This is a genomic window from Protaetiibacter mangrovi (assembly GCF_024752305.1).
Lineage (GTDB): Bacteria > Actinomycetota > Actinomycetes > Actinomycetales > Microbacteriaceae > Homoserinibacter > Homoserinibacter mangrovi.
Genome location: NZ_JANTHX010000003.1, coordinates 1 through 57,331, shown reverse-complemented (window position 1 = coordinate 57,331; position 57,331 = coordinate 1). Strand labels below are relative to the sequence as shown.

52 protein-coding genes, 3 tRNA genes, 1 other RNA gene and 1 pseudogene (1 of these 57 cut by a window edge) are annotated in these 57,331 nt (G+C 71.7%); 21 read left to right on the top strand and 36 right to left on the bottom strand.

Translation table 11 applies throughout. The annotated features are described in order from the left end of the window. From NUH29_RS00935 to NUH29_RS00920, 4 genes are all read right to left on the bottom strand, one after another. Positions 1–699: the beginning of a glycosyltransferase family 2 protein gene (locus NUH29_RS00935; RefSeq protein WP_258796989.1), read on the bottom strand. It extends 795 nt beyond the left edge of the window; the window shows 699 of its 1,494 coding nt (coding positions 1–699); it begins with the start codon at positions 697–699; the stop codon falls past the left edge of the window. Between the two features lie 380 nt (positions 700–1,079). After that, on the bottom strand, positions 1,080–1,508 hold the full coding sequence (locus NUH29_RS00930; protein ID WP_258796988.1) for a PNPOx family protein: 429 nt from the start codon (positions 1,506–1,508) through the stop codon (positions 1,080–1,082). Further along, on the bottom strand, positions 1,505–4,423 hold the full coding sequence (locus NUH29_RS00925; RefSeq protein WP_258797255.1) for a bifunctional [glutamine synthetase] adenylyltransferase/[glutamine synthetase]-adenylyl-L-tyrosine phosphorylase: 2,919 nt from the start codon (positions 4,421–4,423) through the stop codon (positions 1,505–1,507). The genes NUH29_RS00930 and NUH29_RS00925 overlap by 4 nt, the downstream gene beginning before the upstream one ends. Further along, complete coding sequence (locus tag NUH29_RS00920; protein ID WP_258796987.1) at positions 4,420–5,757, bottom strand: glutamine synthetase family protein; 1,338 nt, start codon at positions 5,755–5,757, stop codon at positions 4,420–4,422. Before NUH29_RS00920 ends, NUH29_RS00925 begins: the two co-directional genes overlap by 4 nt. Positions 5,758–5,804: 47 nt before the next feature. On the opposite strand from NUH29_RS00920, the gene NUH29_RS00915 reads away from it, so the two are divergent. Genes NUH29_RS00915 through NUH29_RS00895 form a run of 5 tightly spaced genes read left to right on the top strand, consistent with a single transcriptional unit; the run spans position 5,805 to position 10,458 of the window. Then, positions 5,805–7,538, top strand: a complete 1,734-nt coding sequence (locus NUH29_RS00915) for an NAD+ synthase (RefSeq protein WP_258796986.1) — start codon at positions 5,805–5,807, stop codon at positions 7,536–7,538. Then, complete coding sequence (locus NUH29_RS00910) at positions 7,535–8,221, top strand: lysoplasmalogenase (protein WP_258796985.1); 687 nt, start codon at positions 7,535–7,537, stop codon at positions 8,219–8,221. Before NUH29_RS00915 ends, NUH29_RS00910 begins: the two co-directional genes overlap by 4 nt. 9 nt (positions 8,222–8,230) lie before the next feature. Then, positions 8,231–9,046 (top strand): 3-methyl-2-oxobutanoate hydroxymethyltransferase, encoded by an 816-nt coding sequence (gene panB / locus NUH29_RS00905; protein WP_258796984.1) that lies wholly within the window; start codon positions 8,231–8,233, stop codon positions 9,044–9,046. 6 nt (positions 9,047–9,052) lie between these two features. Beyond that, the gene (locus tag NUH29_RS00900) at positions 9,053–9,868 is read left to right on the top strand and encodes a DUF72 domain-containing protein (RefSeq protein ID WP_258796983.1); all 816 of its coding nucleotides are present in this window, start codon (positions 9,053–9,055) and stop codon (positions 9,866–9,868) included. Next, positions 9,865–10,458: a GNAT family N-acetyltransferase gene (locus tag NUH29_RS00895; protein WP_258796982.1), complete on the top strand. Its 594-nt coding sequence runs from the start codon at positions 9,865–9,867 to the stop codon at positions 10,456–10,458. Before NUH29_RS00900 ends, NUH29_RS00895 begins: the two co-directional genes overlap by 4 nt. Here the strand turns inward: NUH29_RS00895 and NUH29_RS00890 are convergent. After that, complete coding sequence (locus NUH29_RS00890) at positions 10,455–10,625, bottom strand: methionine aminopeptidase (RefSeq protein ID WP_258796981.1); 171 nt, start codon at positions 10,623–10,625, stop codon at positions 10,455–10,457. The two genes, NUH29_RS00895 and NUH29_RS00890, sit on opposite strands and share 4 nt — an antisense overlap. 32 nt (positions 10,626–10,657) lie before the next feature. Here NUH29_RS00890 and map point away from each other — a divergent pair, with 32 nt between their 5' ends. From map to cspE, 3 genes are all read left to right on the top strand, one after another. After that, positions 10,658–11,542 (top strand): type I methionyl aminopeptidase, encoded by an 885-nt coding sequence (gene map / locus NUH29_RS00885; RefSeq protein ID WP_258796980.1) that lies wholly within the window; start codon positions 10,658–10,660, stop codon positions 11,540–11,542. A gap of 20 nt (positions 11,543–11,562) precedes the next feature. Further along, entirely contained in the window at positions 11,563–12,321 is a 759-nt protein-coding gene (ppgK, locus tag NUH29_RS00880) for a polyphosphate--glucose phosphotransferase (RefSeq protein ID WP_258796979.1), read from the top strand. A gap of 117 nt (positions 12,322–12,438) precedes the next feature. Then, a complete protein-coding gene (cspE, locus tag NUH29_RS00875; protein ID WP_258796978.1) occupies positions 12,439–12,642 on the top strand; it encodes a transcription antiterminator/RNA stability regulator CspE in 204 nt (67 codons plus the stop codon). A 63-nt stretch (positions 12,643–12,705) separates the two neighbouring features. On the opposite strand, the gene rnpB is transcribed toward cspE, so the two are convergent. The 6 genes from rnpB to NUH29_RS00845 form a co-directional block, all read right to left on the bottom strand. Further along, positions 12,706–13,108, bottom strand: an RNA gene (gene rnpB / locus NUH29_RS00870) — RNase P RNA component class A. A gap of 29 nt (positions 13,109–13,137) precedes the next feature. Beyond that, the gene (locus tag NUH29_RS00865) at positions 13,138–13,878 is read right to left on the bottom strand and encodes a zinc ribbon domain-containing protein (protein ID WP_258796977.1); all 741 of its coding nucleotides are present in this window, start codon (positions 13,876–13,878) and stop codon (positions 13,138–13,140) included. 26 nt (positions 13,879–13,904) lie between these two features. Next, positions 13,905–14,723, bottom strand: coding sequence for a Nif3-like dinuclear metal center hexameric protein (locus NUH29_RS00860; RefSeq protein ID WP_258796976.1), 819 nt, complete (start codon positions 14,721–14,723; stop codon positions 13,905–13,907). A 4-nt stretch (positions 14,724–14,727) separates the two neighbouring features. Beyond that, positions 14,728–17,616 carry a cytosine permease gene (locus NUH29_RS00855; RefSeq protein WP_258796975.1) on the bottom strand — a complete coding sequence of 963 codons (2,889 nt, stop codon included), beginning with the start codon at positions 17,614–17,616 and terminating at the stop codon, positions 14,728–14,730. Next, positions 17,613–18,527, bottom strand: a complete 915-nt coding sequence (locus tag NUH29_RS00850) for a DMT family transporter (RefSeq protein ID WP_258796974.1) — start codon at positions 18,525–18,527, stop codon at positions 17,613–17,615. The genes NUH29_RS00855 and NUH29_RS00850 overlap by 4 nt, the downstream gene beginning before the upstream one ends. Position 18,528: 1 nt before the next feature. Then, a tRNA-Val gene (locus NUH29_RS00845) sits at positions 18,529–18,601 on the bottom strand. Positions 18,602–18,639: 38 nt separating this feature from the next. Here NUH29_RS00845 and NUH29_RS00840 point away from each other — a divergent pair. Then, positions 18,640–19,335, top strand: coding sequence for a DUF1345 domain-containing protein (locus NUH29_RS00840; protein ID WP_258796973.1), 696 nt, complete (start codon positions 18,640–18,642; stop codon positions 19,333–19,335). Positions 19,336–19,341: 6 nt separating this feature from the next. Here the strand turns inward: NUH29_RS00840 and NUH29_RS00835 are convergent, their stop codons facing one another. Beyond that, a complete protein-coding gene (locus NUH29_RS00835; protein ID WP_258796972.1) occupies positions 19,342–19,815 on the bottom strand; it encodes a peroxiredoxin in 474 nt (157 codons plus the stop codon). Positions 19,816–19,936: 121 nt separating this feature from the next. Here NUH29_RS00835 and aceE point away from each other — a divergent pair, with 121 nt between their 5' ends. The 6 genes from aceE (at position 19,937) to fabF (ending at position 27,480) form a co-directional block, all read left to right on the top strand. After that, entirely contained in the window at positions 19,937–22,660 is a 2,724-nt protein-coding gene (gene aceE / locus NUH29_RS00830; protein WP_258796971.1) for a pyruvate dehydrogenase (acetyl-transferring), homodimeric type, read from the top strand. Between the two features lie 13 nt (positions 22,661–22,673). Further along, positions 22,674–23,852: a PucR family transcriptional regulator gene (locus NUH29_RS00825; RefSeq protein ID WP_258796970.1), complete on the top strand. Its 1,179-nt coding sequence runs from the start codon at positions 22,674–22,676 to the stop codon at positions 23,850–23,852. Between the two features lie 81 nt (positions 23,853–23,933). Further along, positions 23,934–24,863 (top strand): ACP S-malonyltransferase, encoded by a 930-nt coding sequence (locus NUH29_RS00820; RefSeq protein ID WP_258796969.1) that lies wholly within the window; start codon positions 23,934–23,936, stop codon positions 24,861–24,863. Then, positions 24,860–25,861, top strand: a complete 1,002-nt coding sequence (locus tag NUH29_RS00815) for a beta-ketoacyl-ACP synthase III (protein WP_258796968.1) — start codon at positions 24,860–24,862, stop codon at positions 25,859–25,861. The genes NUH29_RS00820 and NUH29_RS00815 overlap by 4 nt, the downstream gene beginning before the upstream one ends. Before the next feature lie 41 nt (positions 25,862–25,902). After that, positions 25,903–26,151, top strand: a complete 249-nt coding sequence (locus NUH29_RS00810; protein WP_258796967.1) for an acyl carrier protein — start codon at positions 25,903–25,905, stop codon at positions 26,149–26,151. 93 nt (positions 26,152–26,244) lie between these two features. Further along, on the top strand, positions 26,245–27,480 hold the full coding sequence (fabF, locus tag NUH29_RS00805; RefSeq protein WP_258796966.1) for a beta-ketoacyl-ACP synthase II: 1,236 nt from the start codon (positions 26,245–26,247) through the stop codon (positions 27,478–27,480). A gap of 7 nt (positions 27,481–27,487) precedes the next feature. Here fabF and NUH29_RS00800 read toward each other — a convergent pair whose 3' ends face one another. From NUH29_RS00800 to NUH29_RS00790, 3 genes are all read right to left on the bottom strand, one after another. Further along, a complete protein-coding gene (locus NUH29_RS00800; protein ID WP_258796965.1) occupies positions 27,488–27,637 on the bottom strand; it encodes a hypothetical protein in 150 nt (49 codons plus the stop codon). Positions 27,638–27,655: 18 nt separating this feature from the next. Next, complete coding sequence (locus NUH29_RS00795) at positions 27,656–28,159, bottom strand: DUF3145 domain-containing protein (RefSeq protein ID WP_258796964.1); 504 nt, start codon at positions 28,157–28,159, stop codon at positions 27,656–27,658. A 116-nt stretch (positions 28,160–28,275) separates the two neighbouring features. After that, a complete protein-coding gene (locus tag NUH29_RS00790; protein ID WP_258796963.1) occupies positions 28,276–29,925 on the bottom strand; it encodes a bifunctional 3'-5' exonuclease/DNA polymerase in 1,650 nt (549 codons plus the stop codon). 56 nt (positions 29,926–29,981) lie between these two features. Between NUH29_RS00790 and NUH29_RS00785 the strand changes: the two genes are divergently transcribed. Both NUH29_RS00785 and NUH29_RS00780 read left to right on the top strand, forming a co-directional pair. Continuing rightward, complete coding sequence (locus NUH29_RS00785) at positions 29,982–30,407, top strand: VanZ family protein (RefSeq protein WP_258796962.1); 426 nt, start codon at positions 29,982–29,984, stop codon at positions 30,405–30,407. Positions 30,408–30,442: 35 nt separating this feature from the next. Next, positions 30,443–31,372 (top strand): DsbA family protein, encoded by a 930-nt coding sequence (locus tag NUH29_RS00780; RefSeq protein ID WP_258796961.1) that lies wholly within the window; start codon positions 30,443–30,445, stop codon positions 31,370–31,372. Between the two features lie 159 nt (positions 31,373–31,531). Here the strand turns inward: NUH29_RS00780 and NUH29_RS00775 are convergent, their stop codons facing one another. Then, the gene (locus tag NUH29_RS00775; RefSeq protein WP_258796960.1) at positions 31,532–32,371 is read right to left on the bottom strand and encodes a DUF1684 domain-containing protein; all 840 of its coding nucleotides are present in this window, start codon (positions 32,369–32,371) and stop codon (positions 31,532–31,534) included. A gap of 147 nt (positions 32,372–32,518) precedes the next feature. Here NUH29_RS00775 and NUH29_RS00770 point away from each other — a divergent pair, with 147 nt between their 5' ends. After that, positions 32,519–36,265: an SCO7613 C-terminal domain-containing membrane protein gene (locus NUH29_RS00770; RefSeq protein ID WP_258796959.1), complete on the top strand. Its 3,747-nt coding sequence runs from the start codon at positions 32,519–32,521 to the stop codon at positions 36,263–36,265. A gap of 118 nt (positions 36,266–36,383) precedes the next feature. After that, on the top strand, positions 36,384–37,118 hold the full coding sequence (locus NUH29_RS00765; RefSeq protein ID WP_258796958.1) for an alpha/beta fold hydrolase: 735 nt from the start codon (positions 36,384–36,386) through the stop codon (positions 37,116–37,118). Between the two features lie 13 nt (positions 37,119–37,131). Here NUH29_RS00765 and NUH29_RS00760 read toward each other — a convergent pair. The 3 genes from NUH29_RS00760 to NUH29_RS00750 form a co-directional block, all read right to left on the bottom strand. Then, positions 37,132–37,208: transfer RNA gene (locus NUH29_RS00760), tRNA-Ile, on the bottom strand. Between the two features lie 45 nt (positions 37,209–37,253). Then, entirely contained in the window at positions 37,254–38,486 is a 1,233-nt protein-coding gene (locus NUH29_RS00755) for a glycosyltransferase (protein ID WP_258796957.1), read from the bottom strand. Between the two features lie 39 nt (positions 38,487–38,525). Continuing rightward, positions 38,526–39,479 (bottom strand): DMT family transporter, encoded by a 954-nt coding sequence (locus NUH29_RS00750; protein WP_258796956.1) that lies wholly within the window; start codon positions 39,477–39,479, stop codon positions 38,526–38,528. A 40-nt stretch (positions 39,480–39,519) separates the two neighbouring features. On the opposite strand from NUH29_RS00750, the gene def reads away from it, so the two are divergent. Then, positions 39,520–40,086 (top strand): peptide deformylase, encoded by a 567-nt coding sequence (gene def, locus NUH29_RS00745; protein ID WP_258796955.1) that lies wholly within the window; start codon positions 39,520–39,522, stop codon positions 40,084–40,086. On the opposite strand, the gene NUH29_RS00740 is transcribed toward def, so the two are convergent. From NUH29_RS00740 to dnaG, 16 genes are all read right to left on the bottom strand, one after another. Then, complete coding sequence (locus NUH29_RS00740; RefSeq protein WP_258796954.1) at positions 40,083–40,469, bottom strand: response regulator; 387 nt, start codon at positions 40,467–40,469, stop codon at positions 40,083–40,085. The genes def and NUH29_RS00740 overlap by 4 nt on opposite strands. Next, positions 40,466–41,380, bottom strand: coding sequence for a sensor histidine kinase (locus NUH29_RS00735; RefSeq protein WP_258796953.1), 915 nt, complete (start codon positions 41,378–41,380; stop codon positions 40,466–40,468). The genes NUH29_RS00740 and NUH29_RS00735 overlap by 4 nt, the downstream gene beginning before the upstream one ends. Positions 41,381–41,479: 99 nt before the next feature. Continuing rightward, the gene (locus NUH29_RS00730) at positions 41,480–41,791 is read right to left on the bottom strand and encodes an SHOCT domain-containing protein (protein WP_258796952.1); all 312 of its coding nucleotides are present in this window, start codon (positions 41,789–41,791) and stop codon (positions 41,480–41,482) included. Positions 41,792–41,886: 95 nt separating this feature from the next. Further along, the gene (locus NUH29_RS00725) at positions 41,887–42,558 is read right to left on the bottom strand and encodes a response regulator transcription factor (protein WP_258796951.1); all 672 of its coding nucleotides are present in this window, start codon (positions 42,556–42,558) and stop codon (positions 41,887–41,889) included. Further along, positions 42,555–43,754, bottom strand: a complete 1,200-nt coding sequence (locus tag NUH29_RS00720) for a sensor histidine kinase (protein ID WP_258796950.1) — start codon at positions 43,752–43,754, stop codon at positions 42,555–42,557. Before NUH29_RS00720 ends, NUH29_RS00725 begins: the two co-directional genes overlap by 4 nt. 95 nt (positions 43,755–43,849) lie before the next feature. Beyond that, entirely contained in the window at positions 43,850–44,125 is a 276-nt protein-coding gene (locus NUH29_RS00715; protein WP_258796949.1) for a hypothetical protein, read from the bottom strand. 195 nt (positions 44,126–44,320) lie between these two features. Beyond that, a complete protein-coding gene (locus NUH29_RS00710) occupies positions 44,321–44,740 on the bottom strand; it encodes a hypothetical protein (protein ID WP_258796948.1) in 420 nt (139 codons plus the stop codon). Beyond that, on the bottom strand, positions 44,737–45,180 hold the full coding sequence (locus NUH29_RS00705; protein ID WP_258796947.1) for a hypothetical protein: 444 nt from the start codon (positions 45,178–45,180) through the stop codon (positions 44,737–44,739). The genes NUH29_RS00710 and NUH29_RS00705 overlap by 4 nt, the downstream gene beginning before the upstream one ends. Before the next feature lie 250 nt (positions 45,181–45,430). After that, positions 45,431–45,506, bottom strand: a tRNA-Asn gene (locus NUH29_RS00700). Positions 45,507–45,569: 63 nt separating this feature from the next. Then, entirely contained in the window at positions 45,570–46,541 is a 972-nt protein-coding gene (locus NUH29_RS00695; protein ID WP_258796946.1) for a lactonase family protein, read from the bottom strand. Next, positions 46,538–47,335 (bottom strand): ATP-binding cassette domain-containing protein, encoded by a 798-nt coding sequence (locus tag NUH29_RS00690; protein ID WP_258796945.1) that lies wholly within the window; start codon positions 47,333–47,335, stop codon positions 46,538–46,540. Before NUH29_RS00690 ends, NUH29_RS00695 begins: the two co-directional genes overlap by 4 nt. Further along, the gene (locus NUH29_RS00685; protein WP_258796944.1) at positions 47,332–48,990 is read right to left on the bottom strand and encodes a dipeptide ABC transporter ATP-binding protein; all 1,659 of its coding nucleotides are present in this window, start codon (positions 48,988–48,990) and stop codon (positions 47,332–47,334) included. The genes NUH29_RS00690 and NUH29_RS00685 overlap by 4 nt, the downstream gene beginning before the upstream one ends. Next, positions 48,990–50,009: an ABC transporter permease gene (locus NUH29_RS00680; protein ID WP_258796943.1), complete on the bottom strand. Its 1,020-nt coding sequence runs from the start codon at positions 50,007–50,009 to the stop codon at positions 48,990–48,992. The genes NUH29_RS00685 and NUH29_RS00680 overlap by 1 nt, the downstream gene beginning before the upstream one ends. Next, positions 50,009–51,097 carry an ABC transporter permease gene (locus tag NUH29_RS00675; RefSeq protein ID WP_258796942.1) on the bottom strand — a complete coding sequence of 363 codons (1,089 nt, stop codon included), beginning with the start codon at positions 51,095–51,097 and terminating at the stop codon, positions 50,009–50,011. Before NUH29_RS00675 ends, NUH29_RS00680 begins: the two co-directional genes overlap by 1 nt. An 85-nt stretch (positions 51,098–51,182) precedes the next feature. Next, a complete protein-coding gene (locus NUH29_RS00670) occupies positions 51,183–52,808 on the bottom strand; it encodes an ABC transporter substrate-binding protein (protein WP_258796941.1) in 1,626 nt (541 codons plus the stop codon). A gap of 199 nt (positions 52,809–53,007) precedes the next feature. Then, a complete protein-coding gene (dnaG, locus tag NUH29_RS00665) occupies positions 53,008–54,897 on the bottom strand; it encodes a DNA primase (RefSeq protein ID WP_258796940.1) in 1,890 nt (629 codons plus the stop codon). 131 nt (positions 54,898–55,028) lie between these two features. Here dnaG and NUH29_RS00660 point away from each other — a divergent pair, with 131 nt between their 5' ends. Next, positions 55,029–56,417 (top strand): HNH endonuclease signature motif containing protein, encoded by a 1,389-nt coding sequence (locus NUH29_RS00660; protein ID WP_258796939.1) that lies wholly within the window; start codon positions 55,029–55,031, stop codon positions 56,415–56,417. Positions 56,418–56,565: 148 nt separating this feature from the next. Here the strand turns inward: NUH29_RS00660 and NUH29_RS00655 are convergent. Further along, positions 56,566–57,331, bottom strand: a pseudogene (locus NUH29_RS00655) (deoxyguanosinetriphosphate triphosphohydrolase); the annotation flags it as partial.

The following is a 57,331-nucleotide window of genomic DNA, read 5'->3' as shown; positions in this document are numbered from 1 at the left end:
CACCTCGAGGAACACCCCGAGGAAGCGCTGGGTCATGAAGTCGTGCATGACCCGGGTGAGGATCGACCGGCGGAACGCGATCGTGCGCCCCGGCAGGCAGCCGACCTGCCCGAGCACGCTCTGCGCGGGCATCGAGTAGAGGGCCCGGCTGTTCTCGAGCCAGTCGGCCCACCGCGTGATCCAGCTGCGGGTGGGCTCCAGGATGCGCTGACGCGTGGTCACCCCGCCGACGGTCGGATCGGCGAAGGGCTTCACCAGCTCGGCGAGCGTGGCCTCGGTCCACACGGTGTCGGAGTCCACCAGCACGGTGATCTCGCCCCGCGAGAGCTCGGTGCCGATCTTGACCGCGTTGCGCTTGCCGGGGATCGGGGTGTGCACCCACCGCACGAGCGGCGCGAACTCCTCGCACACCTGCACCAGGCCCGGGTTCGGCGCCCCGTTGATCACCACGATGATCTCGTCGGGCCGCTGCTCCACCATCCGTCCGATGACGTCGCGGAAGAGTTCGAGCGGCTCGTCGACCACCGGCACCACGACGCTCGTCGTGCCGCGGAAGGTGCCGGTGAAGGGGCGGTAGCGCGAGGAGATCACGACCTTGAGCACCCACAGGCACCAGATGAGGGCCGAGTACACCGCGAAGAGGTAGAGCTCCGGGTGGCCCTCGATCATGTGCCGCAGCTGCAGCAGGAAGATGAACACAGCGGTCCCCTCTCGTCGTCCGTCCGGTCGGCACGGGGGCCGGTTCCGGTGGATCCGCGACGCTGGGGATCAAGTCCTGTCAGTTCGTTGCTCGATTCTGGGCACGACCTGTCTACCCCCGCAAGGGCGGCACATCGGCGGGCGAGGGAGCCGCTCTCATAGTCGAGCGGGGCTCGTCTCGCGCTGTCCGCCATTCGACCGACACGCCGCGCCTGCAGGCACGCGGGCGTCCGCCTCCGGGGCGCACCCGCGGGAAACCCCCGGTCAGAGGAGACACCCCTGCCGCACCGCGCACGACGGTCCGCGCGTCGCGAGCGCGCGACCGCGAACGAGCGTCCGCCGACCGGCGGACGCAAACGGGGTACAGGAATGCGGGACGCTCAGTCCCGCGAATTCTCATCTTCCGACGACGGCGCCTCGGGCGTGTCGCGCGCGTGCAGGAGCAGGAAGTCGCGTCGCCGGAGCGCCCGCAGGATCCACGAGCGGGGCGGGCCGTACGCGGCGAGCCCCGCCTCGCGGTCGAGAGGGCGCACACCGTCGACGGCGATCTCGCGTCCGCGGTGGATCAGCACCCCGGATCCCGCAGCGCGCAGATTGCGGTACCAGGCCACCTCGGGCCCGTAGGTGAGCTCGGCCACGAAGCCGCCCTCGGTGGGCGCCACGATGATCGGCGTCTCGTAGACCCGGCCCGTCTTCCGGCCGACATGCCGGATCGCCGAGAACGGTCCGCGCCCTCGATGCGCGGCGCGGAGTGCGACGGGGTTGAGCGTGCGACCGAGGAAGCGGAACCAGCGCTCGCGGACGCTCATGTCAGACGCGACCCGTAGAACAGCCGCTCGAACACCTGACGGGCGATGCGGGTCGTGCGCAGGTAGTCCTCGTCGAGTCGGGTGGCGGAGTGCGGCGGGTACTCCATGAGCCGGGCCACCCCCTCGAGCGCCCGCCGATCGGCAGGCAGCACGTCGGCCGTCTTCGCCGTCCACAGCGTCATCGCCGAGCGCGCCCGGGAGGCGATGATCCAGGCTGCCCGCAGCCGCGCGGCATCGGCCTCGGACACGAGGTCGGCCTCGACGGCCGCCGCGAGGGCGTCGAGCGTCGAGGTGGTGCGCAGCTCCGGGATCGCGTGGGCGTGCTCGAGCTGCAGCAGCTGCACGAGCCACTCGACGTCCGACAGCGACCCGCGTCCGAGCTTTAGATGCCGGGACGGATCCGCTCCCTGCGGCAGCCGCTCCGACTCCACGCGCGCCTTGATGCGCTTCACCTCGCGGATCGCGTCTCCGCCGATCGCCGCGGGGTACCGCAGCTCGTCGGCCATCCGTTCGAAGTCGGCGAGCAGGCCCGCATCGCCGGCGATCCCCCGGGCGCGCAGCAGCGCCTGCGCCTCCCAGGTGAGCGACCAGCGCTGGTAGTAGGCCCGGTAGCTGTCGAGCGAGCGCACGATCACGCCGTTGCGACCCTCGGGGCGCAGCCCCAGGTCCAGGTCGAGCGGCAGCCGAAGGTCCTCGGTGAGGCGCTTGATCTCGTGCACGATCTGCTCGGCGCGCTTCTGCGCGACCTCCGGCTCGCAGCCGGCGGGCCGGTAGACGTAGATGATGTCGGCGTCGCTGCCGAAGCCCAGTTCCGCTCCCCCGTAGCGGCCCATGGCGACGATGCCGAACTCGACCTCGTCGCCCCAGCGGTGGGCGAGGCGGAGCGCGCCGCTGAGGATCGCCGTCGTGATGGCCGAGAGCGCGACCCCGAGCTCCTCGATCTCGATGAGGCCCACGATCCCGGCGAGGGCGAGACGCAGCACCTCGCGCCGCCGCGCCGTGCGCAGCGCCGCGGCGGCGGCATCCACGTCACCGGCGTGCCGCGCGAGGGTCGCCTCGGTCTCCTCGAGGAGTTCGTCGAGCCCGCGCGGACGCAGTTCGGCGTCGTTCTCGAGCCAGGCCGCCGCCTCGGGGAAGCGCTCGAAGAGCACGCCCGCGAAACGCGAGCTGGCCAGCACGTGGGTGAGCCGCTGCGCGGCCCCCGACGAATCGCGCAGCATCCGCAGGAACCAGTACGCCTCGCCGAGGTCGTCCGACAGGCGCCGGAAGGCAAGCAGACCGTAGTCCGGGTCGGCACCGTCGGCGAACCACTGCAGCATGACGGGCAGCAGCGTCCGCTGGATCGCCGCACGCCGCGACACCCCTCCCGTGAGCGCCGCGATGTGGTGCAGCGCCCCCCGGGGGTCGTGGAAGCCGATCGCCGCGAGGCGGGCCTCCGCCTGGGCGCTCGTGAGCGCGTAGCCGTCCTCCGGCAGCGCCGCCACCGCCGACAGCAGGGGACGGTAGAACAGGCGCTCGTGCAGACTGCGCACCTTCTGCTGCACCTCGCGCCAGGCCTCCAGGAGGCCGTCGGCCGTGGTGGCGATCCGGGTGCCGCGGGCGAGCGCCCGCTGCTCGGCCTCGCCGCGCGGCATGAGGTGGGTGCGTCGCAGCCGGGCGAGCTGCAGACGGTGCTCGATCAGCCGGAGGAACCGGTAGTCGCGGGCGAACTCCGCCGCCTCGACGCGACCGATGTACCCCCGATCCGCCAGGGCCACCAGGGCGTCGAGGGTGCCCCGCTGCCGGATCTCGGGGTCGACCTGACCGTGCACGAGCTGCAGCAGCTGGATGGTGAACTCGACGTCGCGCAGACCGCCGGGCCCGAGCTTGAGCTGCAGCTCGACCTCGTCGTGCGGGATGTGCTGCAGCACGCGCTCGCGCATCCGCTGCACCGACTCGACGAAACCCTCACGGGAGGAGGCCGCCCAGACCTTCGGGGCGACGCCGGCGACGAACCGCTCCCCGAGCTCGCGATCACCCGCCATCGCGCGGGCCTTCAGCAGCGCCTGGAACTCCCAGCTCTTGGCCCATCGGTCGTAGTACGCCAGATGCGACTCGAGGGTGCGCACGAGGGCGCCGTCCTTGCCCTCCGGTCTGAGGTTCGCGTCGACCTCCCACAGGGGCGGCTCCACCGCGAGCTCCTGGATGGCGTGCATCGTGTCGACCGCCAGGCGGGTCGCGATCTCGATGGCGCGCCCGTCGGGGATGCCGTCGCCGCCTCCCACGAAGATGACGTCGACGTCGCTCAGGTAGTTCAGCTCGCGTGCGCCGGACTTGCCCATCCCGACGATCGCGAGCCGCGTGGCGGCCACCTCGTCGGACGGGAACCGGGAGTCCGCGCGCGCGATCGCGATCGCCGCGTCCAACGCCGCGGCGGCGAGGTCGGCGAGCGCGGCCGCCACCCGGGCGACCGCGTCGATCGGCTCGGCCTGGTCCAGATCCCAGGCGGCGAGCCGGGTCAGCTCGCGCCGATAGGCGATGCGCAGCGCGTTCCGCGCCGCTTCGCCGCCCAGCCCGTCCACGACCCCCACCAGCCGCTCGCGGTAGTCGGCCTCGGATGCGGGTCCGACGATCGGCTCGGCGAGCACGACCGTCTCACCGGGGTGCCGGTGCAGGAAGACCGCCAGCCCCTCCGAGGCGCCCAGCACCTCGATCAGGCGTCGCGCGGCGTCGGTGTCGCCGAGGAGCGCATCGGTCGCCGCCGGATCCTTCTCCCGGAGCGTCACGAGGTGCCGCAGCGCCTGGTCCGGATCCGCCGCCCGCGAGAACAACGGCAGCACGGCGTCCGGGATCTCGGGAAGGGCGGCGGCGGCCTCCCCCAGGTCCGCGAACCCGAGTCGGGCGAGCTCGGTGAGGGTGACCGCGCTGCGGCTCAGAGCGCCTCCAGGTTCGCTTCCAGCTCGAAGGGCGTGACCTGCGCGCGGTAGCCGGCCCACTCGCGCCGCTTGTTGAGCAGCACGTAGTTGAACACCTGCTCGCCGAGGGTCTCTGCCACGAGCTCCGACTCCTCCATGATGAGCAGGGCCCGGTCGAGGCTCGACGGCAGCGCCTGGTAGCCGAGGGCGCGCCGTTCGGCGCTCGTCATGTCGAAGACGTCGGAGTCCGCTTCGGGCGGCAGCTCGTAGCCCTCCTCGATGCCCTTGAGGCCCGCCGCGAGCATGAGCGAGAACGACAGGTACGGGTTCGCGGCCGAGTCGATGCCGCGGTACTCGACGCGGGCGCTCTGCCCCTTGCCCGGCTTGTACAGCGGAACGCGCACGAGCGCCGAGCGGTTGTTGTGCCCCCAGGTCACGTAGCTGGGCGCCTCGTCACCGCCCCACAGCCGCTTGTACGAGTTCACGAACTGGTTCGTGACCGCGGTGATCTCGGGGGCGTGGGTCAGGAGGCCTGCGACGAACTGGCGCCCGATCTGGGAGAGCTGGTACTGCCCGCCCGCGTCGAAGAACGCGTTCGTGTCGCCCTCGAAGAGCGACACGTGGGTGTGCATACCCGAACCGGGATGGGCGGAGAACGGCTTCGGCATGAACGTCGCGTAGACGCCCTGCTCGATCGCGACCTCCTTGATGACCGTGCGGAAGGTCATGATGTTGTCGGCCGTCGTGAGCGCGTCGGCGTAGCGCAGGTCGATCTCGTTCTGACCGGGACCGGCCTCGTGGTGGCTGAACTCGACCGAGATGCCGAGATCCTCGAGCATCCGGACGCTCCGGCGCCGGAAGTCGTGGGCGGTGCCGCCCGGCACGTTGTCGAAGTAGCCGGCCGAGTCGACCGGCACCGGGACGCCGTCCTTCAGCTTGCTCGACTTCAGCAGGTAGAACTCGATCTCGGGATGCGTGTAGAAGGTGAAGCCCCGATCGGCCGCCTTCGCGAGGGTGCGCTTCAGCACGTTGCGCGGGTCGGCCACGGCGGGCTGACCGTCGGGCGTCGTGATGTCGCAGAACATGCGGGCCGTCGGATCGACCTCGCCCCGCCACGGCAGGATCTGGAAGGTCGTCGGGTCGGGATGCGCGAGCACGTCCGCCTCCGAGGCGCGCGTGAGGCCCTCGATCGCCGAGCCGTCGATGCCGACACCCTCGGAGAAGGCCCCCTCGACCTCGGCCGGCGCCAGGGCGACCGACTTCAGGGTGCCCACCACGTCCGTGAACCACAGACGCACGAACTTCACGCCGCGCTCCTCGATCGTGCGCAGAACGAAGTCTCGCTGCTTGTCCATCCGGGTCCCTTCCTCGGCGCACCGCGCGCTCGTCCTAGGCTATCGCCATGCCCCGTCTGCGATTGGCACTTGCGCAATCCAACCCGATGGTCGGCGATCTGGACGGGAACGCCGAACGGATCCTCGCCGCCGCGCGGGATGCGCACGCCGCGGGCGCCGATCTGCTCGCCACGGGCGAGATGGCGCTCACCGGCTATCCGATCGAGGACCTCGCGGCCCAGCCGAGCTTCCTACGGGCCTCCGCCGACGCCGTGCCCGCCCTCGCGGCACGACTCGACGCCGAGGGTCTCGGCGAGCTGATCGTCATCGTCGGGCACCCCGACGGCCCGTTCGAGCCGCGCCTGCTCGGCACGAGCAACGCCCCGACCGCGATCGCCCAGAACTGCGCCTCCGTGCTGCACCGCGGCCGGGTCGTGGCGAGGTACGCCAAGCACCACCTCCCCAACTACTCGGTGTTCGACGAGTACCGCGTCTTCATCCCCGGCGACGAGCTGCTGGTGATGCGCATCCGCGGGGTCGACGTCGCGCTCATCATCTGCGAGGACCTCTGGCGCGACGGCGGTCCGGTGGGGCGCGTGCTCGATGCCGAGGCCGGACTCCTGATCGTGATCAACGCCTCGCCCTTCGAGCGCGACAAGGACGAGGTGCGGCTGCCGCTCGTCACCCGTCGGGCGGTCGAGTCGAGCACGGTCGTGGCCTACGTGAACATCGTCGGCGGCCAGGACGACCTGGTGTTCGACGGCGACAGCGTCGTCGTCGACGAGCAGGGACGGATCCTCGCCCGCGCACCGCAGTTCCGCGAGCACCTGCTGGTGGTCGATGTGCAGGCGGATGGCGCGGGCGACGCGGCGCCCGTCGACGCCGTGCGCCACGTCGCACTCGAGGCGGGCGAGTCGGGTGCGGCGGGCGCTCTCGCCCCCGACGTGGCGGAACTCGGCGACGACCGCGAGCAGCTGTGGAACGCACTCGTGCTGGGCCTGCGCGACTACGTCGAGAAGAACGGCTTCGGGAGCGTCGTGCTCGGTCTCTCGGGCGGCATCGACTCCGCGGTGTGCGCGGCGATCGCCGCCGACGCCATCGGCGCGGATCGCGTGCACGGCGTGTCGATGCCCTCCCGGTACTCCTCGGAGGGCTCCCGCGACGACGCCGACGAGCTCGCCGAGCGCATCGGGCTGCACTACTCGGTCGAGCCCATCGCCGAACTGGTCGCACCCGTGGAGGCGCAGCTCGGGCTCGAGGGCGTCGCGGCCGAGAACGTGCAGGCGCGCATCCGGGGCATCATCCTGATGGCCGAGTCGAACACCCACGGGCACCTGGTGCTCACCACCGGCAACAAGACGGAGCTCGCGGTGGGGTACTCGACGATCTACGGCGATTCCGCGGGGGGCTTCGCCCCGATCAAGGACGTGCCGAAGACGCTCGTCTGGGAGCTTGCGCGCTGGCGGAACGCCCACGCCGAGCTGCGCGGCGAGGTGGCGCCGATCCCCGAGAACTCGATCTCGAAACCGCCGAGCGCCGAGCTGCGCCCCGATCAGACCGATCAGGACACGCTGCCGCCATATCCGCTGCTCGACGCCATCCTCGAGCAGTACGTGACGCACCGGCAGGGCCGCGCCGACATCGTCGCGATGGGCTACGACGCCGAGACCGTCGACTTCGTCACCCGTCTCGTCGACCGCTCCGAGTGGAAGCGCCGCCAGGGGGCGATCGGACCGAAGATCTCGGGGATGGCGTTCGGACGCGATCGCCGCCTGCCGATCACCTACCGGCGGCTCGGATGAGGCGGCCCCGATCGCGCGCCGCCCTCACCGCGATCGCGTTCGCCCCGTTCGGCGTCATCTCGCTCGTGCATCTGGGGCTCAAGCTCGCGGACCTGGTCGACGCGGATCGCGCGACCAAGGGATGGACCGTCCCCGCCCTCATGCTCGGAGTGGTGATCGTGCTGTGGGCCGGTCGGCTGAGCCTGCGCACGTCCGTGCTCGCCCCGCTCATCGCGGCGCTCACCCTCTCCTGGCTCGGAGACATGACCCTGCCCTTCTTCCTCGTGGGACTCGGGTTCTTCCTCGCCGCGCACGTGGCGTACATCGTCGTCTTCCACGTGGCGTTCCGCCGGCGGCCCTCCTGGTGGGCGATCGGCCTGGTCCCGTGGTTCGCCGGTCTGCTCCTCGCGCTCTGGCCGTACCTCGGCGACCTCGTGCTGCCCGTCGCGGTCTACGGCCTGGTGCTCGCGTACATGGCCGCATCGGCGAGCCGCGGCAACGCGTTCACCACCATCGGCGGTGCGCTGTTCGTCGCGAGCGATTCCCTCCTGGCGTTCCGCATGTTCACCCCGCTGTTCCAGACCCCGCCGGAGGACGTGCTCATCATGAGCCTCTACCTCGCGGCGCAGCTCTGCATCACGCTCGGCGTGCTGCGCACCGCGGTGCCGCGCGCGCGGCGGCAGCCCGCCGCGGCCGCCGCCTAGACTGACGCCATGGCAGACGAGGTCGTCAAGAAGGTCCGCACCCGGCATTTCCAGAACGCCAAGGCCAACGGCATCAAGATCACCGGCCTCACCAGCTACGACCAGCTCACCGCGGCGATCTTCGACCGGGCGGGCATCGACTTCCTGCTCGTGGGGGATTCCGCGGGCAACAACGTGTTCGGCTTCGACACGACGCTCCCGGTGACGGTCGACCAGCTGATCCCCCTCACCCGGGCCGTGGCGGGCGCCGTGAAGCGCGCCTTCGTCGTCGCGGACATGCCCTTCGGCTCCTACGAGACGAGCCCCGACGAGGCGCTGCACACGGCGTTCCGGTTCATGAAGGAGACCGGGGCGCACGCGGTCAAGCTCGAGGGCGGCGTGCGGTCGTCCGAGCAGATCCGGCGCATCGTGTCGGCAGGCATCCCCGTGATGGCGCACATCGGGTTCACCCCGCAGAGCGAGCACCAGCTCGGCGGTCACGTCATCCAGGGCCGGGGCGAGCGGATCGAGCAGCTCGTCGCCGACGCGCACGCCGTCGAGCAGGCGGGCGCGTTCGCGGTCGTGCTCGAGATGGTGCCCGCGGAGGCCGCGAAGCGCGTGACGGCGGAGCTCGGCATCCCGACCATCTCGGTCGGCGCGGGTCCGCACACCGACGGGCAGCTGCTCGTGTGGACCGACTGGGCGGGTCTCACCACCGGACGCATCCCCAAGTTCGTCAAGCAGTACGCGAACCTCGCCCAGGTGCTCGGGGACGCCGCGAAGGTCTGGACCGAGGATGTCGCCTCCGGCGTCTACCCCGGCCCCGAGCACTCCTACGACGACTGAGGCATCGTGGCCGTCGCGCGGATCGGGATGGCCGGATGGACCTATGCGCCCTGGCGCGGCGAGTTCTATCCCCCCGGTCTGAAGCAGGCGGACGAGCTGCGCTACGCCGCGGAACGGGTGAGCTCGATCGAGCTCAACGGCTCCTTCTACTCGCTGCAGAAGCCCGCCAGCTGGGCGAAGTGGCGGGCCGAGACACCCGACGACTTCGTGTTCGCGGTCAAGGCTCCCCGCTTCATGACGCACATCCGGCGCCTGTCGGATGTCGCGGAGCCCCTCGCCAACTTCCTCGCCTCGGGGATCCTCGGGCTCGGTCCGAAGCTCGGCCCGATCCTCTGGCAGCTGCCGCCGAGCCTCGACTACGACCCGGAGCTCGTCCGCGCCTTCCTCGCGCTGCTCCCCCACGACACGGAACGCGCACTCGAGGTCGCGCGCGGCCGCGGCGAGCGGATGCGCGGCAAGGAGCTCCTCGAGATCGACGAGCCCCGGGCGCTCCGCCACGCGATCGAGCCCCGCGCGTTCAGCTTCGACGACCAGGAGTTCGCCGACCAGGCGGCCGGGGCGGGGGTGGCCGTCGTGCTCGGGGACACCGCGGGCCGCTGGCCACGGCTCGACTGGGTGACGGCGGACTTCGCCTACGCGCGGCTGCACGGCGACGAGGAGCTCTACACCTCCGGTTACGACGACGCGGGGCTCGACGAGTGGGAGGAGTGGACGCGAGACCACCTCGACCACGACCGCGACGTGTACGTCTACTTCGACAACGATCAGAAGGTGCGCGCACCGTTCGACGCGATGGCGCTTCTGGGACGATTGGCGAGATGACCGATCCGACCCCGCCCTCGCCGTACGTGCTCGCCGAGGCACCCGCCGAACTCCTCCTCGAGACCGAGCGCCTGGTGCTGCGTCCGATCGAGGACGGCGACGTGGTGTCGATGGCGGTCTACCGCGGGGATCCCGAGGTGTGCCGCTACCTTCCGTTCCCGCCGCAGAGCCCCGACGACATCCGCGCGCGCATCGGGCACATCTTCGGCTCGACGACGCTCGCCGGGGAGCGGGGCGGCGTCGCGGTCGCCGTCGTCCGCCGCGACGACGGCGCCCTCATCGGGGATCTGGTGCTGTTCCACCTCGACCCCGCGCACGGCAGCGCCGAGATCGGATGGGTCATCTCCCCCGCCGCATCGGGTCACGGCTACGCCACCGAGGCGGTGCGTGCGCTGCTCGACGCCGCCTTCGGGGTCTTCGGTCTGCGCCGGGTGGTGGCCCGCATCGACGCCGAGAACACGGCGTCGGCGCGGCTCGCGGAGCGGGTCGGGATGCGGCTCGAGGCCCATCTCGTCGAGAACGAGTGGTTCGCGGGCCGTTGGGGCGACGAGCTCGACTACGCGATCCTCGCCCGCGAGTGGCGGGCCTAGCGGTCCGCCTCATCCTCGGCGGCCCAGGCGCGCGCCCGCTCCTGCGCGATCTCGGGAGCGCGGGCCGCGTCCTCGCGGGTCGCGTAGGGGCCGTCGCGCTCGGAGCCCAGCGACTGCGGACCCTCCTCGACCTCACCGGTCCTGTGGTTGTACCACCACTCGGTCATCTGCCCGCCTTCCGCTCGGTACGCTTGAGCCTATGCCTCGCGACGCAGCCGGTCACCTCGTCGCGGGCAGGCTGTCGCCCCTCCGCGCCGTGCCGACCGCCATCCCCCGGCCCGAGTACGTCGGCCGTCCGGGCCCTCGCCCGTTCACCGGATCCGACGTGTACTCCCCCGCGGAGATCGAGCGCATCCGCACGAGCGGACGCATCGCCGCGCAGGCGGTCGAGGCCGTCGGCGCCGCGATCCGCCCGGGGATCACGACCGACGAGCTCGACGCCGTCGCGCACGACTTCCTGGTCACCCACGAGGCCTACCCCTCGACCCTCGGTTACCGCGGGTTCCCGAAGTCGTCGTGCACCTCGGTGAACGAGGTGATCTGCCACGGCATCCCCGACGACACCGTGCTGCAGGACGGCGACATCGTCAACATCGACATCACGGCGTATCACGACGGGATGCACGGCGACCTCAACGCCACGTTCCCGGTCGGCGACCCCGACCCCGCCGCGCTCGACCTCGTGGAACGCACCCGGGAGGCGCTGAACCGCGGCATCAAGACCGTCGCACCCGGCCGTGAGATCAACGTCATCGGCCGTGCGATCGAGAGCTACGCGCGCCGTTTCGGCTACGGCGTGGTGCGCGACTTCACCGGACACGGCGTGGGCAGCGCCTTCCACACGGGCCTGATCGTGCCGCACTACGACGCGGCACCGCGCTACGACACCGTCATGGAGGTCGGCATGGTCTTCACGATCGAGCCGATGCTGACCATCGGCACCGTCGAGCATCCCGGCGGCGTGGAGTGGGACGAGTGGGACGACGACTGGACCGTCGTCACCCGCGACCGCAGCCTGACCGCCCAGTTCGAGCACACCCTCGTCGTCACCGAGACCGGCGCCGAGATCCTCACCCTGCCCTGACCGCATCCGGAGGTACACCCATGAGCACGCTCGCCGTCGGCATCGACATCGGAGGCACCGGCATCAAGGGCGCCCTCGTCGACACCCAGCACGGCGAGCTCGCGAGCGAACGCGTGAAGGTGGCGACGCCGGACGGCGGCGACCCCGACGCCGTGCTCGCCGCGGTGGCCGAGATGGTGGCCGGTTTCGGCGACGATGCGGCGGAGGTGCCCGTCGGCGTGTGCTTCCCCGCGATCGTGAGCCACGGGCGCACCATGTCGGCCGCGAACGTTTCGGATCGCTGGATCGGCCTCGACGCCGAGGGCATGTTCGAGAAGACGCTGCACCGCGGCATCCACTTCGTGAACGACGCGGATGCCGCGGGCGTCGCGGAGGTCAGGTTCGGCGCCGCGGCGGGGGTCGACGGGCTCGTCATCATGACGACGCTCGGCACGGGCATCGGCAGCGCCTTCCTGCACGACGGGGTCCTGGTGCCGAACACCGAGCTCGGGCACCTCGAGATCGACGGCGCGGACGCCGAGTCGCGCGCGTCGTACGCCGCCAAGGAGCGCGAGGACCTCGACTGGGAGGCCTGGGCGCAGAGGCTGCAGCGCTACTACGCCCACGTGGAGTTCCTCTTCTCCCCCGAGCTGTTCATCGTGGGCGGCGGAGTCTCCAAGCACCACGAGGAGTTCCTGCCGCTGCTCGACCTCCGGACACCCATCGTGCCGGCCGCCCTGCGGAACAACGCGGGCATCCAGGGCGCCGCCTGGCTCGCCGCGCGATCGCCCCGTCCGTGAGCCAGGTTTCGGTTCGGTGAAATCTGCCGCATCCCCCTGCCAGGCCGCGTATCCCGTGCACTAGGTTGGGCAGACGCCCCGGTATGTGGGCGCATGCACCAGGAAGAAAGCAGTCACATGCCCACTGGAACCGTGAAGTGGTTCAACGCCGAAAAGGGATTCGGCTTCATCACCCCCGACGATGGCGCTCAGGACGTCTTCGCTCACTACTCCGCCATCGAGGCCAAGGGTTACCGCACCCTCGAAGAGGGGCAGCGCGTCGAGTTCGAGGTCGCCCAGGGACAGAAGGGTCCGCAGGCGGCCAACATCCGGCTCGCCTGACGACGAACTCTCCACCATGAGGAAGCGCCTCCGGGTCACCCCGGGGGCGCTTCCTCTGTGAGACGAACGGGTCGGCCGATACGCCGGGTTCTGTCGGTCGTCCGTGCCTCGCGGCACGATCCGACCGGACGGCCATCTCTCTCGGGACTGCGTCGCCGCAGCCCTCCAGCGGTCTACCCGGTGCCTCGGCGAGCAACCTCATCGGCACCTGTCTGACCTTGCTCCGGGCGAGGTTTACCCAGCGAGCCCGATCACTCGGGCCCCTGGTGGTCTCTTACACCACCGTTTCACCCTTACCGCCCCGCGACGTGCGCGGTGCGGCGGTCTGCTCTCTGTTGCACTTTCTCGCGGATCACTCCGGGTGGGTGTTACCCACCACCCTGCTCTGCGGAGCCCGGACGTTCCTCGGCGCGCGCCCTCCGTCACGAGGGCGGAGGACACGCGACGCGACCGTCTGGCCGGCCCGTTCGCGTCCCCAGGATAGCGGGCGCGAGATCAGAGGCCCGACTCGGCCGTCCGCACGAGCACCGCGCTCGAATCCGGGCACAGCAGCACGTCGTCCGGTGCCGCCGCCCGCACCACGTTGAGGTCCGTCGCGTTCAGGGCGACCCCGCTGGCGCTCGAGACCCCGGCGCGCAGGTGCGAGGCGCCCACGCCGTAGCGGGCGCGCTGCTTCTCGTACAGTTCGAGCAGGTCGGTCGGCACCTTCGCCGAGACGGTCGCCCGGTCGGCGGCGATGTGCGCGCGCTCCTGCTCGATGGATGCGGCCGCACCGTCGCGCGCCGTCGTCGTCGCCGCCGCCTCGGTCTCGTGCGCCTCCAGCTGGAGCCGGATCGACGACAGCGCGGTCTCGAGCTCCTCGACCTTCTCCATCACGACGAGCTCGATCTCCTCGAGCTCGTCGCGGCGGCGGCCGAGCGCGGCGAGCTCCTGCTCGAGCGCCTGCACGTCCTTGACCGACGAGGTCGCCTCGAGGCGACCGCGGTCGCGGGCGATCCTGGCCTCGACGACCGTCACATCCGACTCCACCCGCCCGAGCTCTGCCTGGGCGTCCTCGAGCGCGCCGTTCTGCTCGGCGACCGCACGGCGCAACGACTCGCCGGCGCTGGCGAGCTCGGCGAGGCGCGCCAGCTCGGGCAGTGTGCGCAGGCGGTGGTCGAGCTGCTGGAGGCGGGTGTCGAACTCCTGGAGCTCCAGCAGCAGCGCCTGGTCTTCGGGGGCGGCCTTGAGGCCCATGCTGTTTCCGATCTGTCGTGGTGCGGTCAGACGAGTGCGAAATCCCACGGGTCGGTGCGCAGTTCGCTCACCGTCACCGTGACATCCGGCAGAGCCTCCCGCAGGGCCGCGGCGGCGACGTCGAGCCACAACCACTCGGCCGCCCAGTGGGAGATGTCGAGCAGAGCGGGTCCGCCCGACAGCCGCGCGTCCTCGCGGGCCTCGGAGGCCGGATGATGCCGCAGGTCGCTCGTGATGTAGACGTCCGCCGCGCGGACGGCGGGGTTGGCGAGCAGCGAGTCGCCCGCGCCGGCGCAGACGGCGATGCGACGCACCTCGCCGAAGTAGTCGCCCGCGCCGCGGATGCCCTGCGCGGTGGCGGGCAGGATCTCCTGGAGCCCTCGCGCGAGGTCGCCGAGGGTCATGGGCGCGTCGAGCTCGCCGACGCGTCCGAGCCCCTGTGCGGCGTCGATCGAAGACGGCACCAGCGGCGCGACGTCGTGCAGTCCGAGGCGGCGGGCGAGCACCGCGGAGGTGCCGTCGGCGACGACGTCGGCGTTGGTGTGCGCGGCCAGCAGCGCGCACCCGCCGCGGATGAGTCGGGCGACGATCGCGCCCTTGCTGCGATCCTCGGCGACGGAGGTCACGCCCCGCAGCAGCAGCGGGTGATGCGTGAGCAGCAGCTGCGCGCGTCGATCGAGCGCCTCGTCGACCGTGTCGGCGACGGCGTCGACGGCCAGGTGGATCGCCTCCACGTCGGCGCTCGGGTCGCCCACCACGAGCCCGGGCGCATCCCACTCCTCGGCTCCGGAGAGCGGCCACAGGGCGTGCGCGACCTCGATCACATGTGCGAGAGCGGGAGCCACCGCCTCAGTCTACGAGCGGAGCGGACGCGTTCCCGTCGCCCGGCTGCGCGATATCCCGCTCCTGTCGGCGGATCGCGGGGATCCCCGCGACGAGCGGGAGGAGGAGGCCGAGTGCGAGGGCCAGCAGCACGCCCGCGTCGATCTGGCCGAGGAGGTCGTCGGGGCCGATGCCCACGACCGGGAAGAGGTATCCCTCCCACTCGAGCCCCGGCAGCTCGGCGGAGACGAACCCGAGGCCGATCGCCGAGATCACGAGGAGGCCCACCAGGTTGACCGTGCGCACGGCCGGGTACACGCCTCCCCGCGCGAGCAGCGAGGGCGCATGGAATCGGCGCAGACGGATCATCATCTCGCTCCCGAAGATGCCGGTCCATGCGGCCACCGGCACCGCGAGCGTCGTCATCACATCGCGCACGATGTCGCGCGTGTCGGCGCCCACGAGCAGCAGTCCCGCCGCGAGGGCGGCGACCAGCACCGCGGCCAGGAGCGTCGCGACGGGGCGCGGGAGGCGGATCCCGGTGGCCACGATCGCCAGACCGCCGGAGTACATCGTCACGATCGCGCCGGCGACCAGTCCGAAGGACGCCGCTCCGAGCAGGGGCAGCGCCAGGCCCTCCGGGACGAGGCCCAGCAGGGTCGCGAGCGGAGCCCGGGCCAGCTCACCCGCGAGGGCGGGATCCGATGCCGCGAGCACGGCGCCCCACGACAGGATGGCGAGGGTCGGGACGATCACCCCGAAGCTGCCCCAGAGCATGTTCGCCGCCCCGGAACCCGACGGGCTCTGATAGCGCGCGAGGTCGGAGCTGGACTGCGCCCAGGCGAGTCCGACGATGCTGAAGACCGTCGTGACCCCGCCCGCCACGAGGAGCCACGATCCGTCGTCGGATCGCAGGGCCGTGGGGATGTCGACGTGCGAGGCCGTCAGCCCGATCGTGACGACCACGAGCAGAGTGGAGAGGATCCCGAGCAGGCGCTGCACCCGGTGCAGCAACCCGTATCCCATCACGGCCACGAGGGCGGCGAGCACGGCCCCGACGCCGAGGGCGATGAACGCCGGGATCGCGGGGTCGGCGGCGTCCGGTGCGAGCAGCGCCGCGCTCGTCACGGCGAGCAGCCACAGCAGCACCGCGCCCCACAGCGCACGTCCGATCACGGCCAGGACGGCGGGCACCAGGTTGCCGAGCAACCCGAAGGTCGCGCGCGACACGACCATCGTGGGCTGACCGCTCCACTTCCCGGCGAGCGACCCCAGCCCGAGCGGAAGGGCCGACAGTCCGACGCCCGCGACGATCGCCACGAGCACCTGCCGCAGGCTCATCCCGCCGGTGAAGAGCGCGGCACCCACCGCGACCATGACCACCGACGAGTTGGCGGCGAACCACAACCAGAACAGCCGCGCCGCGTAGCCGGCCCGACGCTCCACGGGCGTCGGCTCCGCCGCGACCGTCTCGACGGCGAAGGCCGGAGGGTCGGAGGGCTGGTCGGCCGCGGGCGGCCCACCGACCGCCACGACGGTGGCGGTCGACACCGGCACCGGAGCCACCGAGGCGACCCCCGCCTGATCCACCGGCACGGGTGCGCCCGCGCGATCCAGGTCGTCGATCCCCTCGACCTCCGGATCGGCGACGGGGGCGTCCGCTGCGAACGCGGACGCCTCGGGCGGCGGGAGCGGCACCGCGGCCACGACCGGGGGCGGGGCGTCCTGGAACGTGGCCGGTGGCGGCAGCACACCGGACGGCGGCGGCAGCAGCGTGACGTCGACCGCCTCCGGGGTCTCGGGCGGCGGCAGCTCGGTGACCGGGGTCGGCGTGAGCGCGCTCGGGTCCAGATCGCCGACCGGCTCGGCCGCCGGCGGCTCCACGAGCGGAGGCGGCGTGAAGGCGGGCGGCGGCGCCGTCAGCCAGGCTTGGTCGTCCGCGGCGTCGTCGTCGAGCGGCGGGAGCTCCTCCGGCTCGGGGGCGGCGACCGGTGCGGGCGGAGCGAAGATCGAGGGCGCCTCGCCCTCGCGCTCCGGGTCCGGAGCGGGAGTCCAGCCCGGCGTGGTCGCCGCCTCGGCCGATTCGGTCGTCCCCGCGGCTTCTGTGGCCTCGTACGCCGCGAGGGCGGCCGCGAGCGCCGATGCGCCCGGCAGCGGCTCCTCATGCGGCGCCTCGACCTCGTCGAGCTGCCACACCGGCGCCTCCGCGGCGTCGACCGGCTCGGACGCGACGGGCGCGTCGACGAGCGCCTCGCCCGGGGCGGGCGCCGCCGCTCCGGCCCACGCGGCCGCCCCGAATGCCGCACCGACGGAGGCGGGGGGCTCATCCGCGTCGAGCACGGGATCCAGCCCCTGGCGCCGGCGGAGCTCGTTCTCGAGCAGCAGGATCGCGTCCAGCGTCGAGCCGGCCGCGGCCTCGTGCTCGACGGTACGGCTCAGCTCCTCGTCGGGGAGAGCGGCCGCGGCATCGGCCGGGTACTCGGCCTCGGCGCGGGCGCTCGGGTCGATCGGCGGCGGCAGCAGGATGCCGTCGATTCCGGTCTCGGGGTCGGATGCCACCTCGTCCGAGGCGATGTACTCGGGTGCCGGCGGCGGGGGCGGGACGGGAACGGGGGGAAGCGCCGGCTCGTGGAGCTCCATCGGGGTGGGCGACTCCTCCGGCGCGCTCTCCGCGCGCTCCGGCGGCGGCACGTCGTGCTGCATCTGCTCGGGGTCCGGGCGGAACGCCGGCTCGGCGTTGACGAGCGGGAGCGTGATCGGTCCGGTGTACATCGCGGTCTGCGCCGCGAGGGCGGCCGCCAGCTCGTCGTCGCTCGTGACGTCGGATGCAGGGTACGGGGGCGGATACGCGCCTCCGCTGCGCTCCGCGTCGTCGGAGTCTCCTCCCGGCGGATCCATGCCCGGCACCTCGGTCATGGCTCGAAGTCTAGGGGCGCTCGTGTCCCGCGGACGGGAGGACGAGCCGTGACGAGCACGACGATGCCCCCCAGGATGGCGAGCACGCCCAGCCAGGCGAGCGGCTCGAGCCGCTCCCCGACCACGGTGACGGCGAGCACCGCGGCGACCACCGGTTCGAGCAGCGCCACCGTGGTGACGGTCGACGAGCGGAGCGCCCGGAGCGCGGCGCCGATCAGCAGGTAGGCGAGGAACATCGGCCCGAGCGCCAGGTAGACGGCGATCCCGATCGACTGAGGGGTCGACAGGAGCGGCGCCCCGGTGACCAGCAGCACGGGGAGCAGCAGCACCGCACCGCCGCCGAAGATGGCGCCCACGGCGCCGCGGGACTCCGCACCCGCGGCGATCACGCGGCCGGAGGCGTAGGTGTACACGCCGTACGCGACGCCCGCGAGCACGGCGAGGAGGACCCCCGGCAGCACGGCATCCCCGCCCTCGCCCGCCGGGCGTCCCAGCACGAGCGCGCTCATCCCCCCGATCGCTGCGACCGTCGCGATCCCCCACCGCGGCGACAGCGGGTGGCGGTCGACCATCCGCTCGAGCACCGCGGCGACGATCGGGCCGGTGCCGAGCGCCACGACGTTGCCGATCGCGACGCCGGCGAGCTGCATCCCGGAGTAGAACGCCAGCGGGTAGACGCCGACGCCGATCGCGCCGATGAGCACCCAGCGACGCGCCCCGGGCAGCGAGCGCACGGCGAGGGAGGCACGAGGAGCGGTCGCGAACAGCAGCAGGCCGCCGATCCCCATGGTCGCCGCACCGGTCGCGAGCGGGCCGACCGACGGCGGCAGGAAGCTCGCCGCGGTGCCCGTCGTGCCCCAGAGCAGCGCGGCCACGACGACGGCCACCACCGCACGCCCCCGTCCCGCCACGTGGGTCCTGAGGGACTCGAACCCCCGACATCTTCGGTGTAAACGAAGCGCTCTACCAGCTGAGCTAAGAACCCGGAACTCCGATGGTATCGGGCCGGGCTAGGCTCCGAGCGTGACGCGCAAGCCCCACGATTTCCGCACCACGCCCGAGCACAGGTGGCCGGTCGCGACCGCCGTTCTCGGCGCGCTCGCGCTCTACCTGCTGCAGCCCTCGATGTTCGTGCCCTGGTTGCGCTGGGTGGTCGTGGTGGCGTGCCTCGCGGTGCTCACGACACTCGTGTTCCTCAACCCGCACCGCTTGTCGAAGGAGTCGCGCTGGTCACGCGTCGCCTCGATCGTCCTGGCCGTCCTCCTGCTCGTCGCCAACCAGTTCGCCCTCGTGGCGCTCATCATCGACCTGTTGTCCTCCGGCGACTCGGATGCGGGCGGCATCCTGCTGATGGCCCTCCAGGTCTGGGTGACGAACGTCATCGCCTATGCGGTCATGTTCTGGGAGATCGACCGCGGGGGTCCCGTGGTGCGGCGCCGGGACGCGCGAGAGAAGCTGCCGCACGCATCGTTCCGCTTCCCGCAGGACGAGGACCACGACACGGTCGCCGAGGTCGCGGCCGGCTCCTCGAAGACCGCCGACTGGACGCCCGAGTTCTTCGACTACCTCTACTTCTCGGCCAGCAACTCGATGGCCTTCAGCGCGACCGATGCGATGCCGCTCACCCGCACGGCGAAGGCGCTCATGCTGCTGGAGTCGTTCTCGGCGTTCGTGATCCTCGCGCTCGTGATCGCGCGCGCCGTCAGCGCGATCGGCTGATCGACCTCAGACCGAGACGGGGAGCACCTCGTCGAGGGCCGCGCGGTACTCCTCGAGGGAGCGCGCCTGCCCCGGCGCGGTGATGAAGGAGGCGCGGATGATGCCCTTCGCGTCGATGACGAAGGTGGCGCGGTTGGCGAACCCCTTCTCCTCGAGGAAGACCCCGTACTCCTTGGCGACGGCTCCGTGCGGCCAGAAGTCGGCCAGCAGCGTGAAGTCGTAGCCCTCCTGCTCGGCCCACGCGCGCAGAGTCGCCTTCGAGTCGACCGAGATGCCCATGAGCTCGACCCCGTGCTGCCGGAAGAGGGCGAGGTTGTCGCGCAGCGCGCACAGCTCGCCCGTGCACGTGCTCGAGAACGCGAGCGGGAAGAAGACGAGCGCCACCGGCTTGCGACCGTGGAAGTCGCTCAGACGGATGTGCTCGCCGTACTGGTTCGGCAGGTCGAAGTCGGGTGCCTGCGTGTCGTTCTCCAGAGCCACGAGCGACGATCATACGCCGCGGGCCGCGGATGCACCGGCGGCCGTGCCCCATGTGGGAATCGTGCACGCGCACGGGCCTAGACTCGACGATGGCCATGACACGATCAGGAAGAGGTCAAGGGTGACGGTGAACGACCAGGATCCGTACTCGGTGAACAACACCGATCAGGACCCGGAGGAGACCGCCGAATGGCAGGAGTCCCTCGACGCGCTCGTCGCGGACAAGGGGCATCAGCGCGGTCGCGAGATCATGCTCAGCCTGCTCAAGCGGTCGAAGGACCTGCACCTGGGCGTGCCCATGGTGCCGACCACCGACTACATCAACACCATCGCGCCGGAGAACGAACCCGCGTTCCCGGGTGACGAGGAGCTCGAGCGCCAGTACCGGCGCTGGATCCGCTGGAACGCCGCGGTCACCGTGCACCGCGCGCAGCGTCCGGGGATCGCGGTCGGCGGCCACATCTCGACCTACGCGTCGAGCGCGTCGCTCTACGAGGTGGGCCACAACTGGTTCTTCCGCGGCCAGGACCACCCGTCCGGCGGCGACCAGATCTTCTACCAGGGGCACGCCTCCCCCGGCATGTACGCCCGCGCCTTCCTGGAGGGCCGCCTCTCCGAGCAGGACCTCGACGGATTCCGTCAGGAGAAGTCGCGCGCACCGCACGGCCTCAGCTCCTACCCGCACCCGCGGCTCATGCCCGAGTTCTGGCAGTTCCCGACGGTGTCGATGGGCCTCGGGCCGATCAACGCCATCTGGCAGGCGCAGAACAACAAGTACCTGACCAACCGAGGCATCGTCGACCGGTCCGACAGCCGCGTCTGGGCGTTCCTCGGCGACGGCGAGATGGACGAGGTCGAGAGCCGTGGCGCGCTCCAGTGGGCCGCGAACGAGAAGCTCGACAACCTGACCTTCGTCGTCAACTGCAACCTGCAGCGCCTCGACGGGCCGGTGCGCGGCAACGGCAAGATCATCCAGGAGCTCGAGAGCTTCTTCCGCGGTGCGGGCTGGAACGTCATCAAGGTCGTCTGGGGTCGCGAGTGGGACGAGCTGCTCGCGCGCGACACCGGGGCGCTCGTGAACCTCATGAACGTCACCCCCGACGGCGACTACCAGACCTACAAGACCGAGGACGGCGCCTACGTGCGCGAGAACTTCTTCGGTCGCGATCCCGAGACGCTCAAGCTCGTCGAGGGCTACAGCGACGAGCAGATCTGGAACCTCAAGCGCGGCGGCCACGACTACCGCAAGGTCTACGCGGCGTTCAAGGCCGCCGTCGAGCACGAGGGCCAGCCGACCGTCATCCTCGCGAAGACCATCAAGGGCTACGGTCTCGGCAAGAGCTTCGAGGGCCGCAACGCGACCCACCAGATGAAGAAGCTCACCCTCGACAACCTCAAGCAGTTCCGCGACGAGCTCCGCATCCCGATCTCCGACGCGCAGCTCGAGGAGAACCCCTACCTGCCGCCGTACTACCATCCGGGCGCGGACGACGTGGCGATCCAGTACCTGCAGGAGCGCCGCTACGAGCTCGGCGGGTACCTGCCGCAGCGCCGCACGCGTCACGTCGACGTCGCCCTGCCCGAGGCGAGCTCCTACGAGATCGCCAAGAAGGGCTCCGGCAAGCAGGAGGTCGCCACGACCATGGCGTTCGCCCGGCTGCTGAAGGACCTGCTGAAGGCCCCCGGCATCGGCGAGCGGATCGTGCCGATCATCCCGGACGAGGCGCGCACCTTCGGCATGGACGCCTACTTCCCCACGGCGAAGATCTACAACCCGAACGGCCAGCATTACACCTCGGTCGACCGCGAACTGCTGCTCGCCTACAAGGAGAGCCCGCAGGGTCAGATCGTGCACGTGGGCATCAACGAGGCCGGCGCCTTCGCGGCGTTCACCGCGATCGGCACCTCGTACTCGACCCACGGCCAGCCGCTCATCCCGGTGTACGTCTTCTACTCGATGTTCGGCTTCCAGCGCACGGGCGACGCCATGTGGGCCGCGGGCGACCAGATGGCGCGCGGTTTCATCATCGGCGCCACCGCGGGGCGCACCACGCTGACCGGCGAGGGCCTGCAGCACGCCGACGGGCATTCGCCGCTGCTGGCCTCGACCAACCCGGCCGTGGTGGCGTACGACCCCGCCTACGGCTACGAGATCGGGCACATCGTGCGCGCGGGCCTCGAGCGGATGTACGGCGACAGCCACCCGGACCCGAACGTCATGTACTACCTGACGGTCTACAACGAGCCCATCGTGCAGCCCGCGGAGCCCGAGGACCTCGACGTCGACGGCCTGCTGCGCGGCATCTACAAGCTCAAGGACGCCACCATCCGGGGCCCCAAGGCGCAGCTGCTCGCCTCCGGCGTCTCGGTGCCCTGGGCGCTCGAGGCCCAGGAGCTGCTCGCCAAGGACTGGGGCGTGGCCGCGGACGTCTGGAGCGTCACCTCGTGGAACGAGCTGCGCCGCGACGGCGTCGCCGCCGACGAGCACAACTTCCTGAACCCGACCCAGCAGCCGCAGGTCCCCTACGTATGGCAGAAGCTGAGCGGTGCGGAGGGGCCCTTCCTCGGCGTCACCGACTACATGCACGCGGTTCCCGACCAGATCCGGGCGTGGGTGCCCGGCGAGTACGCCACCCTCGGAGCCGACGGCTTCGGGTTCAGCGACACCCGCCCGGCCGCCCGCCGGTTCTTCAAGATCGACGGCCCGTCGATCGTGGTGCGCACGCTGCAGTCGCTCGCGCGCCGCGGGCAGGTCGACCCGGCGTACGTGCTGCAGGCGATCGACAAGTACAAGCTGCACGACGTGACCGCCGGGACGACGGGCTCGGCGGGCGGCGAGAGCTAGGCCGACACCGCCCGTGCCCGAGAGGACCAAGGAGCAGACGCTCGCCTGGCTACGGACTTTGTCCGGAGAGCTCGCGACGTCGACCCTCAAGCGCCTCGACGACACGCTCCCGTGGTATCGCGAGATGCCGCCCGGGCGACGCAGCGCCGTCGGCCTCGTCGCCCAGGCGGGCATCACCTCGTTCATCTCCTGGTACGACGACCCGAGCTCGACCCCCTGGATCGCGGCCGACGTCTTCGGGGCCGCCCCGCGCGAGCTGCTGCGATCGGTGAGCCTGCAGCAGACGCTGCAGCTCATCCGTGTGACGGTCGAGGTCGTCGAGGAACGGGTGAAGAACGCGGGCGACGACCTGCGTGAGGCGATCCTGCTGTACTCCCGTGAGATCGCCTTCGCGGCCGCCGACGTCTACGCCCGCGCCGCCGAGGCACGCGGTCTCTGGGATGCACGGCTCGAGGCACTGGTGGTCGACTCGATCCTCACCGGCGAGTACGACAGCGAGCTCCCGAGCCGTGTCGCGGCCCTCGGCTGGAACGGCCACGGCGCGGTGTCGGTGCTGGTCGGCACGGCGCCGCGGATGCTCGACGTCGACCAGCTGCGGCGCACGGCACGGCACCTCGACGCCGATGTGCTCATCGGCGTGCAGGGCAGTCGCCTCGTGCTCGTCATCGGACGCGTCGACCCGCCCGAGGAGGGTGAGGTGCGGGAGCCCCTGCCGTTCCTCGAGATCGCCCGGCAGCTGGAGCCCGGTTTCGGCACCGGGCATCTGGTGCTGGGGCACGAGGTCCCGTCGCTCGTCGACGCGGCCCGCAGCGCCCGCGCCGCCCTCGCCGGATTCGCGGTCGCGAAGTCCTGGCGGAACGCACCGCGGCCGGTGCTCGCCGACGACCTGCTTCCGGAGCGCGCGCTCGCCGGCGACCCGCTCGCGCGCGCGACGCTCATGGGTCGCATCTACCAGCCCCTCAAGGCGCACTCGAACGAGCTGCTGCAGACCCTCTGGGCCTACCTCGACAACGGCCGATCGCTCGAGGCGACCGCCCGGGAGCTGTTCGTGCACGCCAACACCGTGCGCTACCGGCTCAAGCGCATCAGCGAGATCATCGGCTGGGACGCCACCGGGGCCCGCGAGGCGCTCATCCTGCAGACGGCGCTCATCGTCGGATCCATCGCCGACACGGGCAAGAAGAGCGAGTGATGTAGACATCCGCCAACGTCTCGGCGGATATCTCGTGCCCCGTATGCCACCTCGCGCCGCGCATGTTGGCAGGATGGACGGGTGACCGTCGTGATCGTCGCGCCCGGACAGGGCTCGCAGACCCCCGGATTCCTCGACCCCTGGCTCGCCGAGCCGCGTTTCGCGACGCACCTCGACGAGCTCGCCGACGCGGCGGGGGTGGACCTGCGCACCCACGGCACGGTCTCCGACGCCGACACGATCCGCGACACGGCGGTCGCCCAGCCGCTCATCGTGGGCGCCTCGCTGCTCTCGCTCGCGGGCGTGCTCGACGGCGGGCGCGAGGCGCGGATCGCCGGCATCGCCGGCCACTCGGTCGGCGAGGTCGCCGCGGCCGCGGGCGCCGGCATCCTCGGCGAGGCGGACGCCATGCGCTTCGTCGCCGCACGCGGCCGCGCCATGGCGGATGCGGCGGCACGCACCGAGACCGGCATGGCCGCTGTCATCGGCGCCGACGAGGCGGCGCTCTCGGCCGCCCTCGAGCCTCTCGGCCTCTCGCCCGCCAACATGAACGGCGGCGGCCAGATCGTCGTCGCGGGAGAGCTGCCCGCGCTCGCCGCCCTCCAGGCGAACCCGCCCGCGGGCGCCCGGGTGATCCCGCTGCAGGTCGCCGGCGCCTTCCACACCCGGTTCATGGCCCCCGCGGTCGACACGATGGCCGAGGTCGCCGCCGGGATGCCGACCGGCCGGCCCCGCCTGCGGATCTGGACGAACCGCGACGGGTCGACCGTCGACGACGGCGCACGCTACCTCGAGCTGCTCGTCGGACAGATCTCGTCGCCCGTGCGCTGGGATCTGGTGATGGAGTCGTTCGCCGCGAACGGTGTGACGGGGCTCATCGAGCTCGCGCCGGCCGGCGCGCTCGTCGGGCTCGCCAAGCGCGCCCTCAAGGGCCTCCCGACCGTCGCCGTGAAGACCCCCGACGACCTGCCCGCCGCCCACGCCCTCATCGATCAGGAGTCCGCCGCGTGACCATCCATCTGAAGCAGGCGCAGGGCGCACCCGGCAGCCGCATCCTCGCGCTCGGCGCCGCCCGCGGCGACCTCGTCGTGACGAACGACGAACTCGTCGGGCCGATCGACTCGAGCGACGAGTGGATCCGTCAGCGCACCGGCATCATCACGCGCAAGCGGGCCTCGAAGGGCCTCGACGCGATCGACCTCGCCGAGACCGCGTCCCGCGAGGCGATCGAGAAGTCCGGGATAGAGCCCTCGCGGATCGGTGCGGTGCTGGTCTCGACCATCAGCAACGTGGCCGTGACGCCCTCCATGTCGACGCTGCTGGCCGAGCGGCTCGGGGTCGCCCCCGCGCCCGCCTACGACATCGGGGCGGCCTGCGCCGGGTACACCTACGCGATCGCCCAGGCGGATGCGCTCATCCGCTCCGGCGCGGCCGAGTACGTGCTCGTGGTGGGTGCCGAGAAGCTCTCGCAGTACGTGCACCCGGAGGACCGCTCCATCTCGTTCCTGCTCGGCGACGGTGCGGGCGCCGCGGTGCTCGGGCCCGCGGACGAGCCGGGCGTCTCCAAGACCGTGTGGGGCTCCGACGGCTCCAAGTGGGACGCCGTCGGCATGAACGCGACCTTCGAGGAGTACCTCGACAAGAAGAAGCCCTGGCCGACGATGCGCCAAGACGGCCAGACCGTCTTCCGTTGGGCGGTGTGGGAGATGGCCAAGGTCGCCAAGCAGACGCTCGAGGAGGCCGGCGTCTCGGCCGACGACCTGGCGGCGTTCATCCCGCACCAGGCGAACATGCGCATCATCGACGAGCTCGCGAAGCAGCTGAAGCTCCCGGAGCACGTGCTCATCGGGCGCGACATCGAGACCACCGGCAACACCTCGGCGGCCTCGATCCCGCTCGCCACCCACCGGCTCCTCGAGGAGCACCCCGAGCTGTCGGGCGGTCTCGCCCTGCAGATCGGTTTCGGCGCGGGCCTCGTCTTCGGGGCCCAGGTCGTGCGGCTCCCCTAAACTTGTCCCCGGTCACTCGACACCCCTAGGAGAAAACGAACATGGCACTGTCCACCGAAGAAGTCCTCGCCGGCCTGGCTGAGCTCATCAACGACGAGACCGGCATCGCGGCGGACACCGTCGAGCTCGACAAGTCGTTCACGGACGATCTCGACATCGACTCCATCTCGATGATGACCATCGTGGTCAACGCCGAGGAGAAGTTCGACGTCAAGATCCCCGACGAGGAGGTCAAGAACCTCAAGACCGTCGGCGACGCCGTCACCTACATCGTCGGCGCCCAGAGCTAGTCGACGACGGACGGGGGCGCACATCGCCCCCGTCCGTATCCCCTGCCCCGCAGACCCCGCGGGGCGTGTTCCACCACCTTCGGAGTACCTCGAATGACCAAGAAGATCGTCGTCACCGGCATCGGCACGTCCTCGCCTCTCGGTGGCACCGCCCCCGACACCTGGAACGCCCTGCTCGCGGGCGAGTCCGGCGCGCGGGCCCTCACCCACGACTGGGTGAGCGAGCTCGAGCTGCCCGTGACCTTCGCGGCCGAGGCGAAGGTGCGTCCGGATGAGGTGCTCGAGCGCCAGGAGATCAAGCGCCTCGACCCGATGAGCCAGTTCGCGCTCATCGCCTCGCGCGAGGCGTGGGAGGACGCGGGCGCGCCCGAGGTCGAGCCCGAGCGCTTCGGCGTCGAGTACTCCACCGGGATCGGCGGCCTCTGGACGCTCCTCGACGCCTGGGACACCCTCAAGGAGAAGGGTCCCCGTCGGGTGCTCCCGATGACCGTTCCGATGCTCATGCCGAACGCGGCGGCGGCCGCCGTGAGCATGCACCTCGGCGCGCGGGCCTTCGCGCGCAGCGACGTGTCGGCATGCGCCTCGAGCACCGAGGCGATCGCGAACGCGTACGACCACCTGCAGCAGGGGTACGCCGACGTGGTCATCGCGGGCGGCACCGAATCCGCCATCCACGGCATCACCATCGCCGCGTTCGCGTCGATGCAGGCGCTCTCCAAGCGCAACGACTCCCCCGCGACGGCCTCGCGCCCCTACGACCTCACCCGTGACGGGTTCGTCATGGGCGAGGGCGCCGCGTCGATCGTGCTCGAGACCGAGGAGCACGCCAAGGCGCGCGGCGCGAAGATCTACGCCGAGCTCGCCGGCGGCGGCGTCACGAGCGACTCGTACCACATCACCGCGCCGGACCCCGAGGGATGGGGTGCCTCCCGTGCGGTGCGCGCGGCACTGGCCCAGGCGGGTGCGACACCCGACGACGTGACCCACATCAACGCGCACGCCACGAGCACGCCGGTCGGCGACATCGCCGAGTACAAGGCGCTGCTGGCCGTGTTCGGCGACCGCGTCGGCTCGATCCCGGTGTCGGCCACCAAGGCGTCGACGGGCCACCTCCTCGGCGGCACCGGCGCGCTCGAGGCGATCTTCACGATCCTCGCGGTGCAGCAGCGGCTCGCCCCGCCGACGATCAACCTCACCGAGCAGGATCCGGAGATCCCGCTCGACGTGGTGACCTCGCCGCGCGCGCTCGGCGACCGGGCTCAGCTCGCGATCTCGAACTCGTTCGGGTTCGGGGGCCACAACTCGGTGGTGGCGTTCCGCAGCGTCTAGCCGTCGCTCAGATGATGCGGCAGCCGTCGTGCTGCGTGCAGACCCCGTCGAAGCCGTCGTCGGGCTGATCGCCGTCGGCGACCTCCGCGAGCAGGATCAAGGGCTCCTCGAGCTCGTCGAACAGCGCCCGCAGGTCGATGTCGTTCGTCTTCAGCATGATCACACGCCCTTCGCGTCAGCCGACCTTGTGGAGCCAGATGACCGGCGAGTCCTCGCCGGCGTAGCGGAACGGTTCGAGCTCGTCGTCCCACGCCTGTCCGAGCGCGACGCGCAGCTCGCGGTGCAGCTCGAACGCGTCCGATCCGGCCGACTCCATGGCGGCGCGGATGCGGTCCTCGGGGATCACGACATTGCCGGCGGTGTCGGTCTGGGCGAAGAAGATGCCGAGATCGGGGGTGTGCATCCAGCGGCCGCCGTCGGTGCCGAGGCCCGCGTCCTCGGTGACCTCGTAGCGCAGGTGCTCCCAGCCGCGCAGGGCGGAGGCCAGCTCGGCCCCGGTGCCGCGGGGTCCCTCCCAGTAGTACTCGGTGCGCTGCGCGCCCGGCAGCACCGGCTGCGCTCGCCAGTCGAAGTTGACGGCGCGCCCGAGTGCCCGGCCCGCGGCCCACTCGACATGCGGGCAGAGAGCACGGGGAGCGGAGTGGACGTACACCACTCCGCGCGTGATCGCAGCAGCCACTTTTCTCTCCGTTCGTCAGATGCGACTTCCCCATCGACCTGACGTACGTGCGCTGGTGCTTGAGCCGATTATGCCTGGTCGCACCCCGGAATCACAAGCGTGTCGTTCGGCGTGTGCTACTTCGCGTCGGCGTAGCTGTCGACGATCGCGACCGTGACCGGGAACTCGACGGGTGCGTCGCCGAACAGGATCCGTCCGGCGTCGGCCGCCGAGGCCCGCAACGCCTCCGCGACCTGCTCGGCGAGAGCCTGCGGCGCGTGGACGATGAGCTCGTCGTGCAGGAAGAACACGAGGTGCGGCCTGTCGGCGAGTGCGAGCTCGGAGGAGTCTGCGCCTCCGAGGTCCCACAGCATCCGGCGGAGCGACCCCATCCAGCACAGCGCCCACTCGGCCGCGGTCCCCTGCACGACGAAGTTGCGCGTGAACCGGCCCCAGGCGCGGCTGTCGGTGCGGGCCCGCGCGCGCTCCTCCTCGCTGCGGGTCTCGTCGTAGGCGGCGTCGCGCCCCGGTGGCGAGGTGCGCCCGAGCCAGGTGCTCACGACCTCGCCCCCCTCGCCGGCTCGGGCTGCCGCCTCGACGTACGCCATCGCGCGCGGGAAGGCGCGCTCGATCCGGGGGCGCATCCGTCCCGACTCCCCGGTCGTGCCGCCGTAGATCGCCCCGAGCATGCCGTACTTGGCCTGAGACCGGGTCTCGACCGCCCCCGCGTCGACCATGCCCTGGTAGAGGTCGTGCGCGCGGCCCGCACGCGCCATGGCGGCGTCGCCCGACATCGCGGCGAGCACGCGCGGCTCCAGCTGGGCCGCGTCGGCCACGACGAGCTTCCACCCGGGGTCGGGGACGACGGCGCCGCGCACCTGCTGCGGCAGCTGCAGCGCTCCCCCGCCGTCCGACGCCCAGCGCCCCGTCACCACGCCCGCCGGGACGTAGACGGGGCGGAAGCGCCCGTCGTGCACCCATTCGTCGAGCCAGGCCCAGCCGTTCGCCGTGTACAGCCGCGCCAGCTTCTTGTAGGCCAGCAGCGGTTCGACCACGGGGTGGTCGACGCCCTTCAGCTCCCAGCGGCTGGTGCTGCGCACCCGGAGCCCCGCGCGCTGGAGGCTCTTCAGGAGCGCGGGAGGTGAATCGGGGTTCACCTCGGCATCGTCGAGCGCGGAGCGGATCCGGGCGACCAGCGCCTCCATCCGTGCGGGTCGCGCACCCGGCGTGCGCGCGCCGAGCAGCTCCGTGAGGATGCGGTCGTGCCGGACGGGATCCCACGGCAGCCCGGCGTGCTGCATCTCGACGGCGACCAGCGCCCCGACGCTGTCGGCGGCGGTGAGCAGGGCCAGCCGCCCGGGTGCGGTGCTCTCCGCGATGGCGGTGCGCTGGCGGCGCAGCTCCTCGACCGGGTCGTCGTCGGGTTGCGGCTCGTCGAGCTCGAACAGGGCCTCGGAGGGTGCCGTGTCGGGGCTCCGCGAGGCATCCCAGCGGTCGCGGGGCGATCGGGCGAGCGCCGTGGCGACCGTCGCGGAGGCGTTGCGCAGGATGGCACGGCCGAGGCGCAGATCGACGCTCCGGTCGATGCGGACGCCGCCGGCGAGCAGGGCGGGGTACCACCGGGCGGTGTCCGCCCAGACCCACCGGGGCCGGCCGCGCTCGCGCTCCGCAGCCCAGGCCGCCAGCCCCGCCCGCGCGACCTCGAACCGCGCGGTCTCGACGAGCTCGGCGTCGAGCTCGACGAGCTCCACGCGCCCCGCACCCGGAGAGCTCACGGCGACGTACACGTCCCCATCCTGCCGCGCCCCGCCGACGTCCGACGTGCTCTCGCTAGCCTGGGCGGGTGCGCCTGCTGCTGCGGATCCTCTTCGCCCTCTACCTGGTCGCCGTCGGGTTCGTGGTGTGGTCGCCGCAGCCGGAGTCGGGGTCGGGGGTGCTCGCGGTGATCGTGCGCTGGATCGTCTCCGTCACGAGCCTGCCGGCGGGCCCGACGTACGACACCCTCGAGGTCGCGGCGAACGTCGTCATGTTCCTGCCCTTCGGGGTGCTGGCGATGACCGCCTACCGGTGGATGCGCGTGTGGTCGACGACGCTGGCGGGGCTCGCGACCAGCGCGCTCATCGAGGGGGTGCAGCTGGCCCTGCCGTCGCGATACTCGACCGTGTCCGACCTGATCGCCAACACGGCCGGCGCACTGCTCGGCGCCCTGCTGGTCGCCGGGGTCCGGAGGGCGCGGCGGCGCTCACAGGAGTCTCCGAGTTCCGCTTAGCGTCGCACCCAGCGAGCGCGCGCAGGGTGGGCGCGATGACCGCCGACACCCGCGCCCCCCTGACCAAGAAGGGCCAGCGAAAGCTCTCGAAGAAGGAGCAGATCGCCCGATCGCGGGAGGGGGCGAAGCTCAAGCGGGAGCGCGAGCGGCGGCGACGCATCCGGAACCGGGTGCTGCTCGCCTCCGGGCTGACGGTTGCCGTGGCGGTCACCGGCACCGCGACCGTCGCAGGCCTCTGGATGAAGAACCGGGAGGCGCAGGCGGGCCCCGAGAACATGGCCAGCGACGGCATCCTGCTCAGCGGCGACGGCTCCGCCGTCACGGCGACGCGCACCGATCGTCTGGAGGCCGACGACAGCCCCACACCGACCGTGGTCGACCTCTCGGCCGGCATCCCCGCCATCGTCGCCTACCTCGACTTCGCCGACCCGTCGAGCACGGCGTTCCTCACCGCGAACTCGGACCTCGAGTCCTACCTGAGCGGCGGCTACGTGACCCTCGAACTGCACCCCGTCGCGCTCGTCGACACCGCCGCGGGTGACGACTACTCGGTCCGGGCGGCGAACGCGCTGGCCTGCGTGGCCCAGTACGCCCCGGACAGCGCCTACGCGGTCGCCACCGCGATGGCGGCCGCCTACCCCGCCGCGGACACCGATCCGCCCGCCGACGACGCCCTCGCGATCCTCGTGCAGAACGCGGGCGTGACCGAGGAGCACGTGGCGGGCTGCATCACCGACGAGCGCTTCCGCCCGTGGGTCACGCGCGCGAGCGCCCACGCGGCCTCGACCGGCGTCCCCGGCACCGACCTGGGGCCGGTCACCTCGGCCCCCGTGATCCTCGTGAACGGCGCGCCGTACACGGGTGACACGAGCGACGCCGACGCCTTCACCACGTTCCTGTCCGACCAGTACACCGCCCAGACCTCTTCCGACACCGCCGACGGCACGACGGACACCACCCAGTAAGGGGCCGAGCGCAGGCGGGTCGGGGATTTCGACACGCCGCCTGCGGCGGCTACTCAATCAACCAGTGCCACTCACCGGTGTCGGCACTCGAGATCGGGCGCGACCGCGCTCGTGCCCGATCTCGGCCGCGCGCCGCGGATCATCGCGGCGCCGAAGAGCTCAGTGGAGCGGCGTGCCGTCCTTCTTGAGCGGCAGCTTCTCCCCCGCCTCGACCGCGAACGGGAACCGGTTCTGCTTGGGCGGCAGGGGGCAGTTGAAGGCGTAGCTGAAGGCGCACGGCGGCAGCACCGCGCGGTTGAAGTCGAGGGTGATGGTGCCGTCGGCGTTGGGGGCGACGAAGAGGAAGCGGCCGACGCTGTAGGTGCTGTCGCCGTTGGTGGCGTCCGCGAAGACGAGCTGCAGCGCGCGGCCCGACTTGAAGGCGGCGAGGTCGTAGTCGACGCCGTCGCGGCTGAACGTGATGCGCCCGGGCACGACCTCGTCGCGGGTCTTGCCGTCGTCTTTGAGGTGCTCGAAGCCCACCGTGGTGCCCTCCGGGTTCAGCGACCAGTCGGCGGTGATCACCCAGCTCGGGTCGTAGTCGAAGGCGTCGATGCCGCCGAACTCCTGGATCGCCTCCGACTGGGCGTCCCAGATGCGCACGGCGTAGAAGCCGCCCTCCTGCGAGATCACGAAGCCCGTCACCGTGTCGCTGAAGCGGATCGCGGAGGGTTCGGCGTCGTCCTTGCCCCGCACCTCGACGGTGCCGTCGACGGGTTCGCCGTCGACCTCGATGCCGTCGGCGGCCGCCGCGGTGAGCAGTACGCCCGAGCCGCCGTCGGTGCGCGGCGCCCAGTGGCCGGGCACGCCCCACACCGTCTGCGGGGTGTCGATCACCTGGGTGGTGGTGAGCGCGAGGGATCCCTGCGGTTGCACGACCACCAGCTCGCGGCGCGAGTGGAAGTAGGCGAACTGCTCCTCGGGCGTCTGGGTGGTCGCGGGGGCGGCGGTGTCGGTCATGGTCTCCATCCTGCAGGGCTCAGCGGATGCAACCGGCCGGGACACGGGAGTATTTCCGTCTGCGACGCACGGTCTCCGTCGCGGGGCTCATCCCCATCCGCCGCGCGGGTGACGAGCGGAGCATGCGCGGCTCGCTAGGCTCCGGCCATGTCCTGGACCGACGACGTCGCCCGATTCGTGCTCGACACCGCCGCGTGCCCGCGCTGCCACACCCGCACCTGGGAGGGCGGCGCGGCGATGCGGCTGGGGGTCTGCGCCCGCTGCGGCGCCGATCTCCGCGGTGAGGCGGGGAGCGCGCTCTGGGCGGCGTCGGAGGCGGTGGTCGACGCGGTGCGTCACCGCGAGGCGCTCATCGACGCGCTCCCGACGGCGGGGATCGCCGCCGCGTCGGCTGCTCCGCCCGCGCAGACGGCGCCGGCGGCGGCGCCTCACGTCGCGCCGCCCGTGGGCGCGCCCGGCGTGCCCGTCGAGCGGGTCGCGACCCCGGCATCCGATCGCCCCCGTTCGGCCATCAGCCTGCAGTCCGTGCTAGCGGTGGTGGGCGCGGGGCTGCTCGCCGTCGCGGCGATCGTGTTCACCTTCCTCAACCCCGATCTCACCGACTTCGGCACGCGCACCACGATCATCGCCGTCGTCACGGCGCTGTTCCTCGGCGGCGCCTGGCTGCTCCACAGCCGCCGGCTGCAGTTCTCGGCGGAGGCGATCGGTGCTCTCGGGATGGTGTTCCTCGCGCTCGACGTGTGGGCGTTCTCGCGGGTGGCCCCTCCGGATGTCAGCGGCTGGTTCTTCGGCGCCCTCGGCCTGCTGGTGAGCGGCGGGGCGATGGTCGCGGTGGGTGCGCGCATGCGGATGCGCACCTGGCTGTGGTCGGGCCTCGTCGGGCTGGCGATCGTGCCGGCCTTCCTCGGCTACGGGTTCGCATCCGCCCCCGAGGTGCTCTCCGCAGGCTGGATCGTCGCCTGGGGTCACGTCGCCGTGGTCTTCTCCGGGTGGGCGCTGCTCGAGCTCACCCGACCGCTGCGCGACCGTCTCGGCTCCCCCCTGCTCGCCGACCGCGTCTCGCTCACCGTCCTCCAGCTCGCCGCCGTGCTCTCGGCGATCCCGCTCGCCCTGGTGTTCGCGGGCCGGCTGCTCCCCGACGCCCCGGGCTACCTCATCGGTGCGCTGTTCGCGGTGCTCGCGCTCGGCGCCCTGCTCACCACCCGCGTCATCGCCCCGGAGCTGTGGACGCTCGGCGGCGGGGTGCTCGCATCCGCCGCCCTCGTCGCCGTCGCGGCGGCGGTCCCGCTGCCCCGCGAGGAATGGACCTTCCTCGCGGTGGCTGTCGCCGCCGCCCTGCCGCTCGTCGCGGTCTCGCTCATCCCGCGCACGGGCCCCATCCGTCGGCGAACCCTCGAGTTCGCCGTCGTGGGCGTCACCCTCGTGGTCGCGCTGCCCTCGTTCTTCGCCCTCGGGGCGGCATCCGTGTTCGCTCTCGACCGGGCGTGGTCGGCGGACGAGACGATCACCCTCGACGCCGACACCGCCGTACGCGCCGCGATCACGAGCGCCGCACTCGTCGTCACCGCTCTCGGGGTCTGGGCGCTCGCGCGGGCGTCCCTCGAGCCGGGCCGCGCACGAGCGCTGGCCGTGCTCGCCCGCTGGATCCTGGTTCCCGCCGCGGCCGGCCTCCCGCTCGCGTTCCCGGCGCACCTCGCCCTCACCACCGGCTACGCGCTCGCGGTGTCGGCGGCGGCCTCGCTCGCGCTCCTGTTCGTCGACCGCGTGCGGCGCTCCGCGCTCTCGCTGCGGGCGCCGCTGGTCACCGTCGCCTACGGCGCGATCGTCGAGGCGGTGCTGCTCTCCTGGCCGGACGCCGCGCTCGCCGCGATCGGTGGCGCCGCGGCCGTCGCGATGCTCGGGCTCGCCGCGCGCACCGCCCCCGCCCGCATCCGCCCGCTGCACACGACGATCGGTTTCGCGTATCTGCTGGTCGCCGGCGCCGCCGCACTCAGCCTGACCGAGCTCGAGCTGCTGCCCGTGCTGTGCCTGCTCACGAGCGGGGCCGCCGTGGTCGCGATCGCGGCGTCGCTCACCTCCTGGCTGCCGACCGGCAGTTGGTACGCCGTGCTGGGTGTCACCGCCGTGCCCTTCGGGATCGGCGTCGTGTCGGTGCTGATCGAGCGCAGCGGATGGACGGCGCTGTCGAGCGGGGTGATCTTCCTGCTCGCGGTGACCCTGATGCTGACGCGGCGCGCGGGCGCCGGACGCGTGCTGCGGGCGGGGGCCGCTGCCCTGCTGGTGCCGACCCTGGCGGTCGTCGTGGTGTGCCTGGCGGCCCAGCTGCTCACGGTCAGCGGCTCCCCCTACGCGCTCGTCGTCATCGCGGCCATCGTCGCGATCGCCCTTCCCACCACCGGGCTCGTGCGCGGCGCGCTCGTGCGGGCCGGCTACCCGGTCGCGACGGCGGATGCCGTGCGTCTCGCGATCGAGGCGTCGTCGCTCGTCACGGGCGCGATCGCGGTGGTGCTGGCCCTCGTGCGTGCGGCCGCCGGGTTCGACATCGCCTTCGTCGTGCTGCTGGTGCTGGGCATCGGGTCCGCTGCGACCGCGCTGTGGATGAGACGGCGCTACGGCTGGTGGACGGCGGCCGCCGCCTGGACGGGAGCGCTCTGGTGCGCCTGGGCGATCGCCGGCGTCGCCGTCGTCGAGCCCTACGTGCTTCCGCCTGCGGAGGCGGCGATCGTCGTCGGGGCGGTGCTGACCGCCCGGCGCCGGGGCGATGCCGGGCAGCCGGCCGCGGCCCTGTTCACGACGGGTCTCGGGGTCGCGCTCGCGCCGTCGCTGGCGCTGCTCGCCGTCACGGGCAACGGCACGGGGACGTCGTTCGCGCCGAGTGACGAGCTGTGGCGCGCGTACGCGCTGATGGCCTCCGGGGTGCTGCTGACGGTCGCGGCCGGGCTCGTGACGCGCCCCGTGGGCACCCGGGCGACCCGGTTCGAGCCCCTGCGGTGGCCGCTGCTGCTCGGCGCCGTGCTGGCCGCGTCGGCGGGCATGATCCAGGGCGCACGTCTCGGGTGGGAGCTCGATCCGCTGCCGATCGCCGGAACGCCGGCCATGCTGCAGGTGCTCGGCTTCGCGGTCGTCGCCGCCGCGACGGCCGCGGCTGCGGGCCGCCTCGCCGTCGTCGCGGGGCTGCAGACGCGCTGGGTGTACGTGCCGGTCAGCGTGTTCCTCGTGGTCGGGCCGATGACCGCGATCGAGGACGACCCGCTCTCGATCTGGACGCTGTGGGGGCTCGAGCTGCTGCTGCTCGCCGTCATGGTGGCGACGGTCTGGCGGGCCCGCGAGCGGGAGGTGCGGATGCCCCCGGTGTGGCTGCAGTGGTCGCTCGCCTGGGCCGTCGCGGTGACCGCCTGGAGCCAGCGGGAGATCCTCCGGGTGGAGGGCTTCTCGCTGCCGCTCGGCCTCGCGCTCGTCGCGGTGGGCGTGCTCGCCTTCGCGCGCGGCGCCCGCCCGGGCGACGTGCGCACCCCCACGAGCTGGCCGATCGGCTTCCGGGGCTCGTGGGCGACGCTCGCGCCCGGCATCGTGGCCACCCTGCTGCCGTCGATCATGGCGACGTTCACCGACCCGCAGACCTGGCGTGCGATCCTCGTCATCGCGTTCGCCCTGGTGGCGGTGCTGTTCGGCGCCCGCAAGACGCTGGCCGCGCCGTTCATCCTCGGGATCTCGGTGCTGCCGCTCGAGATCCTGGTGGTGTTCCTCGTGCAGCTCGGCGACACGATCAACCCGCTGCTGTGGTGGATCACCCTGGCGACCGCCGGCATCGTGCTGCTCGTGATCGCGGTGGGCTGGGAGCGCCGCACGGGGGCCGACGCGAGCCTGACCGCGCGCATCCGCGATCTGCGCTGACCCGGGACTGGCGCGCCGCTCTTCCGCAGCCCTATGGTGAGCGGCAGAGCGTCCCGACGCCCAACCCGAACCTCACCCGTTGCAGTGGCCGTACATCGCGTGAAGGAAAGGGAACAGCATGCCGGAGTCATCGAAACCGACCATCGTCCTCGTGCACGGGGCCTGGGCGGACGCGTCCAGCTGGAACGCGGTCGTCGCGCCGCTCCAGTCCAAGGGGTTCACGGTGTTCGCGCCGCCCAACGAGCTCCGGGGGCTCATCTCGGATGCCGCGTACATCGCCTCGTTCCTCGCGCAGCGCACGAGCGGACCGGTCGTACTCGTCGGGCACTCCTACGGCGGTGCGGTCATCACCAACGCCGGAGCCCACGGCGGCGATGTGCGCGCGCTCGTCTACGTCGACGCGTTCATCCCGGACGAGGGCGAGACCGTGGTCGGGATCCTCGACGGGTCGAGCTCGGCGCTCGCCGTCGCCGATCCGACGACGGTGCTCGACGTCGCCGGCTACCCCGGGGCACCGGAGGGTGCAGCCGAGGCGTTCCTCAAGCCCGACACGGTGCACACCGCCTTCGCACAGGACCTGCCGGAGGCCGAGCGACTGCTCATCGTGGCGACGCAGCGGCCCGCCTCGTTCGTGGCGAACGTGACTCCGTCGGCGACGCCCGCGTGGAGGACCATCCCCAGCTGGGCCGTGCTCGGCACCGACGACCTCGTGATCCCGATCGACGTGCAGCGCCGGATGGCGGAGCGCGCGGGGTCGACCATCTCGGAGGTGGCGGCCTCGCACGTGTCGATGGTGTCGAGGCCGGAGGCGACGCTCGCCGCGATCCATGCCGCGGTCGCCGCGATCGGCTGATTCGCCTCGGAGGTGGTGGGGCGGACGGGACTTGAACCCGTGACCGATGGATTATGAGTCCACTGCTCTGACCGGCTGAGCTACCGCCCCGCCACCACGGTACCGGCTCGCGCGGATGCGGCCGGGCAGGCGCGATCAGCCCGCGCTCGGCTCCGAGGTGCTCTCGGTGTCGGGGTCGACGATCTGCTCGCCCCGGTACAGCGCCTCGAAGGTGGCCAGGGTGCGCTGGATGTCGTGCGCGACGACCGTGTGCAACGCGCCCCGCTTGAGGCGTTCGAGCTCGGCGGGCTCCGCCGTGAGGACGGTGCGCAGGTGGCCGGCGAACTCCTCGATGTCACCCGGCTGGTAGAGGTAGCCGTTCTCGCCCGGGTGCACGAGGTGCGGGAGCGCCATCGCGTCGGCGGCGACCACCGGGAGTCCGGAGGCGAGCGCCTCCATCGTGGCGATCGACTGCAGCTCCGCGCGCGACGGCATCGCGAAGACGCTCGCCTCGGTCAGCTCGCGCCGGAGCTCCTCATCGGAGACGCGTCCCGTGAAGCGCACGCGGTCGGTGACGCCGAGCTCCCGCGCCCGCGCCTCGAGCCGCCCGCGCACCTCGCCCCCGCCGATGATGACGAGCTTCGGGTCGAGGTCGGCGAGCAGCGGCAGCGTCTCGATCGCCTCGTGGATGAACTTCTCCTCGTCGAGCCGCCCGAGGAACGCGATGACGTTCTCGCTGCGGGGTGCGAAGTCGGCCGTGTAGAAGCTCGTGTCGATGCCGCACGAGATCGCGTGCACGCCGGTGAGGCCGGTGCCGCGCTCGAAGAACTCGGCCGCACGCCGCGTCGGGGTGGTGATCGAATCCGCCATCTCGAACCATTTGCGCGCCGCCCGCCACTGCACCCGGGCGAGCCAGTCGAGGGTGCCCTTCGGCAGGATCTCGACGTGCTGCAGGATGTTCTCCGGCATCGTGTGGTTGGTGCCCACCAGCCGGATGCCGTGGCGCTTCGCGGCCGTCGCGAGCCCGCGCCCGACCACGATGTGCGACTGGAAGTGGATGGCGTCGGGCTGCACGTCGCGCACGATCCGCTCGGCGTTCGCCTTGACCCGCCACGGCAGCATGAAACGCAGCCACGGGTGCGGCAGCCAGCGCCAGGAGTAGATGCGGTGCACCGTCATGGGGGCGCCCTCGTGCACCTCGGTGAAGGTACCGACCCTCCCCCGCTGGGCGGGTGCCATGACGTGCACCTCGTGGCCACGACGCACGAGCCCCGCCGCCAGGTTGCGGCTGAACGTGGCGGCACCGTTCACATCCGGGGCGAAGGTGTCGCATCCGATGAGGACGGTGAGGCGCGGTTCGGCAGGGGGCGACGACGGCGCGTCGGTCACTCGTTCAGTCCCTCGGTCGGCGGAAACAACCCCTCCAAACTACCTCAGGGTCGACAGCTCGCCCGGCTCATCGCGCCGGTGGGTCTGCGGGTGGTGCTTGGCGAGCTGGAAGACGCCGAAGATCGCGACCGCTCCGGCGGCCGCCCAGACCAGCAGCGCCCAGGGCGGGGTCTCCGACGCCTCGCCGAGCACGAAGATGCCGATCGCGACGGCCACCAGCGGATCGATGACGGTGAGCCCCGCGATCACCAGATCGGGCGCACCCACCGAATACGCCGTCTGCACGAAGTAGAACCCGAGGCCGAGCGCGAGGAGGAGGCCGACGCCCCCCACGACCGTCACCCAGTCGAAGTTGCCGGTGAGGATCCGGTTGATGATGACCTTCGCGATCGAGGCGACGAATCCGTAGAGCACGCCGCCCGCCGCGATGTAGAACAGGGCGTTGACCTTCTTGCGGAAGAAGATGAACGCGGCCGCGAGGGCCAGCAGCACCACACCCAGGATGCCGAGCACGATGATGAGCTGGGCCTCGCTGAGCGCGTGCTCCGTGGCGTAGAAGGCGGCGACCGTGACGAACACGCCGATGCCGCCGACGCACATCACGATCGCGCGGACGGCGTGGCGGTCGAGGCTCACGTGCGAGACGCGGGCGTTGATGATCGAGGTGAGCACGAGCGCCACGATCCCGATCGGCTGCACGACGATGATCGGCGCGAAACCGAGGGCCGTGAGCTGGAACACGATGGCGAGTCCGAGCATCAGGGTGCCCCCGACCCAGCTCGGGCGGCCGAGCAGGCGCACCAGCTGCCCCCCCGAGAGGCCGGCCTTCTCGCCCGAGCCGTAGCGCTCCTCGACCTTGGCGACACCGCGGTGCTGCAGCTGCGCCCCGACCGACAGGAACACCGCCCCGACGAGCGCGATCATGATGCCGAGCCAGGGGATCGAGTTCACGAACGCCTCGACTTGGTCGTTCGTGGGTATGACGTCCGGCACCCGTCGAATCTACCCGTCCCCGCGCCGATATCCTGTGCGAATGGCCGTACTCCCGATCCGGATCACCGGGGACCCCGTGCTCCACGAGCGCGCCCAGGAGGTGGAGGAGATCGACGAGGGTCTCGCCGCGCTGGTGCACGACATGGAGGACACCATGTCGACGGCTCCCGGGGTGGGGCTGGCTGCGCCGCAGGTGGGCATCCCGCTGCGCCTGTTCGTCTACAACTGGCGCGACGAGGACGGCGCGCTGCACCGCGGCACCGCGATCAACCCCCAGTTGTTGATCTCGCCGCCTCCGGTCGGGGTGCCCGATCCGGACGACGACTCCGAAGGGTGCCTCTCGATCCCGGGAGAGCGCTTCCCGCTGCTGCGCTCGCACACCGCGCTGCTGCGCGCCGTCGACCTCGACGGCGAGCCGTACGAGGTGCTCGCGACGGGCTGGCTCGCACGCATCTTCCAGCACGAGTTCGACCACCTCGACGGCGTGCTCTACGCCGACCGGCTCGTCGACCCGCACGCGCGCGCCGCGCAGCGCGCCATCCGGCGCAACAAGTGGGGGCTCCCCGGCAAGTCGTGGCTGCCGGGGCGCGACCACCTCGAGGACTAACCCCGGATCGCGGTGAACAGCACCTCGGGCGCCACGTCCTTGTAGAGCACCGCGTAGGCGCCCGACATCGCGGCCGCTGCGACGTGGTCCTCCAGATCGATCGCGGTCAGCAGCACGATCCGGGGCGGTTCACCGACCTCCCGCACCCGCGGGTCGCCCAGGATCCGCTCCGTCGCGACGAGGCCGTTCACGCGCGGCATCTGGATGTCCATCAGCACCACGTCGGCGGGGAGCCTGCGCAGGATGCCGAGCGCCTGCGCGCCGTCGCCCGCCTCGCCGACGACCTCCATGTCGGGCTGGGAGCCCAGCAGCATCCGGTAGCCCTGGCGCTGACGCGCCGAGTCGTCGACGATCAGGATGCGGAACGGGGCGTCGGCGATCACCGCGGGCCCAGCGGCACGCCGTGCACGCCGTTGTGGTGCCGGATCGAGGGGAACACCGCCTGCACCGTGAAGCCCACCCCGGGCACGGTGTGGGCCGAGAACACCCCGCCGTAGAGTTCGGCGCGCTCGCGCATCTCCGTGATGCCCCGACCGCTGGGCGCCTGCGTGAGGGCCGCCAGGTCGTCGTCGAGCGTGTAGCTGTGCTTCTGCGCCTCGGCGTAGGGGTCGAGGCCGCCGCGCAGCGCCTCGGCGCGGATGCCGTCGTCGTCGACGAGCAACTGCAGGCCGTCGTCGGTCCAGCTGAAGGTGACCTTCGCCGTGGTGCCGGGGCCGCCGTGGGCGAGGGCGTTCGAGAGCGCCTCCTGCAGGATGCGGAAGATCGCGAGCTCCGCACCGGGCCGCAGCTCGTGCGACTCCCCCGACTCGGCGAACTCGACCTCGAGGCCGGCGTCGCGCATGATCTTGAACAGCTCGCGCACGCTCGAGAGGCCCGGCTGGGGGCCGGCCTCCGCCTCGCCGTCGCGCACCACCGTCATCACGCGCCGCAGGTCGGCGAGGGTCTCGCGCGCCGCATCCGCGATGACGGCGGCGCTGCGGCCGGCGACCGACGGGTCCTGGGTGGCGGCGTAGCGCGCACCGTCGGCCTGGGTGATGATGACCGACACCGAGTGCACGGCGATCTCGTGCAGCTCGCGGATCATGCGCAGCCGGCTGCCCTGCTCGGCGAGGGTGAGCTCGAGGTCGATCCGGTCGCGCTCCGCCTCCGCGCGCTGCCGCACCGCCGCGCGCGCCCGGCCCCGCGAGGCGCGCCACAGCGCGAGGAACACGAGGGAGGCGACGAGCAGCACCGCGCCGACCGCCGCCAGCACGACCACGAGGGTCGTCGAGTTGGCGTCGAGCCAGGCGTCCACGTCGTCCTCCTGTCGCGCGCCGGATCTCGGGGCGGTCCGTGACGATGCTAGTGGAACCGGGGGCGGGCGATCCCGGCGGATCCCCGCCCCCGGCCGGGCTCAGCCCTGCGGCGGCTGGGGCTGCTGGGAGCGCAGCACCTCGAGGCGGGCACGGTACTCGGCCTCCTCGATGTCGCCGCGGGCGAAGCGCTCGGCCAGCACGCCCTCCGCACTGCGTGCGGCCTGAGCGGAGGCCCAGGGGCCGCCCCACGGGCCGCCCCAGCCCATCTGACGCCAGCGACGACGCCGGGTGGCGACGAGGGTGATGATGAGGCCGATGATCAGCACCCAGAAGATCACCGGGACGAACCAGAGGCCCCACCCGAATCCGGGGTGGAAGTGGGTGCTCGCGAGAGCGACGGTCGACAGCATGTCGGGTGTCCTTTCCAGTGGCCCCGAGGTGGGGCCGTCGAGACCAGACTCATCCGTCGGCGTCTCCCGCGGATCCGCCCTGCGAAGTCTTCGGACTACTCCCCCGGGACGACGCCGGGCGTCACGAGACCCGTCTCGTAGGCGGCGATCACGAGCTGCACCCGATCGCGCGCGGCGAGCTTCGCCATGATGCGCGAGACGTGGGTCTTCGCCGTCAGCGGGCTGAGGAACAGCCGCGCGCCGATCTCGTCGTTGGTGAGCCCCAGGCCGACGAGGGTCAGCACCTCGCGCTCCCGCTCGGTCAGCGCGGCCAGGCGCTGCGTGTCGGCGGGCGCGGCGAGCCCGGCGGCGACCTGCGACAGCAGGGTGCGGGTGACGCTCGGGCTCAGCAGGGCGTCGCCTGCCGCGACCACCCGGACCGCGCGCAGCAGCTCCACGGGTTCCGTGTCCTTCACGAGGAACCCGCTCGCGCCGGCGCGGATCGCCTGGGCGACGTACTCGTCCAGCTCGAAGGTCGTGACCACCACGACGTGCACGCCGCCGAGCTCCGGATCCGCCACGATGCGCTCGGTCGCCCACAGGCCGTCGCCGTCGGGCATCCGGATGTCCATGAGCAGCACGTCGGGCTTCTCGCGCCGGGCGAGCGCGACCGCCTCGCGGCCGGTAGCGGCCTCGCCGACCACGAGGAGACCCTCCTCGGCCTCGAGCAGGCTGCGGAACCCGCCGCGGATGAGCGCCTGGTCGTCGGCGATGGCGACGCGGATCATCCGGCACCCCCGGTGAACGGGATGCGGGCGTCGATGCCGAATCCGTGATCGGCGGACACGTCGAAGGAGCCGCCGAGCCGCTCCACGCGCTCGCGCATGCCGAGCAGGCCGCGCCCGGGCTCGAACGCGTCGACCCGCCCGTCGTCGTGCACGCGGACGCGCAGCGCGTCGCCGTCGCGGCTCAGGCGCACCTCGACGCGGGTCACCTCGGCCCCGTGGCGGGCGACGTTCGTGAGCGCCTCCTGCACGATCCGATAGGACGCCGCGCCCACCGCCGCCGGGACCGTCGCCCCCTCCAGCTCGTCGACGAACTGCACCTCGGCACCCGGCACGCCGGTCGCCGCGACGAGCGCGGCGATCCCGTCGAGGCCCGGTTGCGGGCTGCGGGGCGCGGCCTCGCCGTCGGCCCGCAGCACCCCCAGCACCGAGCGCACGTCGTCGAGGGCGGTCTTGCTGGCCTGCTTGATCGCCGCGAGGGCCTCGGTCGCCTTCTCCGGCTGCGTCTCGGCCAGGTGGAGCCCGACTCCCGCCTGCACGTTGATCTGGCTGAGCGAGTGGGCGAGCACGTCGTGCAGCTCGCGCGCGATGCGCAGCCGCTCCTCCTCGGCCGCACTCGCCCGGCGGCGGGCGGCGGCGGCGCGGAACGCGTCCATCCGATCCCGCCGGGTGCGGATGAGCTCCCCGGCCCCGACGGCGAGCAGCAGCCCGAAGGTGGTGCCGATCATGCGCGGCGGCGGCCAGGCGTCGCCCGCCCCGAATGCGGCGAGGGCGAGGGCGATCGCCCAGGCGCCCGCGAGCGACGCCCAGGCCCAGACCCGCGCGCCGCGGACCACGGCCGAGGCGAGCGCGAACGCGAACGCGAGCGGCGGGGGGCCGCCGTCCGGGCTCACGAGCAGCGCCACGACGGTCGCGACCGCGACGAACGCGGCGACCGGCCCGGGGAACCGACGGGCGGCGACGAGGGCGGCGGGGCCGACGAGCGCGAGGGCGATCGTGAGGACCGCGACGAGGGGCTCGGGCTGGTCGAGCCGCACGATCCAGACGGCGGTCGGCAGCTGCACGAGCGCGCTCAGCACCACCGGGATCCACAGCCGCAGGGGACGCGACACGCGGCGCGGGCGCGCATCCGGATCCCACCCCGCCCAGGTGCCGTCGCCCCACGGAGGGCCGGCGGCGTGCATGATCGGCCCGGGCATGGCGCCATGCTACGCGGGCGGCTGCTGCCCGGCGTCGGCCGCCGAGCGGCGCGGGACTACTCCGGCGGGAGTACGAGCATGCCGTACCTTCGCCATCACCCGGCGTTTAGCTGCGCCTCGTAGGCCTCGCCCGCAGCACGCATCTCGCCCTCGGTGACGAACCCCTGATCCTGGAGCAGGATGGGGCGGGTCGACTCGAACCCCTTCCAGCAGACGACGTCGTCGTGCCAGTCGTCGTTGATCGTCGGGTCCCAGAAGCAGTCCCACGAGCTGTCGACGGGTGCGACCGTCGCGGGATCGTGGACCTCGGGCACGACCTCACTCGCGTCGAAGGCATCCGGCGAGCAGCCGACGAGTGTCAGAGCGGTCACCGCGCCAGCAACGCCCACGGCGAGCCTCGACCTGGTGTGCATGGACGCTCCACCCCTTCCGAGTGCGATGCGCGACCCACGCTAGCGACGGGGCGTCCGCCGGAGGTAGCCCACGTTCGGAGGGCGCGGAAGCCGTCGCCGAGCGATGCTGATGAGCAACGCGTCAGGAGCCTGGTCCGGGCGGAGGGGAAAGTGCTAGTGGTCGTGATGAAGCACGAGGCGTCCGTCTGAGTCCGGGTCACCGAGGTAGGCGTACAACACGGCTTCGCCTCCTTCACGGGACAAGGTGAACGGAGCACCGGTGGACCGCCCGCCGATGTCGACGACGACCCCGATGAGAGGCTTTCGCTCAGTGCCGTACGCCTGCCCCGAGTGGCCCACGGTCCAGGACGCCTCGTCGGTCGTCAGCGACGACGTGCTCTCCGCCACAAAGATCGAGTCCGGTACTTCCACCAGAGCCGCCGACATATCCGCGTTGAGTGTGAGGCGTACGTCGCCCGAAGACCAGGTTCCCACCATGTCGCTCACGCTCGGCACCGGTATCGGTTGGGAACAGCCGGCGAGCACCGCGATAGCCGAGACCGCCACGATCGCCGACGACTTGCGCCCGATCACGAGGCGCCCTCCGACTCGCGGATGTCGTGGGTCGTTCCGGACGTCCATGACCGTCGTCTCCCCACAAGAGCCAGCACGACGGCCACCGCGAGCGCGACGGAAGCGATCGCGATCACCCACATGGCGCTGACCAGAGGCCCGGTGCCAGGTGTGTCACCTCGCATGAGCGCGATGAGCGACCACGGGACAATCCCGGAGAATCCGATACCAGCAACGAGGAAGAGCTCGTTGCGAGACCTCGTGAGCCGCGCAGAAGGCGGTGTCATCCCCGAGATTGCCGAGGACCGTGCGATCCATGCAGTCCCCATCAGACCTCCCAGAACGTAGCCCACGACGATGGCCACTGCAGCCACCTGAGCGCCCGTTCCCAGCGAGCCGAACGTCTCGAACAGCCGCCCGTACGACGGTGCGGAGAATACGGCCAGGAGGATCGCTACCAACCAGGTCGATCCGACGATCCACGCCTCAGCCCGAGCAAGCGACCGCCGTCTCACGAGCCTGCCTCCCCCCAAGATGCTCACATCAGATGGACTGAGTGTCCCACCTTCGAATGCATTCGGGACCGCAGCTCTCGCGTATCCCCGAACCGCCCACGTCTGTCTGCGCGAGCTGAGCCCCACGGCCAGACTCCGATCTCCGCGAGAACGACCGATAGCGAAAGAGGCCCGAGTTCGACGAACTCGGGCCCTGTGGCTCCCCGGCTTGGACTCGAACCAAGAACCTATCGGTTAACAGCCGATTGCTCTGCCAATTGAGCTACCGAGGATCGCTGCGAAACAGCCTCGCTAGCTTAGCAAAGCTTCGGAGGCCCCTCGTGCACCCGACGACCTCACGCGCGCGCCAGACAGGTGGGCGACGGGGTGGAGGTCGTGGCGAGCGGGACGGGGATGCCGTCGGCACCGATCCGGAAGGTCGCGACGGTGTCCGAGAGCTGGTCGGCGACGTGGAGCAGCTCGCCGTCCACGAGCAGATGCCGCGGCCAGGAGCCGCCCGACGGCACGGATGCGACGGCGCGGACGCCGTCGTCTTCGAGCGCGATCACGGCGATCCGGTCGGCGCCGCGGATCCCCGCGTAGAGGAAGCGCCCGTCGGCGGACAGCCCGAGCGCGGCCGCCTGGTCGCGACCCGGGGTGGCATCCGGGAGCGCCAGGATCTGCGTCACCTCGAACTCGTGGCCCATGGGGTCGAGCACGAGCAGCTCGCAGCTCCACTCCCCGAGCAGGGCGAGCTCGCCCGACGGCAGGGCGTGCAGATCGCGCGGCCCGGTGCCGGGCGGGAGGGCGAGCGAATCGGTGCGGGCGAGCGAGCCGTCCGCCAGGCGCTCGTGCACGTGCAGCCGATCGGCGCCGAGGTCGAGGGTGAGCACGCGACCGTCGGGAAGCACGTGCACGTGGTGGGCGTGGGGGCCCTCCTGCGCCGGCAGCGGGCCGGAACCCGAGCCCTCGAGTCGCTGGGAGGGATCCGTCTCTCCGTGGCGGGCCACGACCACCGCACCGTCGCCGTAGCAGGCCACCGCCACCGTGTCGTCGTCGAGGAACGCGGCATGGCACGGCCAGGTGCCGGTCGCGGTGACGCCGTCCGGAGACCAGTCGTCGCCGTCGCGCACGAACCAGGCGAGCGAGGCGCTGCCCTCGAGGGTCGCCACCATGCGGTCGCCCCGCACGGCGACCCAGGAGGGCGAGAGGCACTCGGGACCCGCACCAGCGACGACGAGGCCGTCGGATGCCGAACGCGCGACGGCGACGCCGAGCGCCGCGCCGTCCATGTCGACGCCGTACGCCCCGATCAGCAGCTCCGTCACGACTGCAGCCCGGCGAGGGTGCGCACGTACTCGTGCAGGGGGTTCGCGAGCACGTCGTCGACCGTGCCGTAGCCGACGATGAGGCCGGCGTGCAGCACCGCGATCCGGTCGACGATGGTGCGCAGCTCGCGCAGGTCGTGCCCGATGATGAGCGCGCTGAAGCCGAGCTCCTGCTGCAGCTCGGCGACCACCTGCAGGATGGGGCCGCGCACGAGCACATCGACGCCCATCGTGGGGTCGTCGGCGACCAGCAGCTCGGGCTCCAGCACGAGCGAGCGGGCGAGCGCGATGCGCTGGCGCTGTCCGCGGCTCAGCTCGTGGGGGAACCTGTCCATCACCGACAGCGGCAGCCGCACGGCGTCGACCAGCGTGGCGACCGCTGCGCCGGCCTCCACCCGGTCGAAGCGCTTGTCGCGCTGGAAGATCGGCTCGGCCACGTTCTCGCCGACCGTGAGGTGCGGCTGCAGGGTCGACCCGCCGTCCTGGGGCAGGTAGCCGACCCGCAGCGCGAGCCGGTCGCGCACCCGGGTCGAGGCGCCGCGCAGCTCCTCGCCGAGCACGTCGAGGCGCCCGCCCGCGATCTCGGGCGCGTCGCGCTCGCCCGGCGCCGACTGCGACGCGATCGCGCGCGCGAGCGTCGACTTGCCGGAGCCCGCCTCGCCGATCAGTCCCAGCGTGCGCCCCCGGCCGATCGCGAACGACACCCCGTTGATCGCGGGGGTCTCGTCGCGGCCGTAGACGAGGGTGAGATCGTCGGCCAGCACCGCCGCATCCGTGACGGGGGCCCGGCTCACGACGCCGATCCGTCCAGGGCGAGGAAGGCCGCGCGACGGGAGGCCTGCTCGACGGGGTCGGGCACGGGCAGGGAGGCGAGCAGTCGCCGGGTGTACGGATCCTGCGGGGCGCCGAGCACCTGCGCGGTCGGCCCCTCCTCGGCGATCTCACCGTGGTGCAGCACGACGACGCGGTGCGCCACCCGGTCGACGACGGCGAGGTCGTGCGTGATGAAGAGCGACGCGAACCCGAACCGCGCCTGCAGCTCCTCGAACAGCTCGAGCACGCGCGCCTGCACGGACACGTCGAGGGCGCTCGTCGGCTCGTCGGCGATCAGCAGCTCGGGATCCAGCGCGAGGGCGCGGGCGAGGCTCGCGCGCTGCCGCTGGCCGCCCGAGAGCTCGTGCGGGTACCGGTCGCCGTAGGAGCCGGAGAGCTGGACGGCCTCCAGCAGCTCGTCCACCCGATCGCGGGCGTCGGATGCCGACGCGGCGGCGCCGTGCACGATGAGCGGCTCGGCGACGCACTCGGCGATCGTCAGCAGCGGGTTGAAGCTCGTCGCCGGGTCCTGGAACACGAACCCCAGACGGCGGCGCTGCGGGCGGAACCGCCGCTCGCGCACACCGAGCATCTCGACCCCGAGCACCCGCAGGGAACCGCCCGTCACCGGGGTGAGGCCGGCGATGGCCCGCCCGATGGTGGTCTTGCCCGACCCGGACTCGCCGACGAGGCCGAGCACCTCGCCCGGGGCGATGCGCAGACCCACCCCGTGGACGGCCCGGAAGGGCTTGCGCCCGAATCGACCGGGGTACTCGATCTCTAGCTGCACCGCCTCGACGACGGCCTCACCCTCGACGACCTCGGGGACCGCCCGGTCGATCAGCTCGACCCGCGGCACCGCCGCCAGCAGCTTCTTCGTGTAGGGGTGGCGCGGCGTCGCGAACAGCTCGCGCACGGGAGCCGTCTCGACGATCTCGCCCTGGTACATGACCGCGACGCGATCCGCGAGGTCGGCGACCACGCCCATGTTGTGGGTGATCAGCACGATCGCCGTGCCGAACTCGTCGCGGCACCGGCGAAGCAGCTCGAGGATCTCGGCCTGCACGGTCACGTCGAGGGCCGTGGTCGGCTCGTCGGCGATGAGCACCTTCGCGTCGAGCGCGAGCGCCATCGCGATCACGATGCGCTGCTTCTGCCCGCCCGAGAACTGGTGCGGGTAGTCGTCGACCCGCCGCTCCGGATCCGGGATGCCGACCCGGCGCAGCATCTCGATCGCGTGGGCGTGCGCCTGCTTCTTGGTGTACTTGCCGTGGGCGCGCAGCCCTTCGGCGAGCTGCCATCCCACGGTGTAGACCGGGTTGAGCGCGGTCGACGGCTCCTGGAAGATCATCGCCGCGGAGGTGCCCCGCAGCTCGCGCAGGCGACGCGCGTCGAGCGTCACCACGTTCTCCGCGCCCACCAGCACCGCGCCCGAGACGCTGGCCGTCTCGGGGAGCAGCCTCAGGATGCTGCGCGCCGTGACGGTCTTGCCTGAGCCGGACTCGCCGACGACCGCCAGCACCTCGCCCGGGGCGACCTGCAGGTCGACACCGCGGACCGCGGCCACGCTCCCCCCGTCGGTGTCGAAGGTGATCCGCAGCTCGCGGATGTCCACCGCCGCATCCGTCGTCGCCATCAGAGCACCTCCCCCAGCTCCTCGCGCGCGACCGGCTCCTCGGCGGCGACCGCCTCCTCGGCGGTCCGCGCGGGCTTGCGCCGGGCGCGCAACCGCGGGTCGGCGAGGTCGTTGAGGCTCTCGCCGATGAGGGTGATGCCGAGCACGACGAGCACGATCGCGAGACCCGGGAAGATCGACGTCCACCAGATGCCGCTCGTCACGTCCGACAGCGACTTGTTGAGGTCGTAACCCCACTCCGCCGCGGCGCTCGGCTCGATGCCGAAGCCGAGGAAGCCGAGACCGGCGAGCGTCAGGATCGCCTCCGAGCTGTTGAGCGTGAGGATCAGCGGCAGGGTGCGGGTCGAGTTGCGCAGTACGTGGCGGAACATGATCCGGCTGGTGGGTGCGCCGGCCACCTTCGCCGCCTCGACGAAGGCCTCGGACTTCACGCGCAGCACCTCGGCGCGCACCACCCGCAGGTACTGCGGGATGAAGACGACCGTGATCGAGATCGCGGCCGCCAGGATGCCGCCCCAGAGGCTCGACTGGCCGCCGGAGATCACGATGGCGGCGACGATCGCGAGCAGCAGGCTCGGGAAGGCGTAGATCGCGTCGGCGATGACGATCGTGATCCGGTCGAACCATCCGCCGATGTAGCCCGCCAGCAGGCCGAGCGCGATACCGAGGAACGCCGACAGCACGATCGCCACGATGATCACCAGCAGCGCCGTCTGGGCGCCCCAGATCACGCGCGAGAGCACGTCGTACCCGCCCACCGTGGTGCCGAGCAGGTGGTCGGGCCCGGGAGGCTGCTGGGCGCCGAACAGGCCCTCGGGCCCGCGGAGCTGGTTGTAGCGGTAGGGGGCGAGCAGCGGGGCGAAGATCGCGACGACCAGGAAGATCCCCGTGATCACGAGGCCCGCGACGAGCATGCCGCGCTGCAGTCCCACGCTCTGCTGGAGCTGCTGGAGCACGGGGAGGCGGCGCCACCACGGGGGGCGCACGCGGACGGGACGGGTGGAGACGGCGGCGGACATCAGTACCTCACCCGCGGGTCGAGGATCGCCGCGATGATGTCGACGATGAAGTTGGTGAGCGCGACGATCACCGCCAGCAGGGCGACGATGCCCTGCACGGCGACGAAGTCGCGCTTGGACAGGTAGTAGGCCAGCTGGAAGCCGAGCCCCTTCCACTCGAAGGTGGTCTCGGTGAGCACCGCGCCGCCCAGCAGCATCGCGATCTGCAGCCCGATCACGGTGATGATCGGGATGAGGGCGGGCTTCAGCGCGTGCAGGCGCACGAGGCGGAACTCCCCCACACCGCGCGAGCGCGCCGCGTCGACGTAGTCGCGCGACAGGGTCCCGATCACGTTGGTGCGCACGAGTCGCAGGAAGACGCCCGCGGTGAGCAGGCCGAGGGCGAGCGCGGGGAGCACCGCGTGGGCGAGCACGTCCCACACGGCGGCCGAGCTGCCGGTCTGGATGGCGTCGATCAGGTAGATGCCGGTCGGATGATCGAGCTGCTGCAGCTTGATCTCGGTGCGGGTCGAGGCGCGGCCCGCCACCGGCAGCCACTTCAGCCAGACCGAGAAGACGAGCTTCAGCACGAGACCGGCGAAGAAGACCGGGGTGGCGTAGCAGAGGATCGCGAAGACCCGCAGCGACGCGTCGCCCCAGCGGTCGCGGAAGTAGGCGGCCACCATGCCGAGCGGGATGCCGACGATGAAGGCGACGATGAGCGAGTAGAAGACCAGCTCGAGGGTGGCCGAGCCGTAGGTCCAGAGCACCTCGGTGATCGGCCGGCCGTCGGTGATCGAGTTGCCGAAGTTGCCGGTGAAAACCTGCCCGAGGTACTCGAGGTACTGCACGATGATCGGCCGGTCGTACCCGGCCTCGTGGATGCGCTCCGCCAGCTGGTCGGGCGTCAGGCGGTCGCCGAGGGATGCGGTGATCGGGTCGCCCGTCAACCGCATCAGGAAGAAGACGAGGGTCACCAGGATGAAGATCGTCGGGAAGATCAGCAGGAAGCGCACCAGGAGGTAGCGCCAGAGACCGCCTCCGCGGGCGCGTTTGATGCCTGCCGTGCCCTCGCCGGACGGGGTGGCCGGGGCCGTGACCGTCGTCATGTGGTGTGGTTCTCCCTCGAAACGCTGGAACGGGGCGGCCAGCGAGTGGCCACCCCGTTCCGTGTGCGGACGTGTCCGGTTTCGCTCAGCCCTTGGTCAGGGTACCGAAGCGGAACTTGAAGGAGCCGTCGAGCGTGGCGCCCGAGACGTCCTTGCCCACGATGGCCGTCTGCGCGCCCTGCAGCAGCGGCAGCGTCGACAGCTGGGCCGCGACCTTCGCCTGGATGTCCTCCAGGAGCGCGGTGCGGGCGTCGGCGTCGACCTCGGTCTGCTGCTGGACGATCTCCTGGTCGACAGCGGAGTCGCTGTAGTGGTTGACCAGGAAGTTGTCCGTGGCGAAGAACGGCGTCAGGTAGTTGTCCGCGTCCGAGTAGTCCGGGAACCAGCCGAGCTGGTACACCGGGTACAGGTCCGAGGTGCGGTCCTTCGAATACTGCGTCCACTCGGTCGAACCGAGGTTGACCGTGAACAGACCCGACGACTCGAGCTGGTCCTTGACGAGCGCGTACTCGTCGGCGGACGACTCGCCGTAGTGGTCGGGGTTGTACTGGAGGTTGATCTCGACCGGGGTCGAGACGCCGGCCGCGTCGAGCGTCGCCTTCGCCTTGTCGGCGTCGGGGCCGCCCGAGCCGTCGCCGTAGAGGTCCTTGAGCACCTCGGTGGCGCCGGTCAGGCCCTGCGGCACGTAGGAGTACAGCGGCGTGTAGGTGTCCTTGTAGACCTGCGTCGCGATCTCCGCGCGGTCGACGACGTCGGCCATCGCCTGGCGGACGGCGAGCGCCTTCGCGGCGTCGGCCTCCGGGGTCTTGGCGCCGAACGGCATCGTGTCGAAGTTGAACACGATGTAGCGGATCTCGCCGCCGGGGCCGTCGACGACCTTCACCGAGTCCTGCGAACGCAGGTCGGCGATGTCGGTCGCCGAAAGGCTGCGGTACGCCACATCGATGTTGCCCTCCTGCACGTCGAGCTTGAGGTTCGACGAGTCGGCGTAGTACTTGAGGGTGACGTCCGAGTTCTCCGGCGCTCCGAGGATGCCGTCGTAGTCGGCGTTCGGCGCGAAGGTCACGAGCTCGTTGAACTTGTAGTTCGTGATCGTGTACGGGCCGGCGAAGGCCTCGCCCTTGACGATGTCGTCGTCGCTCGTCACCGAGTCGGCCGAGAAGACCTCCTCGTCGACGATCGGACCGGCCGGGCTCGACAGCACCTGCGGGAACGTCTGGTCGTTGCCGTTCTTGAGGTGGAAGACGACGGTGGTGTCGTCGGGGGTGTCGATGCTGTCGATGTTGGCGAGCAGGTACGACGGGCCGTTCTCGTCGGCGATGGCGAGCTGACGGTCGAAGCTGAACTTCACGTCCGAGGAGGTCAGGTCGTGGCCGTTGGCGAACTTCAGGCCGGACTTGAGGGTCACGGTGTAGTCGCTGTCACCGGTGAACTCCGCCGACTCGGCGATGTCGGGCTCGACGTCGGCGGTGCCGGGCTTCGAGTTCATGAGGAACGGGAAGACCTGGTTCATGACCGCGAACGAGCCGTTGTCGTAGGACCCCGCCGGGTCGAGGAACGTGACCTTGTCGGTCGTGCCGACGATGATGCTGCTGCCGTCGGAGCCGCCGCCGTCGCCGGAGTCCGACGAGCAACCGGCGAGCACGAGCGCGGCGGTCACGGGAAGCGCCACCGCGGCGAGCGCGCGGGCCTTGCGAGAGACGGATGTCATATCCGTGGACCTCATTCCTTGGGATGTGAAGGGTGCAGACGGGCGAAACCGTCCGACTTTCAGGTCTATCACAGGGAGTGCTCGGCTCCGTGCCGGTCGCCGGTCCGTGGCCCCTTTGTTTACGGCATCGAAATGAATCGCGCACGAATGCTGCGTTGCGGCTCGATCCATGCAATTTCGCGCACAGACACCGCGCGGATCATTCGCCGCGCAGCTCCCGGCGCTCGCTCTCCAGGGCGAGGGATTCGCGGCTCAGCGCCGCCTCGCGCTCCCGGTCGCCCTCGGCCCGCGCGCGCTGCATCGCGCCGAGCAGCTCGCCCTTGCGGCGGAGCAGGTCGCGGTCGACGAGCGAGGTCACGACCCCGCGGCAGTAGATCGCGATCTGCTCGGCGCGCTCCGGGATGGGCGCGATGCCGAGCTGGGTCACGAGCGAGTCGAAACCCTGCGGGACCTCCTCCGCGACCCGCTGCAGCCACTCCCCCGAGTCGAGGTGGTCGAGCTGGCCGCGCACCCCGTCGCGGACGACCGCGAGGGTCGGGTTGGTGAACCGCGCCTCGACCGCCTTCGCCACGAGCGCCGGCCCCACCTGCTGCGGGTACTGCAGGATCGCCATGAGCGCATCCCGCTCCATGCGGGTCACCGGATCGGTCGGCAGCTCGGTGAGGTTGGCCTGCCGCGGACGCGGCGGCTCGGCGGCGTCCGACTCGGGGCGCCGGGGGTCGCCGTCGACGCGGGAGTCGGTGCGTCGCGAGGTGTTGCCCGCGCTCGTGACGGCGCGCCCCACCTCGCCGGGGTCCATGCCGAGCCACCCCGCGAGGTTGCGCACGTAGCCGCCGCGCAGCGCTGGGTCCCGGATGCCCGCCACGACGGGCGCTCCGGCACGCAGCGCGGCGACCCGCCCCTCCACGGTCTCGAGGTCGTGCCCGGCGAGGCTGCGCCGGATCATGAACTCGAACATGGGCTTGCGATCGGTGATGAGCTTGCGCACCGCCTCGTCGCCGCGGTGGATGCGCAGGTCGCAGGGGTCGAGGCCCTCGGGCGCCACCGCCACGAAGGTCTGCGCGGCGAAGCGCTGCTCCTCGGCGAAGGCGCGGCTCGCGGCGCGTTGCCCCGCCTCGTCCGGGTCGAAGGTGAACACGACCTCGCCGGTCTGCGAGACCGCCGCGTTGTCGACGTCGCCGAGCACGCGGCGCACGACCTTGATGTGGTCGACGCCGAACGCGGTGCCGCAGGTGGCGACCGCGGTGGTGACGCCGGCGAGGTGGCAGGCCATGACATCCGTGTAGCCCTCGACGATCACGACCTGCTTCGACTTCGCCACGTCGCGACGCGCGAGGTCGAGCCCGTAGAGCACCTGCGATTTGTGGAAGACGAGGGTCTCGGGGGTGTTGAGGTACTTCGGGCCCTGGTCGTCGTCGAAGAGCTTGCGGGCACCGAAGCCCACCGTCTGCCCGGTGACGTCGCGGATCGGCCAGATCACGCGCCCCCGGAACCGGTCGTAGGAGTTGCCGCGCTCGCCCGTCGACAGCAGTCCGGCCGCCGTCAGCTCGTCCTGCGTGAAGCCCTGCCCCTGGAGGGCGTTCTTGAGGGCGTCGAACGACTTCGGGGCGTAGCCGACGCCGAAGCGCTCGGCGGCGGCCTGGTCGAAGCCGCGACCCCCCAGGAAGTCGCGCGCCGGCTGGGCGCCCGGCTCGGCGAGCTGGGCTCGGAAGTACTGCTCGGCCGCCGCGTTGGCGGCGAGCAGCCGTGCGCGGTTGCCGTGATCGGATGCGGCCGCGCCGCCGTCCTCGTAGTGCAGTTCGATGCCCACGCGGGCCGCCATCCGCTCGACTGCCTCCTGGAAGCTGACGTGGTCCATGCGCTGCAGGAAGGTGAAGACGTCGCCGTCCTCCCCGCAGCCGAAGCAGTGGTACCGGCCGACGCCCGGTCGCACATGGAAGCTGGGGCTGCGCTCCTCGTGGAACGGGCACAGGCCTTTGAGCGAGCCCACGCCCGCCGACTTGAGGGTGACGTAGTCGCCCACGATGTCGGCGATGTTGACCCGGGATCGGACCTCGTCGATGTCTGTTCGACGAATCAATCCGGGCATGAGGTGATTCTAGGAGTCGCCCCGGATGCCGCGCCCGCGCCGGTGGTCGCGGGCCTGTCGTCTCCTCCACACCCGGGTGGGTCGAAAGAGCTTGTACTACCGAACATCTGTTCGAGGCAGGAAAATGGGGCATGCCCGTTCTCACCGACACCCTCACCCGCATCGGTGACCTGTCGGTGCCCGCCGCACCGGTTTCGTTGGGCGGTCTGCCGGATGCGGAGCTGCTGATCGCGCAGCGGCAGCTCGGTGAGGTGCAGCGGCGGCTGAGCGCACTGGCGGCATCGGTGGCGGGTGAGATCGCGCACCGGTCCCGCCGCGATCTAGGTGCCGCCGGGTTGGCCGCGACGCAAGGTCTGAGGTCGGCGGAGGATCTGATCGCGAAGGTCACCGGCGGCTCCCGTCGTGATGCGCACACCCTGGTGAAGGCGGCAGAGCTGCTGCCGACCGCACCGCGAGGGGATGCGGCACCGCCGGTGCCGGAGTGGCGGCAGGTCATCGGCGCGGCGGTCGCGGACGCGACCATCTCGGTGGAAGCGGCCGGCATCATCCGCACCCGACTGGGCGCTGCAGCCGACCGTGCCGACGGCACCGTCGTGGCGGATGCCGCCCGCACATTGATCGCGGCAGCGCCCGGGATGAAGCTCGAGGATCTCGCCGCGCGTGCATCGGTGGTGCGGGACGAGCTCGACCTGGCCGGTATCCCGGCCCGTGAGGACGAACTGCGTGCGAAGCGGTTTCTGCGGTTCACGAAGCAACTCGACGGCATGACCCGGGTGACGGGGTTGTTGGATCAGGAGTCCGCGGCGATCGTCGTGCCGATCCTCGACGCGGCCACTTCTCCCCGTCGTGGCGGGCCGCGGTTCGTCGACCCGACCGCTGCCCAGCGTGCGGAGGGTCTGATGCGGGATGAGCGCACCACCGACCAGCTCACCCTCGACGTGTTCGTCGAACTCATCCGCAACGGGTCTCGGGTGGACGACGGGGTGCTGCTCGGGGATCGGAAGCCGGTGGTGCGGGTCCTGGTCACGAAGAACGACCTCGAGAACCCCATCCGCGACGCGGACGGGAACCGAATCGGCGCGGCATTCTTCGAAGGACAGACCGACGCCGTCTCCATCGGCACCGCGGAACGGTTCATCTGCGCCGGTGGTGCCATCCCCATCCAGTTCGACGCCGACGGGCGAGTGCTCAACCTCGGGAGGGAACAACGGCTGTTCTCGGAGAAGCAGAGGGTGGCGATGGCGGCACGTGATGGCGGGTGCCTCATGTGCGGGGCACCACCCTCCTGGTGCGAAGCACACCACATCGACCACTGGGATGAACACGCCGGGCTCACCGACATCGACGACGGAGTGCTCGTATGCAGGTTCTGTCACCTGAACCTGCACAACCAGAAGTGGCGGATCAGACGGGACGGCGCCGAGTACTACCTGGAGCGACCCGACGCGTTCGGGCTCCTGCGGCGGATACCCCTGCCATCGCGGAGTCCTGCCGTGGAACGGTTGCGGCAGAGCGCCTGACCGCACGCCCCGGCAGCCGGAACAACGTCCAACGAAGAGGCTGCGCCCAACAAGCGGAAGTCCGCGCACTCCCACCGAAGACGATCTCGCACGCCTGCGGCGGGGACGGCGCGCCCGAACGCGGATCCGCGAACCTTCCGCGGCACCGTCAGCAGAGCCGCTCGTGCCAGGCGTTCGCGGAGGGGTCGGTGAGGGAAGCGACCTGGTCGACGACGACGCGCTTGCGGGCCGTGTCGTCGGGTGCGGCCGCGATGTCGGCGGCGAAGCCCGCATCCAGATGCGACGGGTCGGCCCACAGGGCGTCGGCGAGTTCCTTCAGGATGCTGCGTTGCTGCGCGTAGATCGGCTTCCGCGCGTTCGTCGACATGACGTTCGCGGCCACGATCCCCTTCAGCACCGCGATCTCGGCGCGCGTCTCCACCGGCACCACGACATCCGCGCCGAATCGCGCGAGTGCCGACTGCGGGTGCGCCGCACGCGTCGCACGCACCGCCTCGCCTGCGAAACGGCCGATGAGCTGCGAGGTGAGGTTCTTCAGCCGCGCCAGGTCGCGGCGCGAGCCGTCCCAGGTGTCGATCCAGTCGGGCAGGCTGTCGAGCCGGTCGAACGCGGCGATGAGGGCCGCGTGATCGAGCTCGCCGCCGATCCACTCGACCATGCTGTCGACGAGCTCGTCGTGGTCGACCCGTGCCGACAGCGCCGGCACGTCGAGATAGCCCGTGATGATCGCGTCCTCGAAGTCGTGCACCGAGTAGGCGATGTCGTCGGAGAGGTCCATCACCTGCGCCTCGACGCAGCGCACCCGCGGCGGCGCCCCCGCGCGGAGCCAGACGAAGGCGGGGGTGTCGTCCGCGTAGAAGCCGAACTTGCTGCGGCCGGACGGATCCGGGATGCCCTCCTGCTCGGGCCACGGG

Coding starts and splice junctions, on each gene's coding strand:
- NUH29_RS00930 (WP_258796988.1), bottom strand. CDS start 1,508: ATGAGCGTCCGCGAGCGCTGGTTCCGCTTCCTCGGTCGCACGCTCAAC.
- NUH29_RS00920 (WP_258796987.1), bottom strand. CDS start 5,757: ATGGACAAGCAGCGAGACTTCGTTCTGCGCACGATCGAGGAGCGCGGC.
- NUH29_RS00915 (WP_258796986.1), top strand. CDS start 5,805: ATGCCCCGTCTGCGATTGGCACTTGCGCAATCCAACCCGATGGTCGGC.
- NUH29_RS00910 (WP_258796985.1), top strand. CDS start 7,535: ATGAGGCGGCCCCGATCGCGCGCCGCCCTCACCGCGATCGCGTTCGCC.
- panB (WP_258796984.1), top strand. CDS start 8,231: ATGGCAGACGAGGTCGTCAAGAAGGTCCGCACCCGGCATTTCCAGAAC.
- NUH29_RS00895 (WP_258796982.1), top strand. CDS start 9,865: ATGACCGATCCGACCCCGCCCTCGCCGTACGTGCTCGCCGAGGCACCC.
- NUH29_RS00890 (WP_258796981.1), bottom strand. CDS start 10,625: ATGACCGAGTGGTGGTACAACCACAGGACCGGTGAGGTCGAGGAGGGT.
- map (WP_258796980.1), top strand. CDS start 10,658: ATGCCTCGCGACGCAGCCGGTCACCTCGTCGCGGGCAGGCTGTCGCCC.
- ppgK (WP_258796979.1), top strand. CDS start 11,563: ATGAGCACGCTCGCCGTCGGCATCGACATCGGAGGCACCGGCATCAAG.
- cspE (WP_258796978.1), top strand. CDS start 12,439: ATGCCCACTGGAACCGTGAAGTGGTTCAACGCCGAAAAGGGATTCGGC.
- NUH29_RS00865 (WP_258796977.1), bottom strand. CDS start 13,878: ATGGGCCTCAAGGCCGCCCCCGAAGACCAGGCGCTGCTGCTGGAGCTC.
- NUH29_RS00855 (WP_258796975.1), bottom strand. CDS start 17,616: ATGACCGAGGTGCCGGGCATGGATCCGCCGGGAGGAGACTCCGACGAC.
- NUH29_RS00810 (WP_258796967.1), top strand. CDS start 25,903: ATGGCACTGTCCACCGAAGAAGTCCTCGCCGGCCTGGCTGAGCTCATC.
- fabF (WP_258796966.1), top strand. CDS start 26,245: ATGACCAAGAAGATCGTCGTCACCGGCATCGGCACGTCCTCGCCTCTC.
- NUH29_RS00800 (WP_258796965.1), bottom strand. CDS start 27,637: ATGCTGAAGACGAACGACATCGACCTGCGGGCGCTGTTCGACGAGCTC.
- NUH29_RS00780 (WP_258796961.1), top strand. CDS start 30,443: ATGACCGCCGACACCCGCGCCCCCCTGACCAAGAAGGGCCAGCGAAAG.
- NUH29_RS00775 (WP_258796960.1), bottom strand. CDS start 32,371: ATGACCGACACCGCCGCCCCCGCGACCACCCAGACGCCCGAGGAGCAG.
- NUH29_RS00770 (WP_258796959.1), top strand. CDS start 32,519: ATGTCCTGGACCGACGACGTCGCCCGATTCGTGCTCGACACCGCCGCG.
- NUH29_RS00765 (WP_258796958.1), top strand. CDS start 36,384: ATGCCGGAGTCATCGAAACCGACCATCGTCCTCGTGCACGGGGCCTGG.
- def (WP_258796955.1), top strand. CDS start 39,520: ATGGCCGTACTCCCGATCCGGATCACCGGGGACCCCGTGCTCCACGAG.
- NUH29_RS00730 (WP_258796952.1), bottom strand. CDS start 41,791: ATGCTGTCGACCGTCGCTCTCGCGAGCACCCACTTCCACCCCGGATTC.
- NUH29_RS00725 (WP_258796951.1), bottom strand. CDS start 42,558: ATGATCCGCGTCGCCATCGCCGACGACCAGGCGCTCATCCGCGGCGGG.
- NUH29_RS00720 (WP_258796950.1), bottom strand. CDS start 43,754: ATGCCCGGGCCGATCATGCACGCCGCCGGCCCTCCGTGGGGCGACGGC.
- NUH29_RS00685 (WP_258796944.1), bottom strand. CDS start 48,990: ATGGCGACGACGGATGCGGCGGTGGACATCCGCGAGCTGCGGATCACC.
- NUH29_RS00680 (WP_258796943.1), bottom strand. CDS start 50,009: ATGTCCGCCGCCGTCTCCACCCGTCCCGTCCGCGTGCGCCCCCCGTGG.
- NUH29_RS00675 (WP_258796942.1), bottom strand. CDS start 51,097: ATGACGACGGTCACGGCCCCGGCCACCCCGTCCGGCGAGGGCACGGCA.
- NUH29_RS00670 (WP_258796941.1), bottom strand. CDS start 52,808: ATGACATCCGTCTCTCGCAAGGCCCGCGCGCTCGCCGCGGTGGCGCTT.
- dnaG (WP_258796940.1), bottom strand. CDS start 54,897: ATGCCCGGATTGATTCGTCGAACAGACATCGACGAGGTCCGATCCCGG.
- NUH29_RS00660 (WP_258796939.1), top strand. CDS start 55,029: ATGCCCGTTCTCACCGACACCCTCACCCGCATCGGTGACCTGTCGGTG.